Annotated in this window: 51 protein-coding genes and 1 tRNA gene (2 of these 52 cut by a window edge); 33 read left to right on the top strand and 19 right to left on the bottom strand. The window is 61.7% G+C overall.

The window, feature by feature from the left end:
- From efp to BCL93_RS07420, 5 genes are all read left to right on the top strand, one after another.
- A protein-coding gene (efp, locus tag BCL93_RS07440) for an elongation factor P (protein ID WP_112054650.1) crosses the window boundary here: on the top strand, nucleotides 1-346 show its 3' portion. The gene continues 221 nt to the left of window position 1, outside the view; only the last 346 of its 567 coding nucleotides appear in the window; the start codon falls outside the window, past its left edge; its stop codon occupies nucleotides 344-346.
- Between the two features lie 172 nt (nucleotides 347-518).
- Nucleotides 519-1493, top strand: coding sequence for an EF-P lysine aminoacylase EpmA (epmA, locus tag BCL93_RS07435; protein ID WP_112054649.1), 975 nt, complete (start codon nucleotides 519-521; stop codon nucleotides 1491-1493).
- A 271-nt stretch (nucleotides 1494-1764) separates the two neighbouring features.
- Nucleotides 1765-2325: a sugar dehydrogenase complex small subunit gene (locus BCL93_RS07430; protein ID WP_181463053.1), complete on the top strand. Its 561-nt coding sequence runs from the start codon at nucleotides 1765-1767 to the stop codon at nucleotides 2323-2325.
- 2 nt (nucleotides 2326-2327) lie between these two features.
- Nucleotides 2328-3929 (top strand): GMC family oxidoreductase, encoded by a 1602-nt coding sequence (locus BCL93_RS07425; RefSeq protein WP_112054647.1) that lies wholly within the window; start codon nucleotides 2328-2330, stop codon nucleotides 3927-3929.
- Nucleotide 3930: 1 nt separating this feature from the next.
- On the top strand, nucleotides 3931-5226 hold the full coding sequence (locus tag BCL93_RS07420; protein ID WP_112054646.1) for a cytochrome c: 1296 nt from the start codon (nucleotides 3931-3933) through the stop codon (nucleotides 5224-5226).
- Nucleotides 5227-5366: 140 nt separating this feature from the next.
- Here the strand turns inward: BCL93_RS07420 and asd are convergent, their stop codons facing one another.
- The 3 genes from asd to rsgA form a co-directional block, all read right to left on the bottom strand.
- Nucleotides 5367-6221, bottom strand: a complete 855-nt coding sequence (asd, locus tag BCL93_RS07415) for an archaetidylserine decarboxylase (protein ID WP_112054644.1) — start codon at nucleotides 6219-6221, stop codon at nucleotides 5367-5369.
- Nucleotides 6222-6287: 66 nt separating this feature from the next.
- Nucleotides 6288-7118 (bottom strand): sulfurtransferase, encoded by an 831-nt coding sequence (locus BCL93_RS07410; protein ID WP_112054642.1) that lies wholly within the window; start codon nucleotides 7116-7118, stop codon nucleotides 6288-6290.
- A gap of 105 nt (nucleotides 7119-7223) precedes the next feature.
- Complete coding sequence (gene rsgA / locus BCL93_RS07405; protein WP_112054640.1) at nucleotides 7224-8258, bottom strand: small ribosomal subunit biogenesis GTPase RsgA; 1035 nt, start codon at nucleotides 8256-8258, stop codon at nucleotides 7224-7226.
- 58 nt (nucleotides 8259-8316) lie between these two features.
- Here rsgA and orn point away from each other — a divergent pair, with 58 nt between their 5' ends.
- Nucleotides 8317-8904: an oligoribonuclease gene (gene orn / locus BCL93_RS07400; RefSeq protein ID WP_112054638.1), complete on the top strand. Its 588-nt coding sequence runs from the start codon at nucleotides 8317-8319 to the stop codon at nucleotides 8902-8904.
- 88 nt (nucleotides 8905-8992) lie between these two features.
- Here the strand turns inward: orn and queG are convergent, their stop codons facing one another.
- A complete protein-coding gene (gene queG, locus BCL93_RS07395; protein WP_112054636.1) occupies nucleotides 8993-10132 on the bottom strand; it encodes a tRNA epoxyqueuosine(34) reductase QueG in 1140 nt (379 codons plus the stop codon).
- A 170-nt stretch (nucleotides 10133-10302) separates the two neighbouring features.
- Here queG and BCL93_RS07390 point away from each other — a divergent pair, with 170 nt between their 5' ends.
- From BCL93_RS07390 to BCL93_RS07305, 18 genes are all read left to right on the top strand, one after another.
- Nucleotides 10303-11808 carry an NAD(P)H-hydrate dehydratase gene (locus tag BCL93_RS07390; RefSeq protein ID WP_112054634.1) on the top strand — a complete coding sequence of 502 codons (1506 nt, stop codon included), beginning with the start codon at nucleotides 10303-10305 and terminating at the stop codon, nucleotides 11806-11808.
- The gene (tsaE, locus tag BCL93_RS07385; RefSeq protein ID WP_112054632.1) at nucleotides 11786-12271 is read left to right on the top strand and encodes a tRNA (adenosine(37)-N6)-threonylcarbamoyltransferase complex ATPase subunit type 1 TsaE; all 486 of its coding nucleotides are present in this window, start codon (nucleotides 11786-11788) and stop codon (nucleotides 12269-12271) included. Before BCL93_RS07390 ends, tsaE begins: the two co-directional genes overlap by 23 nt.
- Nucleotides 12268-13704: an N-acetylmuramoyl-L-alanine amidase gene (locus BCL93_RS07380; RefSeq protein ID WP_112054630.1), complete on the top strand. Its 1437-nt coding sequence runs from the start codon at nucleotides 12268-12270 to the stop codon at nucleotides 13702-13704. Before tsaE ends, BCL93_RS07380 begins: the two co-directional genes overlap by 4 nt.
- A gap of 90 nt (nucleotides 13705-13794) precedes the next feature.
- Nucleotides 13795-15777 carry a DNA mismatch repair endonuclease MutL gene (gene mutL, locus BCL93_RS07375; RefSeq protein ID WP_112054628.1) on the top strand — a complete coding sequence of 661 codons (1983 nt, stop codon included), beginning with the start codon at nucleotides 13795-13797 and terminating at the stop codon, nucleotides 15775-15777.
- Nucleotides 15778-15785: 8 nt separating this feature from the next.
- Complete coding sequence (gene miaA, locus BCL93_RS07370) at nucleotides 15786-16739, top strand: tRNA (adenosine(37)-N6)-dimethylallyltransferase MiaA (protein ID WP_112054751.1); 954 nt, start codon at nucleotides 15786-15788, stop codon at nucleotides 16737-16739.
- A gap of 127 nt (nucleotides 16740-16866) precedes the next feature.
- A complete protein-coding gene (hfq, locus tag BCL93_RS07365; RefSeq protein ID WP_092522408.1) occupies nucleotides 16867-17112 on the top strand; it encodes an RNA chaperone Hfq in 246 nt (81 codons plus the stop codon).
- A 14-nt stretch (nucleotides 17113-17126) separates the two neighbouring features.
- Nucleotides 17127-18443, top strand: a complete 1317-nt coding sequence (hflX, locus tag BCL93_RS07360; RefSeq protein WP_112054626.1) for a ribosome rescue GTPase HflX — start codon at nucleotides 17127-17129, stop codon at nucleotides 18441-18443.
- Nucleotides 18444-18601: 158 nt separating this feature from the next.
- Nucleotides 18602-19837, top strand: coding sequence for an FtsH protease activity modulator HflK (hflK, locus tag BCL93_RS07355; protein WP_112054624.1), 1236 nt, complete (start codon nucleotides 18602-18604; stop codon nucleotides 19835-19837).
- The gene (gene hflC / locus BCL93_RS07350; RefSeq protein ID WP_112054622.1) at nucleotides 19837-20721 is read left to right on the top strand and encodes a protease modulator HflC; all 885 of its coding nucleotides are present in this window, start codon (nucleotides 19837-19839) and stop codon (nucleotides 20719-20721) included. Before hflK ends, hflC begins: the two co-directional genes overlap by 1 nt.
- A 273-nt stretch (nucleotides 20722-20994) precedes the next feature.
- Nucleotides 20995-22176: an ATP phosphoribosyltransferase regulatory subunit gene (locus BCL93_RS07345; protein ID WP_112054620.1), complete on the top strand. Its 1182-nt coding sequence runs from the start codon at nucleotides 20995-20997 to the stop codon at nucleotides 22174-22176.
- A 52-nt stretch (nucleotides 22177-22228) separates the two neighbouring features.
- Nucleotides 22229-23524, top strand: coding sequence for an adenylosuccinate synthase (locus BCL93_RS07340; protein WP_112054618.1), 1296 nt, complete (start codon nucleotides 22229-22231; stop codon nucleotides 23522-23524).
- Between the two features lie 345 nt (nucleotides 23525-23869).
- Complete coding sequence (locus tag BCL93_RS07335) at nucleotides 23870-24337, top strand: SUF system Fe-S cluster assembly regulator (protein ID WP_112054616.1); 468 nt, start codon at nucleotides 23870-23872, stop codon at nucleotides 24335-24337.
- 50 nt (nucleotides 24338-24387) lie between these two features.
- On the top strand, nucleotides 24388-25830 hold the full coding sequence (sufB, locus tag BCL93_RS07330; RefSeq protein WP_112054614.1) for a Fe-S cluster assembly protein SufB: 1443 nt from the start codon (nucleotides 24388-24390) through the stop codon (nucleotides 25828-25830).
- Nucleotides 25831-25912: 82 nt separating this feature from the next.
- The gene (sufC, locus tag BCL93_RS07325) at nucleotides 25913-26665 is read left to right on the top strand and encodes a Fe-S cluster assembly ATPase SufC (protein WP_112054612.1); all 753 of its coding nucleotides are present in this window, start codon (nucleotides 25913-25915) and stop codon (nucleotides 26663-26665) included.
- The gene (gene sufD, locus BCL93_RS07320; protein ID WP_112054610.1) at nucleotides 26662-28020 is read left to right on the top strand and encodes a Fe-S cluster assembly protein SufD; all 1359 of its coding nucleotides are present in this window, start codon (nucleotides 26662-26664) and stop codon (nucleotides 28018-28020) included. Before sufC ends, sufD begins: the two co-directional genes overlap by 4 nt.
- 3 nt (nucleotides 28021-28023) lie before the next feature.
- Nucleotides 28024-29265 carry a cysteine desulfurase gene (locus BCL93_RS07315; protein WP_112054608.1) on the top strand — a complete coding sequence of 414 codons (1242 nt, stop codon included), beginning with the start codon at nucleotides 28024-28026 and terminating at the stop codon, nucleotides 29263-29265.
- Between the two features lie 28 nt (nucleotides 29266-29293).
- Nucleotides 29294-29857, top strand: a complete 564-nt coding sequence (gene sufT, locus BCL93_RS07310; RefSeq protein ID WP_369700286.1) for a putative Fe-S cluster assembly protein SufT — start codon at nucleotides 29294-29296, stop codon at nucleotides 29855-29857.
- A 179-nt stretch (nucleotides 29858-30036) separates the two neighbouring features.
- Nucleotides 30037-30936, top strand: a complete 900-nt coding sequence (locus tag BCL93_RS07305; protein WP_258396073.1) for a SanA/YdcF family protein — start codon at nucleotides 30037-30039, stop codon at nucleotides 30934-30936.
- Here the strand turns inward: BCL93_RS07305 and BCL93_RS07300 are convergent.
- The 4 genes from BCL93_RS07300 to BCL93_RS07285 form a co-directional block, all read right to left on the bottom strand.
- Nucleotides 30863-31303: a hypothetical protein gene (locus tag BCL93_RS07300; protein ID WP_112054605.1), complete on the bottom strand. Its 441-nt coding sequence runs from the start codon at nucleotides 31301-31303 to the stop codon at nucleotides 30863-30865. The genes BCL93_RS07305 and BCL93_RS07300 overlap by 74 nt on opposite strands.
- Before the next feature lie 105 nt (nucleotides 31304-31408).
- Nucleotides 31409-32317 (bottom strand): 30S ribosomal protein S6--L-glutamate ligase, encoded by a 909-nt coding sequence (gene rimK / locus BCL93_RS07295; protein WP_112054603.1) that lies wholly within the window; start codon nucleotides 32315-32317, stop codon nucleotides 31409-31411.
- A gap of 22 nt (nucleotides 32318-32339) precedes the next feature.
- A complete protein-coding gene (locus BCL93_RS07290) occupies nucleotides 32340-32777 on the bottom strand; it encodes an ATP-dependent zinc protease family protein (protein WP_112054601.1) in 438 nt (145 codons plus the stop codon).
- 12 nt (nucleotides 32778-32789) lie between these two features.
- The gene (locus BCL93_RS07285) at nucleotides 32790-33845 is read right to left on the bottom strand and encodes a DUF3549 family protein (protein WP_112054600.1); all 1056 of its coding nucleotides are present in this window, start codon (nucleotides 33843-33845) and stop codon (nucleotides 32790-32792) included.
- Nucleotides 33846-34323: 478 nt separating this feature from the next.
- On the opposite strand from BCL93_RS07285, the gene BCL93_RS07280 reads away from it, so the two are divergent.
- The 6 genes from BCL93_RS07280 to BCL93_RS07250 all read left to right on the top strand — a co-directional run bounded on the left by BCL93_RS07280 (nucleotide 34324) and on the right by BCL93_RS07250 (nucleotide 38372).
- A complete protein-coding gene (locus BCL93_RS07280; protein WP_112054598.1) occupies nucleotides 34324-35073 on the top strand; it encodes an amino acid ABC transporter substrate-binding protein in 750 nt (249 codons plus the stop codon).
- 12 nt (nucleotides 35074-35085) lie between these two features.
- The gene (locus BCL93_RS07275) at nucleotides 35086-35760 is read left to right on the top strand and encodes an amino acid ABC transporter permease (protein ID WP_112054597.1); all 675 of its coding nucleotides are present in this window, start codon (nucleotides 35086-35088) and stop codon (nucleotides 35758-35760) included.
- Nucleotides 35757-36512, top strand: a complete 756-nt coding sequence (locus tag BCL93_RS07270) for an amino acid ABC transporter ATP-binding protein (protein ID WP_112054595.1) — start codon at nucleotides 35757-35759, stop codon at nucleotides 36510-36512. Before BCL93_RS07275 ends, BCL93_RS07270 begins: the two co-directional genes overlap by 4 nt.
- Before the next feature lie 72 nt (nucleotides 36513-36584).
- On the top strand, nucleotides 36585-36920 hold the full coding sequence (locus tag BCL93_RS07265) for a YqcC family protein (RefSeq protein WP_112054593.1): 336 nt from the start codon (nucleotides 36585-36587) through the stop codon (nucleotides 36918-36920).
- Nucleotides 36921-36944: 24 nt separating this feature from the next.
- A complete protein-coding gene (locus BCL93_RS07260) occupies nucleotides 36945-37445 on the top strand; it encodes a gamma-glutamylcyclotransferase family protein (RefSeq protein WP_112054591.1) in 501 nt (166 codons plus the stop codon).
- Nucleotides 37446-37733: 288 nt separating this feature from the next.
- Entirely contained in the window at nucleotides 37734-38372 is a 639-nt protein-coding gene (locus BCL93_RS07250) for an OmpW/AlkL family protein (RefSeq protein ID WP_112054588.1), read from the top strand.
- A gap of 172 nt (nucleotides 38373-38544) precedes the next feature.
- On the opposite strand, the gene brnQ is transcribed toward BCL93_RS07250, so the two are convergent.
- Both brnQ and BCL93_RS07240 read right to left on the bottom strand, forming a co-directional pair.
- Complete coding sequence (gene brnQ, locus BCL93_RS07245) at nucleotides 38545-39879, bottom strand: branched-chain amino acid transport system II carrier protein (protein WP_220086249.1); 1335 nt, start codon at nucleotides 39877-39879, stop codon at nucleotides 38545-38547.
- Nucleotides 39880-40057: 178 nt separating this feature from the next.
- On the bottom strand, nucleotides 40058-40666 hold the full coding sequence (locus BCL93_RS07240; RefSeq protein WP_112054587.1) for an OmpW/AlkL family protein: 609 nt from the start codon (nucleotides 40664-40666) through the stop codon (nucleotides 40058-40060).
- A gap of 312 nt (nucleotides 40667-40978) precedes the next feature.
- Here BCL93_RS07240 and BCL93_RS07235 point away from each other — a divergent pair, with 312 nt between their 5' ends.
- Complete coding sequence (locus BCL93_RS07235) at nucleotides 40979-41269, top strand: cyd operon YbgE family protein (RefSeq protein ID WP_112054585.1); 291 nt, start codon at nucleotides 40979-40981, stop codon at nucleotides 41267-41269.
- Between the two features lie 134 nt (nucleotides 41270-41403).
- On the opposite strand, the gene putP (BCL93_RS07230) is transcribed toward BCL93_RS07235, so the two are convergent.
- The 5 genes from putP (BCL93_RS07230) to BCL93_RS07210 all read right to left on the bottom strand — a co-directional run bounded on the left by putP (BCL93_RS07230) (nucleotide 41404) and on the right by BCL93_RS07210 (nucleotide 50192).
- Entirely contained in the window at nucleotides 41404-42882 is a 1479-nt protein-coding gene (putP, locus tag BCL93_RS07230; RefSeq protein WP_112054584.1) for a sodium/proline symporter PutP, read from the bottom strand.
- Nucleotides 42883-43696: 814 nt separating this feature from the next.
- Nucleotides 43697-45187 (bottom strand): sodium/proline symporter PutP, encoded by a 1491-nt coding sequence (gene putP / locus BCL93_RS07225; protein ID WP_112054582.1) that lies wholly within the window; start codon nucleotides 45185-45187, stop codon nucleotides 43697-43699.
- Nucleotides 45188-45485: 298 nt separating this feature from the next.
- Nucleotides 45486-48677, bottom strand: coding sequence for a bifunctional proline dehydrogenase/L-glutamate gamma-semialdehyde dehydrogenase PutA (gene putA, locus BCL93_RS07220; RefSeq protein WP_112054580.1), 3192 nt, complete (start codon nucleotides 48675-48677; stop codon nucleotides 45486-45488).
- Nucleotides 48678-48936: 259 nt separating this feature from the next.
- Nucleotides 48937-49737, bottom strand: coding sequence for an AraC family transcriptional regulator (locus tag BCL93_RS07215; RefSeq protein WP_112054578.1), 801 nt, complete (start codon nucleotides 49735-49737; stop codon nucleotides 48937-48939).
- A 74-nt stretch (nucleotides 49738-49811) separates the two neighbouring features.
- On the bottom strand, nucleotides 49812-50192 hold the full coding sequence (locus BCL93_RS07210; RefSeq protein WP_112054576.1) for a hypothetical protein: 381 nt from the start codon (nucleotides 50190-50192) through the stop codon (nucleotides 49812-49814).
- A gap of 388 nt (nucleotides 50193-50580) precedes the next feature.
- Here BCL93_RS07210 and BCL93_RS07205 point away from each other — a divergent pair, with 388 nt between their 5' ends.
- A complete protein-coding gene (locus tag BCL93_RS07205) occupies nucleotides 50581-51243 on the top strand; it encodes a metallophosphoesterase (RefSeq protein WP_258396064.1) in 663 nt (220 codons plus the stop codon).
- A 171-nt stretch (nucleotides 51244-51414) separates the two neighbouring features.
- Here the strand turns inward: BCL93_RS07205 and BCL93_RS07200 are convergent, their stop codons facing one another.
- Complete coding sequence (locus BCL93_RS07200) at nucleotides 51415-51735, bottom strand: GGDEF domain-containing protein (RefSeq protein ID WP_258396063.1); 321 nt, start codon at nucleotides 51733-51735, stop codon at nucleotides 51415-51417.
- A gap of 29 nt (nucleotides 51736-51764) precedes the next feature.
- A complete protein-coding gene (locus BCL93_RS07195) occupies nucleotides 51765-51989 on the bottom strand; it encodes a hypothetical protein (RefSeq protein WP_112054573.1) in 225 nt (74 codons plus the stop codon).
- A gap of 555 nt (nucleotides 51990-52544) precedes the next feature.
- Here BCL93_RS07195 and BCL93_RS07190 point away from each other — a divergent pair.
- Complete coding sequence (locus tag BCL93_RS07190) at nucleotides 52545-56546, top strand: bifunctional diguanylate cyclase/phosphodiesterase (protein WP_112054571.1); 4002 nt, start codon at nucleotides 52545-52547, stop codon at nucleotides 56544-56546.
- A 47-nt stretch (nucleotides 56547-56593) separates the two neighbouring features.
- Here BCL93_RS07190 and BCL93_RS07185 read toward each other — a convergent pair.
- Nucleotides 56594-56667: transfer RNA gene (locus tag BCL93_RS07185), tRNA-Gly, on the bottom strand.
- 350 nt (nucleotides 56668-57017) lie between these two features.
- On the bottom strand, nucleotides 57018-57040 hold the final stretch of the coding sequence (locus BCL93_RS07180; protein ID WP_112054570.1) for a CBS domain-containing protein. It continues 391 nt past the right edge of the window; the window shows 23 of its 414 coding nt (coding positions 392-414); its start codon lies off the right edge, out of view — the gene reads right to left on this strand; it ends in the stop codon at nucleotides 57018-57020.

The raw sequence follows: 57040 nt of genomic DNA, 5'->3' as shown, positions 1-57040 counted from the left end.
CCTCTATTCCGACGGCGACATGTGGTACTTCATGAAGACCGATGGCTCCTTCGAGCAGTACGCGGTCGAGAAGCGCGCCCTGGCCGAGACCGAGAAGTGGCTCAAGGAGCAGGTGCCCTACACCGTGACGTTGTGGAACGACAACGCCATCACCGTCACCGCGCCGAATTTCATCGAGCTTGAAGTCACCGAGACCGACCCCGGCCTCAAGGGCGACACTGCGCAGGGCGGCTCCAAGCCGGCGACGCTGTCCTCCGGCGCCGTGGTGCGCGTGCCGCTGTTCATCAATGAGGGCGAGGTGCTCAAGATCGATACGCGCTCCGGCGACTACGTCTCCCGCGCCTGAGCCGGTCGCGAATCCACCCTGTTTATTCAGACCTGTTTATTTAGGACTGCTTATTCAGACTTATGGATTAAGCTCCATGAAGGCCACGCCGATACGGCGTGGCCTTCGTGTTTTCCGAGCAGAAGTTGAGTAGAAGTGGAGCTCAGCTTGAGTACCGTTTTAGGAGAGTTTTATGGCAACCGATTGGCGCCCCTCGGCCGAGATCGCGACCCTGCGCGAGCGTGCCCGGCTGCTTGGTAAGGTGCGAGCCTTCTTCGCGGCACGCGACGTGCTCGAGATCGACACGCCGGTGCTCGGTCATGGCGGCAGCACCGATGTGCATCTCGACTCCCTGTCCTGCGAGGCGACGACGCCCTCAGGCCGAGAGCGACTGTGGTTGCAGACTTCGCCGGAATTCCACATGAAACGCTTGTTGGCGGCCGGCAGCGGGCCCATCTTCCAGCTCGCCCGCAGCTTTCGCGACGGCGAGGTGGGCACGCGCCACAACCTCGAATTTACCATGCTCGAGTGGTATCGCCCGGGCTTCACACTTGCCGCTTTGATCGACGAGACCGATGCTCTGATTCGCGACGTGTTGCCCCATAATCCCGGCCCGCAGCGCCGGTACCGCTACCGCGATCTCTTCCGCGAAGGCCTCGCCATCGACCCCTTCACGGAAGACCTCGATGCACTGCGCAGTCTGGCCAGTACGCAAGGCGGGCTCGACATGGCCGATGCGCAGAGAGATGACTGCCTGGATCTGCTGATGAGCCTTGCCATCGAGCCGACCCTTGGCCGCGAAGGGCCGGACGTGGTGGTCGACTACCCGGCCAGCCAGGCCGCGCTGGCCAGGCGCCACCAGGACCCGGAGGACGGCGCCTGGGTGGCCTCGCGTTTCGAGGTCTATCTCGATGGGCTGGAACTCGCCAACGGATATGACGAGCTGACCGACGCCTGCGAACAACAGGCACGTTTCCTCGAGGACAATATCGCCCGCCGGGCGCTTGGCAAGCCAGAAGTGGATGTTGACGAGCGTCTGCTGGCGGCGCTTCGCTCAGGCATGCCCTCGGGCAGTGGAGTGGCTCTGGGTCTCGACCGGCTGCTTCAACTGGCGCTTGGCAAGGGTAGCGTCGCCGAGGTGATGGCCTTCGCCACCCCGCGAGCATGAAGGCCGATGTTACCGGTAACCAATGTAACGGGTAGGTCACCTGATTCAGAGAGGATATTTTGCCTAAAGGTTATTAAAGTGATCATGGCAGAGGGGTAAGGGGGGCAGTATAGGGAACCGGTTGGCTTACCCTGGACCGCAAGCGACGCCCGGGCAGCTCGGGATAATGGAAGTTCCTGGTAGCTCCTGATAGCATGCTAACTAATTCTACCTTATTTGAATGCGTCAACCCGGCGCGTACTCCCCACCGCATCTTATAGAGGACGACAGGATGACGACCTCGTCTGGCGATATGCCGCTTGCCTCGAGCGACGGCCCCGCATCGCGGCTCGCGCTAAGTCGCCGTAGCCTGCTCAAGCATTCCCTGGGCGTCGGCGCCATTCCCTTGATGCCCGGCCTGGCGCTGGCTCAGCAGGGGAATGAGGCGGATGCCCCCTTTGAACGTTTCATGCGCTTGTCGCGCCAACTGACCACGCGAGCTGGTCTCGATGAAGAGCAGGGCAAACGGCTCTTCGAGGTGCTGTCGCGTCACTGGGTCACACTCGATGACGATCTCGCTTACCTGGATGAGGCCTTTCAGGCAGACACGGTCAGCCTGACAACGGCGCATCGCAGCGTGGCCAATCGTTTGCTGTCGGCGTGGTACACGGGCGTGGTCGGCAAGATGCCGAAGGCCGAATTGGTCACCTACCAGCAGTCGCTGATGTTTGATGCCGTCTCCGATGTGTTGGTGATTCGCAGTTACTGCCCGAATCGGCCGGGTTATTGGGCCGAGGAGCCGCCGGCTGCCGATCCGACCGCCATATCGACCACCACCAAGCAGGGAGCCTGAGCATGGCTGAAACAGCATCCGCCGATGTCGTCGTGATCGGTTCTGGCGTGGCCGGAGCGCTGATTGCCCACCGCATGGCCGAGGCCGGCAAATCAGTGATCATGCTCGAGGCGGGGCCGCGCATGCCGCGCTGGCAGATCGTCGAGCGCTTTCGCAACCAGCCCAACAAGATGGACTTCATGGCGCCGTATCCGTCCAGTGATTATGCGCCGCATCCGATGGCGAGCCCCGATAACGGCTACCTGGTGCAGAAGGGCGAGCAGGCCTACGACGCTCAGTACATCCGCGCTGTCGGCGGTACGACCTGGCACTGGGCTGCGGCGGCCTGGCGCTTTTTACCAAGCGACCTGAAGCTCAAGAGCCTGTATGGCGTGGGCCGCGACTGGCCAATCGACTACGCCACCCTGGAACCCTATTACCAGCGCGCTGAGGAAGCGCTGGGTGTCTGGGGGCCCAACGATATTGATCTGGGCTCGCCGCGCAGCGCTCCTTACCCGATGGAACCGCTGCCGCTGTCCTACAACGATCAGCGGGTTTCCGAAGTGCTCAATGGCAATGGCTTTAACATGGTCACCGAGCCGGTGGCGCGCAACAGCCGACCCTACGACGGCAGGCCGACCTGCTGTGGCAACAACAACTGCATGCCCATCTGTCCGATCGGAGCCATGTACAACGGCATCTTCCACGTCGAAAAGGCCGAGCGTGCCGGGGCCCAGTTGATCGATCAGGCGGTGGTGCATCGTATCGAGGCGGGCGATAACGGCCGCATCACAGCGGTGCATTACAAGGACCCGCAGGGCGACGAGCACCGCGTAGAAGGGCGCGAGTTCGTGCTGGCCGCCAACGGCATCGAGATTCCCAAGCTGATGCTGATCTCGACCAGCGCGGCCTACCCGGATGGCATCGGCAATTCTTCCGGCATGGTCGGCCGCAACCTGATGGACCATCCGGGAACTGGGGTGCGTTTCTTCGCCAACGAGAAGCTGTGGGCCGGCCGGGGGCCCCAGGAAATGACCTCGATCGTCAGCTGGCGCGACGGCGATTTCCGCAGTGACTTCGCCGCCAAGAAACTGCATATGTCGAACATCTCGCGCACGACGCCGATGACCAACGAGATCCTCGCCGAGGATACCCTGCGTCTGGGGCCGGAACTGGACCAGGAGATTCGCGACCGGGCCTCGCGCTACGTGCAGTTCGACAGCTTTCATGAATTGCTGCCGCATCCCGAAAATCGCATTGTGCCGAGCAGCGAGAAGGATGCGTTGGGTATTCCCAAGCCGGAATTCCACTACGCCATCGATGATTACGTGAAGCGCAGCGCGGCGCATACCCGCGAGCAGTACGCCCGCATTGCCGAACTAATGGGTGGCACCGATGTGCAGTTTCGCGACGACTATTCGAACAACCAGCACATCTGCGGCACCGTGCTGATGGGTGACGACCCCACGGATTCGGTGGTCGACGGTGACTGCCGTTGCCACGATCACGAGAACCTGTCGATCGCCAGCAGCGGCACCATGCCGACGGTGGGCTCGGTGAACTGCACCCTGACCATCGCCGCGCTGGCTCTGCGCATCGCCGACCGTCTGCAAGGGGAGGTATGACATGACGCGCTTTGCTAAATGGAGCTCCGTCCTGCCAACCCTGGCACTGGCGGCAACGACGGCTTACGCCCAGCAGCCGGTCGATGACGCTCAGGTCGAAAAAGGCGCCTATCTTGCCAAGGCCGGTGACTGCACGGCCTGCCACACGGCCCCAGAGGGCGAGCCTTTCGCGGGTGGCCTGCCGATGTCGACCCCGGTCGGCACCATCTATTCGACCAACATCACGCCGGACAAAGAGACCGGCATCGGCCGCTATACGGTCGAAGACTTCGCCAACGCCCTGCGTAACGGCGAGGCAAGGGACGGGCATCAGCTGTATCCGGCCATGCCCTATCCGTCCTTTTCGACCCTCACCGATGAGGATGTCGAGGCGCTGTATGCCTATTTCCAGCATGGCGTCGAGCCGGTGGCGAAAGAGAATCGTGACAGCGACATCTCTTGGCCGCTGAACATGCGCTGGCCGCTGAACATCTGGGCCTGGGTGTTTGCTCCGGACGAGGTCGGCTTCACGCCGGATGCCTCGCAGAGCGATGAGTGGAACCGCGGGGCCTATCTGGTCGAGGGGCTGGGGCACTGCGGCACCTGCCATACCCCGCGCGGTATCGCCTTCCAGGAGAAAGGATATGAGGCCGGGGATGAGGACTATCTCGCCGGCGCTGAGCTGGATGGCTGGTATGCCTTCAACATCACCAGCGACGAGGACCACGGGGTGGGTGACTGGAGCGACGAGCAACTGGTCACCTATCTCGAGTCTGGCAGTGTGCCCGGTAAAGCCCAGGCGGCCGGGCCGATGGGGGAAGCGATCGAGCACAGCCTGCGGTTCCTGAAGCGCGACGATTTGCAGGCCATCGCGACCTACCTCAAGTCAGTGCCGGCGGTCAGCGAGGCGGGGCCGAGTCGCTTTACGCAGGGGCAGCCGGCCGATGACGTCGCCAGGCTGCGCGGTGTTGATCTTACCGAGGATGCCCCGCAGGACCAGGGGGCGCGGCTCTACCTGGGGGCCTGCGCAAGCTGTCACGGGGCGTCTGGGCAGGGGTCCCAGGATGGGCATTATCCGCCGCTGATCAACAACAGCGTCATGGGTAGTACGCATCTGGGCAACCTGACCCAGGTGGTCCTGCACGGCATCCAGCGCGAGACCAACGACGGTGAATTGCTGATGCCGGCGCTGGATCAGGACATCAGCAATGATGAGGCGGCAAGCCTGATGGCGTACCTGGTAGAGCAGTTCGGTTATCCGGATGCCGAGGCGCCGTCGGCTGAGCGGATCGCTGAGTTGCGTGAGGCAGAGCACTAGGCGCCTGGCCCTCGCCACGACGATAGCGGCTGATACGACAACGCCCCCGCCGGTTCGGCCATACCGAATCTGCGGGGGCGTTTTTGATGGTTCATCACCGTTTGCCGGGGCGCTGCCGGCGGTCTACTCGGGACGCGCCTTCAGGATGTCTGAGGCGCGTGATGGGGAATCTCGCCGAGGCGTTCGCCCATGCGCACGCTGGCATCGAGCTCGGCGGCATCAAAGCTGGCCTCGTGGCCAAAGCACATCACGACCGTCGAGCCTAGCTTGAAGCGTCCCATCTCGGCGCCTTTTTCCAGGGTGATCGGTTCATCGAAGCGAATGCTCTGCACCTGGTCACTCAGCGGAGTAATCTGGCCGGCCCATACCGTCTCGATGGCGGCGACGATCATGGCACCCACCAGCACCATGGCCAGCGGCCCCTCTTCGGTATCGAAGATGCACACCAGCCGTTCGTTGCGGGCGAACAGTCCCGGCACATGATCGGCGGTGGCCTGATTGACCGAGAAAATACGCCCCGGCACATAGACCATCTCCTTGAGGGTGCCGGTCAGCGGCATGTGCACGCGATGGTAGTCGCTGGGCGACAGGTAGACGGTGGCGAAGCTGCCCTGACGGAAGGGTGCGGCCCGGTGCGTGTCGCCGCCCAGCAGGCTGGTCAGCGAGTAGGCCTGACTCTTGGCCTGGATCTGGGTGCCATGATGGGTGCGTCCGAACTGTGACAGGGTGCCGTCGGCGGGCGAGACCAGTCCTTCGGCGACGGGGCGTGCTCCCTTGCGCAGTGCGCGGGTGAAGAAGTCGTTGAAGCAAGCGTAGGCGGTCGGGTCCGGCTCGGCCGCCTCGTCCATGTCGACCTTGAAGCGCTTGATGAAGGCGCGGATCAGGGCATTCTTCAGCCAGCTCAGGCGAGTCTCGGCAAACCAGCCCACCGTCCGAGAGATCAGGTGGTGGGGCAGGGGATACTGGATCAGGGCAAACAGCTTGTCGCGTGTCACGTAGGGTGTCCGTTGGTGTTCGATGAGGCGTCGATCATGGCTCGACCGGTGCTCGAAGTGTGTCGATCAGTGCTCGATCGGCGTGTCGTCGCGGTTTCCCCAGTCCTTCCAGGACCCGGGGTAGGCGCGCATCTTGGTGAAGCCCAGCGCCTTGCCGGCAAGCCAGGTCAGGCCGCTGCGGTGGTGGCTCTGGCAGTGGGTGGCAATTTCCATGTCAGGGGTCAGGCCCAGGGCGTCGAGCTCGGTGACGAGTTCGGCATAGTCGCGGATGCGAAGGGCGTTGTCGCGATCCATGACGTCGAGCCAGTCCAGATTGACCGCGCCAGGAATATGGCCCAGATGCTTGTTCTGGCCCTTCTCGCCGTCATATTCGGCGCGCGAACGGGCATCCCAGACGGCGAAGTTTTTGTCGCTCAGGCGCTCCTGAATCGTCTCGGCGTCGATGCTCACCTCGGGGTGCAGTATCTCGGCCTCGTAGTGGCTGAGCACAGGCTCGTGAGGCTGGATCTCGGTGGCGAGCTCTTGCTGGCGCCAGGCGTGGATGCCGCCGTTGAGATAGGAGTAGCGGTTGTGGCCGATCAGCTCCAGGGTCCACAGCAGGCGCCCGGCCCAGCCGCCGCCCTCGTCGTCATAGGCCACCACATGGGTGTCGCGATCCAGCCCCAGCGAGGAGAACAGCGCCGAGAGCTGCTCGACGCTTGGCGTGTCGTTGGGCACGTCACCGCTGCCGAGCAGCAGATGTTTGTAATCGAGGAAGACCGCGCCGGGCACGTGGCCTTCCAGGTAGCTGTCAGCCTTCGCCGGGACATCGATGATCAATAAATCCGGGTGGCCAAGCCGCGCCTCGAGTTGCTCGGGTTCGACGATCAACGGCAGCAGGTTGTCTTCGGAACTCATGGGTCACGCCTCGTGGTGAATTAGGGAATGCCAGGATCATGTCACAGCCGCCGGGCCGGTTTCTAATGCTCGGTAGCCGGTTATTCGGGAGCCTAGCGTGTTGATTCAGTGGCCAGGGGTGTTGAGGCTTTCGAGGATGCGCCGGTAGCTGTCGAAGCGAGCCGCCTCGATATCGCCGCGCTCCACGGCGGCCAGCAGGGCACAGCCGGGCTCCTGGCGATGGCGACAGTCACGAAAGCGGCAGTGGCCGAGATGGTCGCGAAACTCGATAAAGCCCTGAGTGACTTCGTCTTCGGTCAGGTGGCCCAGGCCGAACTCGCGAATGCCCGGCGAGTCGATCAGCTCACCGCCGTCATCCGCGACAGGCGAGGGCAGCCGGTAAAGGCGGGCGGTGGTGGTCGTGTGGGTGCCCTTGCGGGAATCCTCGGAGAGCGCGCCGATGCGCAGCGCTTCATCGGGTAACAGGCGGTCGATAAGCGAGGACTTACCCACCCCGCTCTGGCCGACGAACACTGAGGTTCGCTCGGTCAGGCGGGCGTGCAGGGCATCCAGGCCGTCCGGGCGCTGGGTAGTCGCCTCGACTACCGGATAGCCCAGCGCTTCATAGCGGTCAAGCAGTGCCTTGAGCTCACCGCCATCGTCGGGCAGCAGGTCGATCTTGTTGAGCACCAGCACAGGCGCAATGCCGGTGGCCTCGGCGGCCACCAGGTAGCGATCGATCAGGTTGGCATGCGGAGCCGGCTCGACGGCGAAGACGATCAGGATCTGGTCGATATTGGCCGCCACCGGCTTGAGCTGACCACGGGCATCGGGGCGTTCGAGTACGTTGTCGCGCTCACCCCGCGCCACCACGACGCCGCTGCCTTCTTCCCCCAGGCGCCATACCACCCGGTCGCCGGTGACCAGGCTCTCGAGGTTGGCGCGCAGGTGGCAGCGGTAGTGGGTGCCATCTTCGCTTGCGGCGACGGCCAGGCTGCGGCCGAAGTGTGCGATCACCCGACCCTCGCGTTCGGGGCCGTACTCGCCGGCGCCGAGGGCGGCGTCGTCATCGACGTCGTGGCGGCTCGCACGCTTGGTGCGCTCGGCCTGGATCTTCTCGATGCGCCAGCGCTGCTGGCGGGTTAACTTGCGTTTGCTCATGCGGGCCCAAGGGTCTGTACAATGGCCTTCATTGTAACCACCCAGGAGACACCCCACCATGGCCGATGAGCAAGGCGCGCCGCGTAATGACCGTTTGATCTGGATCGATCTGGAAATGACCGGTCTGGACCCTAATCGCGAGCGCATCATCGAGATCGCCACCCTGATCACCGACAGCGAGCTGAACCTGATCGCGGAAGGCCCGGCGCTGGCTGTTCATCAGTCTGACGCCCTGTTGAATGGCATGGATGATTGGAACCAGAAGACCCATGGCGATTCGGGGTTGATCGAGCGCGTCAGGAAAAGCTCCATCGACACCGCCGCCGCCGAGCGCCAGACCCTCGAATTCCTGGCCGCTCACGTGGTGCCGGGCACTTCGCCGATGTGTGGCAACAGCGTGCACCAGGACCGGCGCTTCCTGGAGCGCGAGATGCCCGAGCTGCTGGCCTTCTTCCACTATCGCAACATCGATCCCTCGACCCTCAAGGAACTGGCCAAGCGCTGGAACCCGGGCGCTCTTGCGGGGTTCGAGAAGAAGGGCACTCACCAGGCACTGGATGACATTCGCGAATCCGTCGCCGAGCTTGCCCACTATCGCCGGACCTTCCTGCAGCCGCCGAACCTGGTGCGGGACGAGGAAGAGTAACCGGCAGGCAAAAAAGGTTTGGTAAGAGGTCGCAGGCAAGCAGAAACTCAGCGTCGCCGATAGGGCGGCGCCAGCGAGGCGCCTGTGACTAGAGAATCCGCTGGGCGCGTTTGTCACGCTGGCGTTCAAGCGCCCAGCGCACATGCTCGCGCACCAGATCTGAGGGGTAGGCCAGCCGCGCCTTGAGCGCGGCCTCCACGGTCTCGCTCCAGGGCGCGTTGCCAAGCCCCACTGCCAGGTTGCGCAGCCAGCGCTCGTAGCCGATGCGCCGAATCGCACTGCCCGCGGTCTTGTCCAGGAACTCTTCTTCACTCCAGGCGAACAGCCGAGTCAGTGCGATGCGGTCTAGGTCATGGCGGGGCGCGAAGTCCTCTTCCTGACTGGCCCGGGTGAAGCGGGTGAAGGGGCAGACCAGCTGGCAGTCGTCGCAGCCGTAGACTCGATTGCCCATCGCCTCCCGGTATTGCTCGGGAATGGCACCGTGCAGCTCAATGGTCAGGTAGGAAATGCAGCGCCTGGAGTCGACGACCTTGTCGTCGACGATGGCCCCGGTGGGGCAGGCGGTGCGGCAGGATGAGCACTTGCCGCAGTGCTCGGTCTCGAAGGGCGCATCAACCGGCAGCGGCAGGTCGGTGTAGAGCTCACCGAGGAAAAACAGCGAGCCCGCCTGTGGGTTGAGCAGCATGGCGTTCTTGCCGAACCAGCCGAGCCCGGCCTTCTGTGCCAGGGCCCGCTCCATCACCGGTGCCGAATCGACGAAGGCTCGGTAACCGAAGGCTCCCACCTCGGCCTCGATGCGCTTGGCAAGGGTGGCCAGGCGCTTTCTGATCAGCTTGTGATAGTCACGGCCCAGTGCGTAGCGCGAGACATAGGCGATGTCTGGCTTGCCCAGCACCTTGGTGGTCTCGACCTCCGGGGGCAGGTAGTCCATGCGTGCGCTGATTACGCGCAGCGTTCCGGGCACTAGCTCTTCCGGGCGGGTGCGCTTGGTGCCGTGCTTCTCCATGAAGCCCATCTCGCCATGATATCCCGCCGCCAGCCAGCGCTCGAGATAGCGCTCGTGGCTGGAGAGGTCCGTGTCGGTGATGCCGAGTTCCTGAAAGCCCAGTTCGCGCCCCCAGACCTTGATCTTGGCAGCGAGTGCGGCCAGGTCGGCATCGGATAGCGCTTTTGCGCCAGATGACGCTTGTTGGGCTGATGGCGCTTGTTGGGAGGCAGTGGTCGACATGTGGCGTGGGTCACGGCTAGACGAGTGGCTGAATCGGGGCTAATCGGGAGCTGAGCCGGCGGAAAAGCGTGGCGACTAAGGTTGGCTTGAGTAGCTGCTTAAGTTCCGATGGGGCGACAGGCGCCCACACCCTACACTAGTCTCTGGAAGTCGTCATTGAGGAGCCAAGCATGCAGAACGAGGCAGGACGCCCGCTCTATCGAGCCGCTCAGGTAAGGGAGCTGGACAAGCGCACTATCGCCGCGGGCATAAAGGGGTTTGCGCTGATGCAGCGTGCCGCCATGGCGGCCTATCGTGGGCTGCGCCAGCGCTGGCCGGCGGTCAGGCATTTGAGCGTGCTGTGCGGCGCCGGCAACAACGCCGGTGACGGCTATGTGATCGCCGCCCTGGCGGCCCTCGATGGCCTCGAGGTGCAACTCTATAGTCTTCGCGATCCTGGGTCGCTCGAGGGTGATGCCGGCCGGGCGGTGGAGATGGCCCGCCAGGCGGGCGTCGGCATCAGCCCCTGGCAGCCCCAGGCCGCGCTCGACGGCGAGCTGATCGTCGATGCGCTGCTGGGCACAGGGCTTGCCGGCGAGGTGCGTGAGCCCTTTGCTTCGGCAATCGACGCGATCAATGCTAGCGCGCGACCGGTTTTATCGGTGGATATTCCCTCAGGGCTCTCGGCGGACACGGGGGCGGCGATGGGCTCGGCGGTGCGGGCTCATCTGACTATCACCTTTATCGCCGATAAGCTCGGTTTACAGACCGGTGCCGGTCCGGCCTGCTGCGGCGAGGTGCAGTTCGAGTCGCTGGGCGTCGCGTCACTTGATCATGACGATATCGAACCGGCGGCCTGGCGGCTGGGTGCTGAGACAGCCCTGCCGCCTCGTGCCCAGGATAGCCACAAGGGTGACTTCGGCCATGTGCTGGTGATCGGCGGCGCGCCGGGTTTTGGCGGGGCCGCGCTGCTTGCGAGTCAAACCGCGGCACGATTGGGTGCCGGCAAGGTGAGCCTGGCTACTGCCCCTGAACACGTCACGGCGAGCCTTGTGCGCTGTCCGGAGGTGATGGTGCATGGCGTACACAGCGCCAACGATCTGGGCAGGCTGTTGAGCGCTGCGACGGTGTTGGTCGTGGGTCCTGGGCTGGGGGTTGGTGCCTGGGGTCAGGCCATGCTGCGGGTGGCGCTGGACGCTGGCAAGCCGCTGGTGGTGGATGCCGACGCCCTGACCCTGCTGGTCAGCCTCTGGCCTTCGCTCAGGCGAGAGGACTGGCTGCTGACACCGCATCCCGGCGAGGCGGCGAGGCTGCTTGCCAGCAGCGGGGCAGAGATTCAGGCCGACCGTCCGGCGGCGGCAAGGGCCTTGGTCGATCGCTATGGTGGTGCGGTGGTGCTCAAGGGCTCCGGCAGCTTGATCGCCGATGGCAAGGGCCTGGCGGTGTGCCCCTTTGGCAACCCTGGCATGGCCAGTGGCGGCATGGGGGATGCCCTATCCGGCATGCTGGGGGCCTTGATCGCCCAGGGGCTCACCCTGTCGGCGGCCGCTCGGCTTGGCGTAGTGCTGCACGCGCGAGCGGCGGATCAGGCCGCGGCGGCCGGCGGGGAGCGTGGTTTGCTGGCCGGTGATCTGGCATCCTATGCGCGACGATTGATCAATGGCAGGACAAACGATGCGCGTGATACTTCCGGATGAACAGACTCAGGTCGCCTTCGGCGAGGCTCTTGGGCTAGCCCTCAAGGGCCGCGGGCAGGTCCATCTGGAAGGTGAACTGGGTGCCGGCAAGACCACCTTGACTCGCGGTGTGCTGCGCGCGTATGGGCACAAGGGTGCGGTCAAGAGCCCGACCTACACGCTGGTCGAACCTTATGAGCTCGGCGACGTCCATATTCAACACTTTGACCTTTATCGGCTGGGCGATCCCGAGGAGCTCGAGTTCACGGGGGCCCGGGACCTCTTGGGCGATGACCAGTTGAGCCTGATCGAGTGGCCGAGCCGGGGTGCCGGCTGGCTGCCGGTGCCGGATCTGCGTGTCTGTCTCGAGGTGTTGCCCTCCGGGCGCAGTGCCTTGCTCGATGCCGACAGCGAGTGGGGGCGGGTGGTGCTTGCGCGGCTCGCCGACTGGCCCCCCAATAAGGATGTTTCGACGACACCATGAATGTGATTGCTACCCTTTCAGGCGTCGGGCGGCGCTACCTCAAGCGTTTGGCCAGCACCGCGCTGCTGCTGGCAGTAACCTGGTGCGCCCTGACGGGGCCTGCCTTGGCCGCTGACGTCGACAACATGCGTCTGTGGGCGGCACCCGACCATGCCAGACTGGTGTTCGACCTGTCCTCGCCGGTCGATGCGGACGTTTTTACCCTAGAAAACCCTGACCGGCTGGTGATCGATCTCGCGGACAGCAAACTGCAGGCCGATAGTGCGACCCTGAACCTCGACGGTAGTGCCATCACCGCGGTGCGCACGGGCGTTCGAGCCGGCAACGATCTGCGGGTGGTGCTGGACCTCGAGCGCCGCGTCGAGCCACGCCACTTTTCCCTGAGTCCCAATGATCAGTATGGCCACCGTCTGGTGGTGGATCTCGAATACCCGGGCGAAAGCGCCGTCAAAGACCCGATCGAGGACATGATCCGCGCTCAGGAGCAGAACGCCCAGCCGGCCCAGGCGACCAGCCAGGCCAGTGCAGCGCCGCATCCCAAGCGCGACATCATCATCGCGGTGGATGCCGGCCACGGTGGGGAAGACCCGGGGGCCATTGGCAGCCGCGGTACACGCGAGAAAGATGTGGTGCTGGATATCGCCCGCTCCCTGAAGCGCATCATCGATGCCGCGCCGGGCTTTCGTGCGGTGATGATCCGTGACAGCGACTACTATGTCGGGCTCAGAGAGCGGACCCGCATCGCCCGCGAACAGAAGGCCGACTTCTTCGTCTCGATCCATGCCGATGCCTTCTCGAGTGCGAGGCCCAAGGGCAGCTCGGTATTTGCGCTGTCCCAGCGCGGCGCCACCTCGGAGACCGCCAAATGGCTCGCCAACAGCGAGAACCGCGCCGACTTGATCGGCGGGGTCGACGGCAACTTATCGTTGCGCGACAAGGATGAAGTGCTGCGTGGCGTGCTGCTGGACCTGACCATGACGGCGACCCTCAATGACTCCCTGGCCATCGGCGGGCAGGTGCTCGATCGCCTCAAGCAGGTCAATCCGCTGCACAAGCCTCGGGTCGAACAGGCGGGCTTCGTGGTGTTGAAGTCGCCGGATATTCCCTCGCTGCTGGTCGAGACCGGTTTTATCTCGAACCCTCAGGAAGAGCGCCGCCTGAGTGACCCATCCCACCAGCGCAAGCTGGCCCAGGCCGTCTTCTCCGGCATCGAGGCGCACTTCACCCGCAATCCGCCACCGGGCAGCCTGCTGGCCTGGCAGCGCGATCAGGGACGGGGGCAGGCCAGCAATGAGTACCGCATCCAGCCCGGCGACACCCTCTCCGAAATCGCCGCCCGCCATCAGGTGCCGGTTGCCATGCTCAAGCAGGCCAACCAGATCAACGGTGACGATATCCGAGTGGGCCAGGTGCTGCGTATACCGCGTTCCTGAGGCTCAAGGTGGCCCTTTCCAGATGCTGTAGTTATGTACTGTAGTTACGTACTGTAGTTACGTACTGTCGATATATACTGTAGAGATGCTATGACAGACAGGCATGCCATCCAGGTGCTCGATCCGCGCTTGGCCAACCAGATTTCCGCCGGTGAGGTGGTCGAGCGTCCGGCCTCGGTGATCAAGGAACTCGTCGAGAACGCCATCGATGCCGGCAGCCGGCGCATCGAGCTGGAGCTCGAGGCGGGCGGTGCGCGGCTGATCAAGGTGCGCGACGATGGCTCCGGCATCAGCGAGGATGACCTGCCGCTGGCCTTGGCACGCCATGCGACCAGCAAGATCACCTCGCTCGATGACCTCGAAGGGGTGGCGAGCCTGGGGTTTCGCGGCGAGGCGCTGGCGTCGATCAGCGCGGTGTCACGGCTGGAGCTGACCTCAAACGTTACCGACGACCCGCGAGAGGGCTGGCGGGTGGTGGCCGAGGGGCGGCGCATGGAGCCCCGGGTCACGCCGGCACCGCATCCTCGCGGTACCTCGGTCATCGTGCGCGACCTGTTTTTCAATACCCCGGCGCGACGCAAGTTCCTGCGTACTGAAAAGACCGAGTTCGGTCATGTCGAAGAAGGGTTTCGGCGCCTGGCGCTGTCGCGTTTCGACATCGGCTGGACCCTGCGGCACAACCAGAAGACCCTGCACCAGCTTCGCCCCGGTGATGACGGTGCATCCCGAGAGCGTCGCATCGGCGCGCTGCTCGGCAACAAGTTCCTGGAAAACGCCCTGCATCTGGATATCGAGGCCAGTGGCCTGCGACTGTGGGGCTGGGTAGGGCTACCAACGCATTCTCGCGCCCAGGCCGATCAGCAGTATTTCTTCGTCAATGGCCGGGTGGTCCGCGATCGACTGGTGGCCCACGCGGTTCGTCAGGCCTATCGGGACGTGCTTTTCCACGGCCGTCACCCGGTGTTCGTGCTCTATCTGGAGCTCGACCCTTCGGTGGTCGATGTCAACGTGCATCCCACCAAGCATGAGGTGCGCTTCCGTGATGGCCGCCTGGTGCATGACTTCCTGTTCTCGAGCCTGCATCGGGCGCTTGGCGAGGTGCGCCCCAACAGCGATGCTCCCGGTGCAGATGAAGTGGCGGGTGAGTCAGGCGCTGTGTCTGCGGTCGATGGTGAGGGAGGTGCCCAGGGCGTGTCTCAGTCTGGCTCAGTTGACGGTGGGGCAAGCGAGTCGGGCGATGCCGGTCGCTGGCAGCAGCAGCCGATGGCGCTGCGCCCGTCAAGCGACGAGCGCCACCCCGGCGCCAATAAGGTTCGCGAATTCATGGCCGGCTACCACGCTCTGCACCCGGATCATGAAGAGAGCCTGCTGACCCCACAGACCATGCCGCCCGGAGGCGTGGCCGCCGGCACGGCACTCGCCGAGCGGGAAGAGGTCAGAGCTGCCCGAGAGCCCGCACCACCGATGCCCGAAGACGATGCCACACAAGCGCCGCCCATGGGCTATGCCGTTGCCCAGCTGCACGGTGTCTATATTCTCGCTCAGACCGAGCGGGGCATGGTGGTCGTGGATATGCATGCGGCCCATGAGCGAATCACCTATGAGCGCATGAAGACTCAGGTGCACGGCGATGCCCTCGAGGCGCAGCCGCTGCTGGTGCCGGTGTCGCTGGCGGCGAGCCCTGCCGAGGTGGCCACCGCCGAATCAGAGCGCGAGGCCTTCACTCGCCTGGGGGTCGAGCTCGACGTGGCGGGCCCCGAGACGCTGCTGGTGCGTCAGGTGCCGACCCTGCTCGCCGATGCCGATGTCGAGCCGCTGATTCGTGACATGCTCGGCGACCTCGAACGCTACGGCCGTTCGGATCGTCTCGAGGCCCATATCAACGAGCTGCTCTCGACCATGGCCTGCCATGGCAGCGTGCGTGCCAACCGGCGGCTGTCGATCGCCGAAATGAACGCCCTGCTGCGTGACATGGAGCGTACCGAGCGCAGCGGTCAGTGCAATCATGGTCGCCCGACCTGGTTCGAGATGTCGATGCACGAGCTCGACAAGCGTTTCCTGCGGGGGCAATGATGAACGCCATGACAACGACCGGCGAGGCGGACAACCGCCCGCTGGCGATCCTGCTGATGGGCCCTACCGCCGCCGGCAAGACCGATCTAGCCATGGCACTGCACGAGCGCCTGGGCTGCGAGCTGATCAGCGTCGACTCGGCGATGGTCTACCGCGGTATGGATATTGGCACCGCCAAACCAAGCGCCGAGGAGCTCGCCCGGGCGCCGCACCGGCTGATCGATATCCGCGACCCGGCCGATCCCTATTCGGCGGAGGATTTTCGTCAGGATGCCTTGCGCGAGATGGCAGCCATCAGCGAGACCGGCGGCATTCCGCTGCTGGTCGGCGGCACCATGATGTATTACAAGCACCTCACCGAGGGGGTGGCCAACCTGCCGAGCAGCGATCCCGAGGTGCGCGCCGGCATCGAGGCACTGGCTGCCGAGGGCGGGCTTTCCGCTGTGCATGAGGCGCTAGCCGAGGTCGATCCGGCATCGGCGCAGCGCATCCATGTCAACGATCCCCAGCGGCTGATGCGGGCGCTGGAAGTGCAGCGCATCAGCGGCCGAGCGATGACAGAGCTATGGCGAGAGCAGCGCCGTGAAACCTTTCCCTACCGTACGTTGTCAATCGCCGTGTCACCCAGCGAGCGTGCCGTGCTTCACTGGCGTATCGCCCAGCGCTTCGATGCCATGCTGGCGGGCGATTTCCTCGAAGAAGTCGCCGCCCTGCGTGAGCGTGTCGATCTGCATCCGGGGCTGCCTTCGATGAAGAGCGTCGGTTATCGACAGGCATGGGAGCATCTGGACGGTCACTACGGCCGGGAGGAGTTTCGCGAGCGAGGGGTGATTGCCACCCGTCAGCTGGCCAAGCGCCAGTTGACCTGGCTGCGCCGCTGGCCCGACCTGCATTGGGTCGACAGCCAGGGCGCAGACCCGCTCGAAGAGGTTCTGAATCTCGTGCGCCACTGCGGGACATAGCGTAAGATAGATGGTTGGATTGGTTCGCACTTTTCGAGCCGCACACTATCCGTGCCGAGGAACGGCAAGCACCGTGCCAAAGCCGATAAAAATGACATCAGCTAAGAGACAGATTAGGGAGAGCAAAATGTCCAAGGGGCAATCCCTCCAAGACCCGTACCTGAATATTCTGCGCAAGGAGCGCATTCCGGTATCGATCTTCTTGGTCAACGGTATCAAGTTGCAGGGACAGATCGAGTCCTTCGATCAGTTCGTGATCCTGCTGCGCAATACTGTCAGCCAGATGGTGTACAAGCACGCAATCTCGACGGTCGTGCCGTCGCGCAACGTGCGCCTGCCTGCCCAGGATACTGCGGTGGCCCAGGAAAGCTGATCACGAGGTATTGATTGTTTTTTGAACGTCCCGACGCCGGAGAGACGGCGATCCTCGTCCATGTCGACTTCCAGGACGAGAAGGAGCGCGAAGACCCGGGGGAATTCCTCGAGCTTGTGCGCTCCGCTGGTGCCGAGCCGGCTACCCTGATGCAGGGCAGCCGGAGCCGGCCCGATTCCCGCACATTCATCGGTAGTGGCAAGCTCGAGGAGCTCAAGGAGCTGCGCGAGATTCACCACGCCGAATTGGTGATCTTCAACCACGCCCTGAGTCCTTCCCAGCAGCGCAACGTCGAGCAGGCGTTGAAGTGCCGGGTGCTCGACCGTACCGGGTTGATCCTCGATATCTTCGCCCAGCGTGCGCGGACCCATGAAGGCAAGCTGCAGGTCGAACTGGCCCAGCTCGAGTACATGTCCACGCGCCTGGTGCGCGGCTGGACCCACCTCGAGCGCCAGAAGGGCGGTATCGGTCTGCGCGGGCCGGGTGAAACCCAGCTCGAGACCGACCGTCGTCTGCTGCGCGGGCGTATCAAGTCGATTCATAAACGGCTCGACAAGGTGCGCTCCCAGCGTGAGCAGAATCGTCGTGCGCGCGCCAAGGCGGAGATCCCCAGCGTTTCGCTGGTGGGCTACACCAACGCCGGCAAGTCCACGCTGTTCAACAGCGTGACCGAGGCCAGCGTGTTCGCCGCCGACCAGCTCTTCGCGACGCTTGATCCGACCCTGCGCCGGCTCGAGATCGACGATGTAGGACCGGTGGTGCTGGCCGATACCGTGGGCTTCATCCGCCACCTGCCGCACAAGTTGGTCGAAGCCTTTCGTGCCACCCTGCAGGAGGCCGCCGAGGCCAGCCTGCTGGTGCATGTGATCGATGCCGCCGACCCGGATCGTGAGCTCAACGTGGCCCAGGTCGAAGGCGTGCTAGAGGAAATCGGTGCCGATGAGGTGCCGTGCCTGAGGGTGATGAACAAGATCGACCTGTTCGACAGTGCGCCACGCATCGAACGTGACGGCGAGGGTCGCCCCATGTCGGTATGGGTGTCGGCCCAGCAGGGCCTGGGGCTCGATCTTTTGCAGCAGGCGCTTTCCGAGTGCCTCGCCGAGGACGTGCTGGACACCTCTCTGGCGCTGTCGCCCGAGCAGGGCAAGCTGCGTGCCGGCCTGCATGAGCTGGGTGCCGTTCGCGAGGAGCATTTCGATGAGCAGGGTCGCTCGCTGCTCGATATCCGCCTGCCCAGGCGTGAGTTCATGCAGCTGATGGCGCGCCTCGGCGAGAAGGCCGAGACCTACCTGCCTCCCGAAGAGCAGGAAAAACCGGTCTGGGAGCCTTGAGGGTTTTCTGATACCCGTCATTGAGGGCAAGATGGCAGCTTAACGCTGCCGGCGGGATGGCCGGGGCACCGAACAGGACATGACGATCGCATCGCATGTCGGGTCGAGGCGCGAGAGCCTCGACCCTCGACGCAGTCAACGCAGAGTGGAGAATACGTATGGCTTGGAATGAGCCTGGTGGAGGCAAGCAGCATGACCCCTGGAGTGGGGGCGGCCGACGCGGCGGTAATGGCGGCGGCAATAATGGGGGCGGAGGCAACAATCAGGGGCCTCCCGACCTCGATGAAGCCCTGAAGAAATTCCAGGACAAGATCAACAGCCTCCTGGGCGGCCGCGGCAAGCGCAGCGGTGGCGGTGGCAACTCGGGAGGCGGTCGTCGCAACACCTTCGCTCTGCCGGGTCTGTTGATCGTGATCGCGTTGGCCGTGTGGGCAGCCTCCGGGTTCTACCTGGTCGACCAGTCAGAGCGTGGCGTGGTGCTGCGCTTCGGTAAGTTCCAGGAAATCGTCACGCCGGGCCTGCACTGGAATCCGCCGCTGGTGGATGACGTGCGCATGGTCAACGTGACTCGTGTGCGTTCGCTGACGCAGACGCAGTCGATGCTGACGCAGGACGAGAATATCGTTTCCGTCGAGATATCGGCTCAGTACCAGGTCTCCAATCCGCGTGACTTCGTGCTCAATGTCCGCAATCCCGAAGTCAGCCTCGAGAATGCTCTGGACTCCGCCCTGCGTCATGTGGTCGGCGGTACCGAGATGATCGATATCCTGACCTCCGGACGTGAGATCCTCGGCAGTGCGGTAAGCAGCCGTTTGCAGTCCTACCTGGACAGCTATGGCACGGGGCTGCTCTTGCAGACCATCAACATCGAATCGACTGCGCCGCCGGATGCCGTGCAGGACGCCTTCGATGACGTGATTCGTGCTCGTGAGGATCGCCAGCGCACCATCAACGAAGCCATGGCGTATGCCAACGCGATCATTCCCGCGGCTCAGGGTCAGGCACAGCGTCTGCTCGAACAGGGCCAGGGCTATCGCGAATCGGTAGTAGCCGAGGCTCAGGGTAAGGCCAACCGCTTCAACTCGCTGCTGACCCAGTACAAGGGTGCACCGGGCGTGATGCGTGAGCGTCTCTACCTCGACACCATGAGCGACGTCTTGGGCCGTACCGACAAGGTGCTGGTCGATGCCGATTCGAGCCCGATGATGTACCTGCCGCTGGATCAGCTGCGTTCAGGCAGCAAGTCGGGGCAGAACGGCCAGAACAACCAGGATGCCAATGCTCAGAATGTCGACCCTCAGCTGCTGGAGCGCCTGCGTGGCCAGGGCCAGCAGTCCAATCGCAGTTCAAGTTCCAGCAATAGCACCAGCGGTATCCAGAGGGAGGGCCGGTAATGATCAATAATCGCTCCCTGCTGATCGTCGGCGGCCTCGCAGCCGTCGCCTGGTTGGCCAGCAACAGCCTGTACATCGTCGATGAAACCCAGCGCGCGGTGAAGCTGCGCTTCGGTGAGGTCATCGAGGAGAACATTCAGCCTGGCCTTCACGTGAAGATTCCGATTACCCAGACGGTACGGACCTTCGATACCCGTGTGCTGACGCTGGATACCGACGCCAGCCGCTACCTGACACTCGAGCAGAAAGCGGTCATCGTCGACTCCTACGTCAAGTGGCAGGTGGTCAACCCGACCCGCTACTACGAGGCTACCGCCGGGGACGAGATGATGGCCGTACGCCTGATTCAGCCCCGCGTCGACGAGAGCCTGCGTAACGAGTTCGGTCGCCTGAACCTGCAGCAGATCATCTCCGAGCGTCGTGATGACCTGATGACCGCGCCGACCAAGGAACTCGACAACCTGATGCGTGACGAGCTGGGTGTGGCGATTCGCGATATTCGCGTCAAGCGTATCGATCTGCCCGAGGATGTGTCCTCCGCGGTCTACTCGCGGATGCGCTCCGAGCGTGAGCGTCAGGCACGGGAATGGCGCGCGCAGGGCCAGGAAGAGGCCGAGCGTATTCGCGCCAATGCCGATCGTCGCCGCCAGGTGCTGCTGGCGCAGGCTCAGTCGCGCTCCGAGACCCTTCGTGGCGAGGGTGATGCCGAGGCCGCCGCGATCTACTCGGATGCCTACCAGCAGGATGAGGAGTTCTACTCCTTCTGGCGCAGCCTCGATGCCTACCGCGAGAGCTTCAGCAGTGGTGGCAACATGATGGTGCTCGACCCGTCGAGCGACTTCTTCCGCTACCTCAAGAGCCCGTCACCTCAAGGCGGGGAATGATGCTGGTGGCGTGAATCTGCGCCAGCGTGATTCTGCACGAACAGTGCAGTGAGCGGGGCGATCAGCGCCCCGCTCAGGGTTCATCACACAGTCAAACGTGATAGAATCCCTCAACCGGGCGTTGCCCGGTTTTTTTGTGGGCGTTCCCACGGGTCATGCGACTCCGTTTGCTTGGGCCATGCGACCCGAGGGGCGCGGAAGTCGTGGCCTTCTAAAGGCTTCGTGATCCCGGCCGACGCCCGGATAGGCCATTCAACCTTGGCAGGACAGAACATGACCATCGCTGACCGCTGGTTGCTCCCCGACGGCATGGATGAAGTGTTGCCGCCCCAGGCGGCGCGCATGGAAGAGCTTCGTCGGGCGTTGCTCGACCTCTACCATCGCTGGGGGTATGACCAGGTGATGCCGCCCCCCCTCGAGTTTCTCGACTCGTTGCTGACCGGCACCGGCACCGACCTCGACCTGCAGACCTTCAAGCTGACCGACCAGCTCACCGGGCGCATGATGGGCGCCAGTGCCGACGTCACACCTCAGGTGGCGCGCATGGATGCCCACTCATTGAAGCGCCAAGGACCCGTGCGGCTTTGCTACTGCACCAACGTGCTGCGGGCCAAGTCTGACCAGCACCAGGGAAGCCGAAGCCCGGTGCAGGTTGGCGTCGAGCTGTTCGGCCACGCCGGTCTCGAGGCGGACCTGGAAATCCTTCGCCTGGCGCTGGGTAGCGTCAAGGCGGCCGGTGCCGGCGAAGTCCACCTGGCGCTGGGCCATATCGGCCTCTATCGCAGCCTGGTGCAGGCTGCCGAGCTGGAGCATGCCGAGGAGCGCGCGATCTTCGCGGCCCTGGAGCTCAAGTCACCGGGCGAGCTGGCCTCCTGCGTCGAGTCAAGCGTCAAGGATCCGGCGCTTGCCGAGATGTTCCTCGCGCTGGTCGAGCTGCACGGCGGTCGCGAAGTGCTCGACGAGGCGCGAAGCGCTTTCGCCGAGGCGCCGGCGCCTGTCGCTGCTGCCCTGGACCAGCTGTCGGCGCTGTGCGAAGGCGTAGCGGCGGCCGACCCGCAGCTCGATATCTACATCGATCTTGCCGAGCTGCGCGGCTATGAATATCACACCGGCATGATGTTCGCCGCCTATGTGCCGGGCTATGGCCAGGCGCTAGCCAAGGGCGGACGCTATGACGATACTGGGCGGGCCTTCGGGCGTGCTCGCCCGGCCACCGGTTTCTCGATGGACCTCAAACTACTGGCGACCCTGGACGAACAGCAGCCCCCCTGCGACGGTATCTGGGCCCCGGCCGACGATGCCCCGGGCCTGGCCCAGGCCGTGCAAGGCCTGCGTGAGGCCGGCGAGCGCGTGGTGCAGGCCCTGCCAGGCCAGCGCACCGGGCCCGCCGAGCACCGCTGCGATCGCCAGCTGGTGCACATGGGCGATGACTGGCAGGTGTCTCACCTGGCCTGAGGCCGGCGATGAGGCTTCGATTGACGGATTCTTTGATCAAGAGACGAGAGCAATGGGCAAGAACGTAGTCGTACTGGGCACCCAGTGGGGTGACGAAGGCAAGGGCAAGGTCGTCGACCTGCTGACCGAATCGGCCGCTGCGGTGGTGCGTTTCCAAGGCGGGCACAATGCCGGTCATACGCTGGTCATCGACGGTGAAAAAACCGTCCTGCACCTGATTCCGTCCGGTATTCTGCGGGACGACAAGACCTGCGTGATCGGCAACGGCGTGGTGCTGTCGCCGGAGGCGCTGATCAAGGAAATCCGCGAGCTGGAAGCCAAGGGCGTTCCGGTGCGTGAGCGCCTGCGCCTGTCGCCGGCCTGCCCGCTGATCCTGTCCTATCACGTGCGGCTGGACCAGGCGCGCGAGAAGGCGCGCGGCGTGGCCAAGATCGGCACCACTGGTCGCGGGATCGGCCCGGCCTATGAAGATAAGGTCGCTCGTCGCGGCCTGCGCCTTGGGGATCTGCAGCACCGTGAGCGCTTCGCCTCCAAGCTCGGCGAGGTGCTGGACTATCACAATTTCGTGCTGACCAAGTATCACGGTGAAGAGCCGGTCGATTTCCAGCAGGTGCTCGACGAGGCCATGCAGATGGGTGAGGACCTGCGCCCGATGGTCTGCGACACCGTGGGTCTGGTCCACGACTTCCGCAAGGCCGGCGAGAACATTCTCTTCGAGGGGGCTCAGGGCTCGCTGCTGGATATCGACCACGGTACCTATCCGTTCGTGACCAGTTCCAACACCACGGCTGGTGGCACTGCTACCGGCTCCGGCGTTGGCCCGCTGTATCTCGATTATGTGCTGGGCATCACCAAGGCTTACACCACGCGTGTCGGCTCCGGTCCATTCCCCACCGAGCTCTTCGATGATCACGGTCGCCACCTGGCCGAGAAAGGCCACGAGTTCGGCGCGACCACCGGTCGCGCGCGTCGCTGTGGCTGGTTCGATGCCGTGGCCCTGCGCCATGCGGTGCAGATCAATTCGGTCTCTGGCCTGTGTCTGACCAAGCTCGATGTGCTCGACGGTCTGGAGAACATCCGTGTCTGCATCGGCTATCGCAGCAAGGATGGCGACGTGCTGGATACGCCGGTGGACTCCGAAGGGTATGAGGCCATCGAGCCGCTCTACCACGACCTGCCGGGCTGGAGCGAGTCGACCCTGGGCGTCAAGCGCGTCGAGGATCTGCCGGACAATGCCCGTGGCTATATCCGCTTCCTGGAAGAGCAGGTGGGTACGCCCATCGACATCATCTCTACCGGGCCGGATCGCAACGAGACCATTGTCCTGCGTAATCCGTTCGACGCCTGATCGGGCGCGCCCCGCCGGGCGCTGACCGACTGATGACACCCCCGCCGGGCTTCCTGGCGGGGGTGTTTGCGTTTCGGGCGTGCATACCGGATTTGCGTATCAGGTCGGTCAATCGGGCCGGGTTATTCCCCATTCCGGTTTAGGGAGGAGCGGGCCTGTCTCAAATGATAATAATTGTCATTATTGATGCCATCGGTGCCGATCGTGCGTCGATCCGTCGACAAGCCTGCCGGGACCGGGAGGGAGGCTTCACATCGTGCTTATACAGGACTAAAATGGTCCTCAATCCGAGGCTACCTCGCCAGGCAGACCGCCACCGCGCTTTTGCGCTCAAGGAGTGCCGCCATGCTGAAACTGTCCCGTTTGACCGATTACGCCGCCGTTGTCATGGCGCAGATCGCTCGTCATCCGGAGCAGCCGCATGCCGCCGCTGAATTGGCTGAGGCGGTCCAGCTGCCGCACCCTACGGTGAGCAAGACGCTGAAGATGCTGGTTCGTGCAGGGCTGTTGCTGTCTCAGCGCGGCGCGCAGGGCGGCTATCGCCTGGCGCGGCCCGCTTCCCAGATCAGCGCCATCGATATCATCACTGCCATCGAAGGCCCGGTGGCGATGACCGAGTGCAGTCAGGACGACGGCGACTGCGAGCTGGCCGCCACCTGCGGGGTATCCGACAACTGGCAGCGGGTGTCACTTGCCGTGCGCGCCCTGCTCGACAGCGTGACCCTGGCGCATCTGGCCGAAACCACGCCGATCAAGTTGCCGGTCAGGCTTCCCATTCAATCCGTGACCCTGGCCAGCGAGGCCGGTCGCTAACGTAAAACGCCCGGATTCCTCGATTCCAATTGCCCGGGAGGAGACAGACCATGGCAAGTGAAGAAATGGAGCAGCTTGTCCGTCGCGAATATACCCAAGGGTTCGTGACAGACATCGAAAGCGACACGATGCCGCCTGGCCTCGATGAGAACACCATCGCCTTCATCTCGAAGAAGAAGGGCGAGCCCGAGTGGATGCTCGAGTGGCGTCTCAAGGCCTACCATCAGTGGTTGAAGATGACGTCACCCTCCTGGGCGCATCTGGATTATCCTCCCATCGACTACCAGGCGATCTCCTACTACAGCGCGCCTAAGAAGGACGAAGATCGTCCGCAGAGCCTCGACGAGGTCGATCCCAAGCTGCTCGAAACCTACGAGAAGCTGGGCATTCCGCTGCACGAGCGGGCCGCACTGGCGGGCGTCGCCGTGGACGCGGTCTTCGACTCGGTGTCCGTGACCACCACCTTCAAGGACAAGCTGGCCGAGGCCGGGGTGATCTTCTGCTCGATCTCGGAGGCCATCCGCGATTACCCGGAGCTGATCAAGCAGTACCTGGGCAGCGTGGTGCCAGCTGCAGACAACTACTTCGCGGCGCTCAACTCCGCGGTCTTCACCGACGGTTCCTTCGTCTTCGTGCCGGAAGGCGTGACCTGCCCGATGGAGCTTTCCACCTATTTCCGTATCAACGCCGCCAACACCGGGCAGTTCGAGCGCACCCTGATCATCTGCGAGAAGCAGGCCCAGGTCTCCTATCTCGAGGGCTGCACCGCGCCTCAGCGTGATGAAAACCAGCTGCACGCAGCGGTGGTCGAACTGGTGGCGCTGGAAGATGCCTACATCAAGTACTCCACGGTGCAGAACTGGTACCCGGGCGATGAAGATGGCAAGGGCGGTATCTACAACTTCGTGACCAAGCGCGGTGATTGCCGCGGCGACCGCTCGCGTATCAGTTGGACCCAGGTCGAGACCGGCTCGGCGATCACCTGGAAGTACCCGTCCTGCGTGCTGCGCGGCCGCGACAGCATCGGCGAGTTCTATTCGGTGGCGGTGACCAACGGCCGTCAGCAGGCCGATACCGGCACCAAGATGATTCACATCGGCGAGGGTACCCGCTCCAGCATCATCTCCAAGGGCATTTCCGCCGGGCGCAGCAACCAGTCCTATCGTGGCCTGGTCAAGATCGGCCCACGGGCCAAGGGCGCGCGCAACTTCACCCAGTGTGATTCGCTGCTGATCGGCGATCAGTGTGGCGCTCACACCTTCCCCTATCAGGAAATTGGCAACAGCACCGCCACCGTCGAGCACGAGGCGACCACCTCGAAGATCGGCGAGGACCAGCTGTTCTACTGCCAGAGCCGAGGTATCTCCGAGGAAGATGCGGTCAGCATGATCGTCAACGGCTTCTGCAAGGACGTCTTCCAGGAGCTGCCGATGGAGTTCGCCGTCGAAGCTGAAGCGCTGCTCAACGTGACATTGGAAGGTGCCGTCGGCTAAGCGCCGCACGCCCTGTGATACGTCATCCGTCATCGAATCTTTAAAGGCCGCGTGGCGGCCCGAACCGAATCAAGGTGTCAACATGCTCGAAGTCAAGGACCTGCACGTCACGGTGGAAGGCAAGGAAATCCTCAAGGGCCTCTCGCTGACCATCAATCCTGGTGAGGTGCATGCCATCATGGGCCCCAACGGGGCCGGCAAGTCGACCCTGTCGGCGGTCATCGCCGGCAAGGACGGCTATGAGGTAACCAGCGGTTCGATCACCTTCGAAGGCAAGGACGTGCTGGAGATGGACATCGAGGAGCGTGCCTGTGCTGGCCTGCTGCTCGGCTTCCAGTATCCGGTCGAGATCCCCGGGGTGAAGAACATCTACCTGCTCAAGGCGGCGCTGAATGCTCAGCGCGCAGCCCGCGGCGAAGACGAGATGCCGGCACCGGAGTTCATGAAGCTGGTGCGGGAAAAGATCAAGTTCATGAAGATGGACTCGAGCTTCCTGCAGCGCGCCGTCAATGAAGGTTTCTCCGGTGGCGAGAAGAAGCGCAACGAGATCCTCCAGATGCTGCTGCTCGAGCCCAAGCTCGCCATGCTCGACGAGATCGACTCCGGCCTGGATATCGACGCCATGAAGGTGGTCGCCGACGGCGTCAACTCTCTGCGTGACGCCAATCGCGCCATCCTGATGGTCACTCACTACCAGCGCCTGCTCGATCATATCGTGCCGGACGTGGTGCATGTGCTGGTCGACGGACGCATCGTCAAGACCGGCGGCAAGGAGCTGGCCCTGGAACTCGAATCGCGCGGCTACGAATGGGTCCTGGAGGAATCCGCGGCATGAGCGACGAACAGACTTTTCTCGATGCACTGAGCGCACGCGGCACGCGCCGTGGCGCCGAGCCGACCTGGATTGCCGCCCGCCGTCAGGCTGGCGCGGCGCGCTTCGAGGCGCTGGGCTTCCCGACCCGCCGTGATGAGGCCTTCAAGTACACCGATGTGCGCGCCATCGCCCGCGGTGACTTTACCCTGGCTCAGGATGCGCAGGACGTGGCACCGCTGTCCCCCGCGACCGCCGCGGCCCTGACGTTGCCCCTCGAGGCGCTGCGCTTGACCTTCGTCGACGGCATTTTTGCGCCCGAGCTGTCTGACCTGGCGGCTCTGCCGGCCGGCGTCAGCGTCGAGCCGCTGTCCCAGGCACTGGCCGACAACCACGAAGCGGTGGGCGGTGCCCTTGGGCGCCTGGCCGGCGTCGATTTCTCGCCGTTCACGGCGCTCAATACCGCCTTCGCCGAAGAGGGTGCGGTGATTCGCCTGGCGCCGGGCTCGGTGGTCGAGACGCCGATCCTGGTGCAGTTCCTGTCCCGGGCCAATGCCACCCCGCTGATGAGTCATCCGCGGGTGCTGATCGAAGCCGGTGCACGTAGCCAGGCCACCGTGATCGAGCACCAGGTGGGCGAGGAGGGCGCTGCCAACTTCTCCAACCTGGTCTCCGAGGTGATGCTCGAGCGTGGCGCGATTCTGACGCACTACAAACTGCAGGAAGCATCGCTCAAGGACCTGCATGTCTCGAGCCTGCATATCAATCAGGGGCGCGACAGCCGCTTCACGTCCTTCAACCTGAACCTGGGCGGCTCGCTGGTGCGCAACGACATCGTCGCCGAGCTCAACGCCCAGGGTGCCGAGACCAACTACTTCGGTCTGTTCTTCGCCCAGGGTCGCCAGCACGTCGACAACCACACCCTGGTCAATCACAACGCGCCCCACACCTTCTCCAACGAGAATTACAAGGGCATTCTCGGCGATCGGGCCCATGGCGTCTTCAATGGCAAGGTGGTCGTGCGCCGCGACAGCCAGAAGATCGAAGCGCACCAGAGCAACGCCAACCTGCTGCTCTCCGACCGTGCCGAGATCGACACCAAGCCGGAACTCGAGATTTACGCCGACGACGTCAAATGCTCCCACGGGGCCACCACTGGCCAGCTCGACGAAGAAGCCATCTTCGCGCTGCGGGCTCGGGGCATCGGCGAAGAGACCGCCCGCGGCTTGCTGACCCTGGCCTTTGCCGGCGAAGTGATGGATCAGGTGGCGCTGGACGCCGTGGCCGAGCGCGTCGAGCGCACGGTGGCCGGCAAGCTGCCGGAGCGGTTCAATCTGGCCGGGCTGGTCGAGGTTGCCGCCGCCCTGGATGAGGAGTAAGTCATGACTGACTTCAGTGACCTGATGCTGGACGTGGCCAAGGTACGCAGCGACTTCCCGATCCTTGACCGGGAGGTTCACGACAAGCCGCTGGTGTATCTCGACAACGCCGCCACCTGCCAGACGCCACGGCAGGTGATTGAGGTCTTCGACGACTACTATCGGCACTACAACGCCAATATCCATCGTGGCCTGCATACCCTGTCTGATGAGGCGACCTCTGCCTTCGAGCGTGCCCGTGACAAGGTGCGGGCCTTCATCAATGCCCGCGAGATCCGCGAGATCATCTTTACCCGTGGCACTACCGAGGCCATCAATCTGGTGGTCAACACCTGGGGCCGGGCCAATCTCAAGGCCGGCGATGAGGTGCTGATCTCGCAGCTAGAGCACCACTCGAACATCGTGCCCTGGCAGCTGCTGGCCAAGGAGATCGGCTTCACCATCAAGGTGATCCCGGTCGATGAGCGTGGCGTGCTCGATCAGGCCGCCTACCGTGATCTCTTCACCGAACGGACTCGCCTGGTGGCGGTGAACCACGTATCCAACGCCTTCGGCACCGTTAATCCGGTCTCCGAGATGGCAAGCGTGGCGCACTCCCATGGCGCCCTGATCCTGGTCGACGGTGCCCAGGCGGCGCCCCATGAGCAGGTCGATGTGTCGGCCATGGACGTCGACTTTTATGCGTTTTCCGGGCATAAGGTCTACGGGCCCACAGGCGTTGGTGTGCTCTACGGCAAAGCCGCCCTGTTGAACGCCATGCCGCCTTGGCAGGGTGGTGGCGAGATGATCAAGACCGTGTCCTTCGAGGCCGGCAGCACCTTTGCCGATATTCCCCACAAGTTCGAGGCTGGCACCCCGGCGATCGCCGAGGTGATCGCTCTGGGCGCGGCGCTCGATTGGGTGTCCGGCATCGGTCTGCCGCTGATCCGTGCCTGGGAGCATCGCCTCACCGAGCATGCTACGCGGGAGCTTTCGCGCATCGACGGCCTGCGGATTCTGGGCACCGCTCCCGGCAAGGCGGCCGTGATGTCCTTCGTGGTCGAGGGCGCCCACAGTCAGGACATCGGCCTGCTGATCGACCAGCTTGGCGTGGCGATTCGCACCGGTCATCACTGCGCCCAGCCGCTGCTCGCACACTTCGGTGTCGATGCCACCTGTCGCGCCTCCTTTGCCGCCTACAACACCCCCGAGGAGATCGACATCTTCGTCGAGTCTCTGGAGCGGGTGATCGGCATGGTGCGCTAACTGACCCCGGAGGAGCCAAATGTCGGCCATGGAACAAGTGGAAGAGCTCTATAAGGGCCAGGAAATGCCCCTGCAGCGGGATGTGGAGGTTATCTCCATCCCCTTCGGCAAGACCGTGACGCTGACCGAGGACAGCATTGTCTCGGTGATGCAGGCTAAGGGCAGTACCGTCAGCGTGGCCTTCGAGGGCCGCCTGTTTCTGATCGAGGGCGCCAATCTGGATGCCCTGGGTCTCGAGTCACTGCCGCGCCCGACTCTGCCCGAGGACGCCAGCGAAGAGCAGATCGAGCAGTTCGTCTGGGACCAGCTACGCACCTGCTTCGACCCGGAGATTCCGGTCGATATCGTCGAACTGGGCCTGGTCTATGGCTGTCGCATCGAGCGGCTGCTGACCGGCGAGCGCCTCGTCACGTTGCGCATGACGCTCACTGCGCCGGGCTGCGGCATGGGTGATGTGATCGCTGCCGATGCCCGCAACAAGATCCTCGGCGCCCCGCAGATCAGCAAGGTCCATGTCGAAATCGTCTTCGACCCGCCCTGGAGTCGCGAGATGATGAGCGAGGAAGCCCGGCTCGAACTGGGCATGTTCTAAGGTTTCACGACCGGACCCACGCGCCATGGATTGATGGTAGCGGACATAGTAGCGTGCGTGTCATATAGCCGTGAGATGACGTCCCTGAACGCGGGGGAAAGCACCACCGGTGAGCCGGGCCGGGCGTCGGAACAAACGCCATGCGCCCCGGGGTGCTGGACAGCAAAGGGTAAGCTTGCATGTACCGGAAATGGGGGGTGGGCCTCAGGGCCATCCTGATGACGCTGGGCGCCCTGGTGGTATGCCTGGTAATCGCTGGGGTGGCGGCCAATCTGTGGATGGTCGAGCGCACGCGAGGCCGTATTGATCATCAGCTGTCGCAGTGTGTCGAAGCGCCGGTAGGCATCGTCTTCGGCACCTCGCTTTGGAGCCGACAGGGCGGGCGCAATCCCTATTTCGCGGCGCGGATCGAAGCCGCTGCTAGCTTGATGCGCGACCGACGCGTCGATCATCTGCTGCTGTCCGGCGATAACCGCACCCGCTACTACAACGAGCCCGTGAGCATGTGGCGAGAGCTGCGTGCTCTTCGCGTGCGTGATGTCGACATGACGCTGGATTATGCGGGCTTCAGCACTTTCGATACCCTGGTGCGCGCTCAGGCGGTCTTCGACGTCGAGCGCGCGCTGCTGATCAGTCAGGCCTGGCATCTGCCCAGGGCCATGTTCATCGCCGATGCGTTGGGGCTCAAGGTCGAAGGCTGCGCGGTGCAGGAAGAAGAGGCGGACGGTATCTGGCGGCTGCGCGCCCGGGAGTGGCTGGCGCGACTGGCCACGCTCGGCGATCTGTATCTCTGGGGGCGGGAAGCCTACTTTCTGGGACCCGAAGAGCCACTGGTGATTGCCAAGCCGCCACGGGTATCGGCGCAGGCGGTGGCGGTATCACAGCATCTGCAAAAGGGAAAGAGCCTGCAGGAGGAGAAGGAGCAAGAAGGGCAGAACAGTACGTCAGGGGGAGTCGACGCTGACGTGACGTCCCCCGCGGGCGGGCCCGAAGGCGCAGGGGAGGCTAGCGGTTCTCTTTCTGCAGCTGATACAGCTCGCGAATCAGCTTACGGCAGCCCTTCCAGCAGCGCTCCATGACCGGCTCGATGGAGTCGGGCAGCGGATGAGTATGCAGCGTGGCGAGGGCCTGCATCAGCACGCGTTCCTGTTCGAGCAGCTCACCGATCAGCACCTGACTATCGTTGCCGACGAAGCTCTTCAGCCGGCTCCACAGCCACATGTAGTCGTCGCGTTCGACATCGGCGTCTCTGGGCAACAGGTTGAGGTGACGCTTGGCCAGCGTCTGCAGCTTTTGCATGTCCTTGCTGCGCGCCTCGTAGTGCGGCTTCAGTACTTCGCGCAGCGACGGACGCAGGCGTTCGATGTTGTCCTGGAAATAGTCGAGGCTATCGGCCAGCGCTTCGAGCAAGCTGTCCATCGCCACTTGGCGATTATCGAGAAACATGAGCAGTCACCTCCTCCGGTGACGCAGATTGTGCGTGGGGAAACAGTGTTTTGCTACCCCTGGGCGATAAAAAACTCTCGGGCGGGCTAGCCCGAGAGTGCCACCCTAGCCCTTGGGCTTGGGCGGGGCCTTGAGTTTCGGGGCGGCATGCTTTTCCAGGTGCTCGATGATCTGACCGGCGATGTCCTTGCCGGTGGCCGTCTCGATGCCTTGAAGCCCTGGCGATGAGTTGACTTCCATGATCACTGGCCCGTGATTGGAGCGCAACAAATCGACCCCAGCCACATGCAGGCCCATGGCCTTGGCGGCCCGGATCGCCGTGGAGCGTTCCTCCGGGGTGATGCGGATCACGCTGGCGCTACCGCCCCGGTGCAGATTGGAACGAAACTCGCCTTCCGCTGCCTGGCGCTTCATCGAGGCTATCACCTTGTCGCCAATCACCAGGCAGCGGATATCGGCGCCCTTGGCTTCCTTGATGTATTCCTGAACCATGATGTTGGCCTTCATGCCCATGAAGGCCTGGATCACGCTCTCGGCCGCCTGGTTGGTCTCGGCCAGCACCACGCCGATGCCCTGGGTGCCTTCCAGAAGCTTGATGACCAGAGGGGCGCCTTTGACCATGGTAATCAGGTCAGGGATGTCATCGGGAGAGTGAGCAAAGCCGGTGACAGGCAGACCCACACCCTTTCGCGACAGTAGCTGCAGAGAGCGCAGCTTGTCTCGTGAGCGAGTGATCGCCACGTTGTCGTTGAGCACATAGGTGCCCATCATCTCGAACTGGCGTAGCACCGCGCAGCCATAGAACGTCACTGAAGAACCGATACGCGGAATCACAGCGTCGAACGGTTCCAGTTCCGCCCCCTTGTAGTGAATCGAGGGCCGGTGCGAGGTGATGTTCATGTAGCAGCGCAGGGTATCGACAACCCGGATGCTATGGCCACGCTGCTCCGCTGCCTCGATCAGGCGGCGGGTGGAATACAGGTGGCGATTGCGGGAAAGCAGGGCGATATGCATGCATCGGGTCCTTGTAAAAAAGTCAGGGCTCGCCGTGAAGGAAGGCGGCGCCGGGCGCAACCAGCAGGCGGCGCATGGCACGACGGCCGAGCAGCATCGGGTGGCGCATATCGCCGCGGTGCGTCAGGCTCAACTCCGCCATGAAGTCGAGCTCACCCATCTGCAAGCGCGTGCGCACCACGTAGCGCCATTCAGACTGGCCGTTGGAGCTGGTCACCATTCGACGGTCATGCAGGTGCAGGCGCACGGGGTGGGCCGGGCTATCAGGTCCGCCGCCCCGGGTCACGAAGCTGACCCAGACGTGGCCACCTTCCTCATAGGTCTCTATGTCCTCGGCATGCAGGGCCGAGGTACGGGCGCCGGTGTCGGCCTTGCAGCAAAGGGTCAGCCCCAGTTCCGGAAGCGTGACCATTTCTCGGCGACCGATGACCGCCTTGGCCTGATAGGGCAGTGCTTTCATGACCCCTCCGCGTCAGTGGTGAAGGTGGGCGAGCCGTTGACCGACCGGTGAGTCGGGCGGCGCATCGCGCAACTGCATCAGCAGCGGCAGGCGCAGCCGCGGAATCAACGCCAGATCCTTGACCATCGCGGTGAAGTCTACCGACGGCTGCTCGGCCAGGCGCTCGAGATAGCGCGGCAGGCGCTGGGCGTCTTCCAGATGCTCCCAGCCGCGAGCGGCGATCGCCGCAAGCAGGTCCGGGCCACAGGCGGCCGAATCGTCCAGCAGCTTGCCGTACCAGGCGCCGACGCTGTCATCCTGGCTTGCGCCCATCGCTCGCACGCAGGCGCAGAAGGTCTCTATGTCACCAGCGCTTGCCGCCTGCTCGCCGCGTGCGCGCAGCGCCTGAATCAGTGCGGCATCAAGGCTGACATGCTCGAGGCAATAGCACAGCGAATGCAGGACTTCGTTGGGCAGCCTTGGCAGCCGCTGGGCCAGGGCATGAGCCTGGTCGGTGTCGTGGCGTGTCGCGAAGTCAGCCAGGCCCTGGAGGCCAAGCGCCTGCCACTGATTGCCCTGAAGGTCGTCCTGGTGCTCTGATGGAACATCACTCTGGGCGCCGGTCAGGTAGTCTTCAGCGAACTCGAGATACTGGCTGCCCGGGCGATCCATATCCTGGTTGGCGCGGGCGTGCAGCATCGCCTGAAGCTGCAGCGAGGGTGCGAAGGCCAGCGGGTTGTCTTTCATCAGGTTGTCTACCTGGTGCTCCTTGCCCAGCGTCGAGACGCTGTGGCCTAGGGTCTCGAGCAGACGCTGGATGAACGCATCCCGAGGAGCGGCCACCAGATATCCCTGCTCGTCCAGTGGCAGTGACAGGAACCAGATCAGCGGCTCTTCGGCATCGCCAAGCGTGAATATGCAGGCCAGTCGCGCCTGCCCCTGCCAGGGGCTCGGCCAAGGCTGCTGTTGGGCCTCGAAGGCCGCCAGCTCGTCGAGCGAACAGGGTGCCAAGCGCCGGCCCATATGATAGAGCCGAACCTGGGCGCCGCTGCGCGTGAAGAAGTCGTGAAGCGTCAAAATTGGCTGCATGGCACCTTCCCATAATCAAGCGGCCACTCTATCACTTATGCCGGTTCCCTTGGCAGTCCCGAGCTGGGGAGAAACCGCGGGTTGTATAAAAATTACCCAGTCATCCCTAGGCCCCATGACGTCCCGGTAAGCCGCGCTTGTCCAATGGTTATCCACAGTTCTTTTCAGTGTTTCTGTGCATGACAATAGCGTGACGAATAGATGTCACTCTGAGATGGGAAGTTGCACGGCATGGCCGTTGCCTTACAAGGGAAGCACTATGTGGCATGGGGTGGGGCGTTGATGCAGGGTCGTTGATGCGATGTCGGTGATGCGATGTCGTTGATGCAGTGGTGGAGGAAGAGAGGACGCCTCGCCGTTAGGTGTAGCAGTAAAATCTAGTAGGTAAGCCTTACCTGACCTATGTTCCAAAGGGTAATAAGCTTTATAATGGCTTATTACTTAATGATCTCTTTAAACTCAATTCAGGAGAGCACGCATGCTGCGTTCCTTCACTCTTTCTCTGCTGGGTGCCGCTGCACTCGCCACTGCCGGGCTGGCCCAGGCCGACGATCCTCTCAAGGTCGGCATGTCCGGCGGGTATTTCCCCTTCACCTTCGTCGAACAGGATGAGCTCAAGGGCTTTGAAGTCGATGTGCTGGAGGCCGTCGCCAAGGAGATGGGCGTCGAGGTGACGTTTGTGACGGCCAACTTCTCCGGCCTGTTCGGCATGCTCGAGTCCGGGCGCATCGATACCATTGCCAACCAGATCACCATCACCGATGAGCGTGAGGCGAAGTACCGCTTCACCGAGCCCTACGTCTATGACGGTGCCCAGGTGGTAGTCAAGCGCGGCAATGACAGTATCCATGGCGTCGAGGACCTGCGCGGCAAGTCGGTGGCAGTCAATCTGGGCTCCAATTACGAAGCGTTGCTCGAAGCCTTGCCTTATGCCGACGAGATCGACATTCGCACCTACGAAAGCAATATCGAGCAGGACACGGCGTTGGGGCGGGTCGATGCCTTTGTCATGGACCGGGTCAGTGCTAGCCAGGTCATCAAGGAAAAACCGCTACCGCTGGCGCTCGCCGGTCAGCCGTTCTCCCAGATCCGCAATGCTCTGCCGTTCCGGGAGGGCGACGGCGAACTGCGTGATCGAGTCAACTCGGCGCTGTCGACGTTGCGCAGCGACGGTACGCTGAGCGCGATCTCCGAACGCTGGTTCGGCACCGATATCACCCGCCCGTAACCGGGAGTCATGATGAGTGTGCTCGACGTTGATTACATGCTTGGGCTGGTGCCGATCCTGCTGAGCTATCTGCCACTGACCTTGGAAATGGCCGGGGCCGGCATGGTGCTGGCCCTGGTGCTGGCCTGTCTGCTGGCCGTGGTCCGGGTGCTGGCGATTCCCGGCTTGAATGCGGCCACGCTGCTGTTCATCTCGTTCTTCCGCGGCACGCCACTGCTGGTCCAGCTGTTCCTGTTCTATTACGGGTTGCCCCAGTTGTTTAGTGCGCTGACCGAGATCAATGGCATTACCGCGACCATTCTTGGTCTGACCTTGCACTTCTCTGCGTACATGGCGGAATCAATCCGTGCCGCCATCGTCGGCGTGGACCGCAGTCAGACCGAGGCGGCGCTGTCGATCGGCATGACCAATGCGCAACTGATGCGGCGCATCGTGCTGCCCCAGGCTACCCGCATCGCAGTACCGACGTTGATGAACTATTTCATCGACATGATCAAGGCCACTTCGCTGGCCTTTACCCTGGGCGTGACGGAGCTGATGGGGGCCACCCAAAAGGAGGCCGCAGGTAGCTTCCTCTACTTTGAAGCCTTCATTACGGTCGCTGTTATCTACTGGGGGATAGTCGAGCTGCTGGCCTGGCTGCAGCGGCGCCTTGAGGCAAGATTCAACGAGGCCTATCAACGATGATGGTGGTAGAAGGACTGATCAAACACTTTCAGGACAGCGTCGTGCTCAACGGCATCGACCTGAAAATTCAGCAGGGTGAAATCATCGTGGTGATCGGCCCGTCCGGTACGGGAAAGTCGACCCTGCTGCGCTGTCTGAATTTTCTCGAACGGCCGGATGCTGGGCGGATTCGTATCGGCAACCTCGACGTTAATGCCGCCCGCCCGCGCAAGGCGGATATCCTGGCGCTGCGTCGCGCCACTGCCTTTGTGTTCCAGAACTATGCCCTGTTCGCCAACAAGACGGCGCTTGAGAACATCACCGAAGGCCTGATCGTGGTCAATCACTGGCCCAAGGCCAAGGCACATGCTCGCGGACGGGAAATTCTCGAGCGTATCGGTCTTGCCGACAAGGCGGATGCCTATCCGGCCTCGCTCTCAGGTGGACAACAGCAGCGTGTCGGCATAGGGCGCGCCATGGCGGCCCAGGCCGAGGTGATCCTGTTCGATGAACCGACCTCGTCGCTGGACCCGGAATGGGTCGAGGAGGTGTTGGGACTGATGAAACAGCTGGCCGAGGAACGTCAGACCATGCTGGTGGTGACTCACGAGATGGCGTTTGCCCGCGACGTGGCCGATCGAGTGATCTTTATGGAGGGTGGACGCATTGTCGAACAGGGGCCGCCCTCTGAACTGTTCTCGGCGCCTCGTGATCCACGCACCCGGGACTTTCTGCGCAAGGTGCTGGCAAATCAGGCGCCACTGGAGGGCTAAGCCAGCAACGACTGGCCAAGCCGAGGCTTGCCCGGGATAATGGCCTGTTTTGGTTTTGATTGGGGAGAGACTATGAGCGTTCACCAGCAACTCGACGAGGCGGTTCGCCGTCTGGAAGCAACCCTCAAGGCCTCAGACCTGTGGCGGGTGGAAGAACCCTCAACCGAAGCGATGGCCAGCCAGCAGCCGTTCTGTGTCGACAGCATGTCACTGCCCCAGTGGCTGCGCTTCGTGTTCATCGCCCGCCTCGATGCCATGATTGCAGCGCAAGCGGCACTGCCCGCCAGCTGCAATGTGGCACCGGCGGCCGATGTGTATCTCAAGCAGGAGCAGGCGCGTGCCGGTGATCGCCTGTTAGTGGTCAAGGCCATCGAGGAAGTCGATCAGGTGATCAACGAGGCCTCCTGAGGTCGCTAAAGCCAGGAGAACCGCATGCCCTATTACTTTGCCTATGGCAGCAACATGAACGTGGCACGAGTCGATGCGCGGATCGGCGAGACCCGGCGTGCCCTGGCCGGGGTGCTGGATGATTATCGGCTGAGCTTCGACAAGGCATCCAAGGTGCCGGGGATTGCGCATGCCAACGTCCATCCGGCCCGGGGGCAGCGGGTCGAGGGGGCGCTCTTCGAGCTGACCCATCCCGACCAGATCACGCTGATGGATCCTTTCGAAGGGCATCCTCACGATTACACCCGGGTACGTGAATCCGTGCTCACCGACGAAGGCCCCATCGAAGCGTGGGTGTACGTCGCCCAGCCAGAGCGCACCGCTGAGTCGTTGCGGCCGGCGAGGGAGTATCTTGCTCACCTGTTGGCGGGTGAGGCCTTCCTGTCGGCGCAGTACCACGCTGAGCTGGCACGGGTCGAGGTCGTTGAGGAACTCGACGATGAAAGCCTGGCGGCCCTTGGCCTGCACCGGCACACGCCGCGCTGAGTTCACCTAATGCTTACTAGCTTAGTCATTGGCGCTTCTCACTGGGTGTTTTACTCGGTGTTGTTACTGGCTGCGCGCTGATGTTGCTCAACCATTCCACTGGCTTCATTTTCTTCGATAACCGTTGAGGCCGTGGCGCTGGCGCTGATGACGGGGTGTATTGTCGCAGGCCGGGCGGTGAGCCTTCCGGTCTTGCGCTGAATCAATATTTGCCCCTTTCTCGCTGAGTAGACTCGGGATGTCTTTTTCGGCAGCCATGGCTGCCTCGACATCAAAAGGAATCGAGTCATGCGTTATTCTGTCCTCACTGCTGTTCTCGCCACTGGCCTGGTCGCTGCCAGCGCTGTCCATTCAAGCGATGCACTCGCTGCCGGTTCCCAGTATGGCGTCGGGGATATCTTCACCCGCTTCGGCGTGGCCAAGGTCACGCCGAAGAGCGACAACGGCACCCTCTCCAACGGTGCCATTGACGTGGACGTGCAGAGCGACAGTGCGGCCGCCTTCACCCTGGGCTATCGGTTTACCGACAAGCTGGGTGTCGAGCTCCTTGCCGCTCAGCGCTTCGAACACGACATTGAGCTGAATGGTGCCAACCAGGCCTCTACCAAGCACCTGCCGCCGACCTTGACCCTGCAGTACTATCCGCTGGGCGGCACCCAGGCACGCGTGCAGCCTTATGCCGGACTGGGCGTCAATTACACCACCTTCACCGATGAAAAGGTCGATGGCTCAACCCTGGAGCTCGATGATTCCTGGGGGGCCGCGGGTCAGGTCGGGGTCGATCTGGTGATCGATGATCATTGGGCGCTCAATGCGGCGGCCTGGTATCTGGACATCGATACCGATGCCAAGGTTGGCGGCAGCGATGCCGGCACCGTCGAGATCGACCCGGTGGTGGTGATGGCGGGCCTGAGCTACCGCTTCTGAGCCACATGCGGTTGTCTGCAAGAATCGCCTGAACGACTCACCTGAATGAGCCGCCTAAACGACGACGCCCGCTTCCGATGGGAAGCGGGCGTCTTGCGTTGGGCACCTTGAGTGCTCTGGCGCTTTTAGTGCTCCGGCATGTCGCATGCCCCTAAGGGCCCCCTTGGTGGTCTCAGTCGGCGAGTGCCGGGTCCAGCGAGACGCCGCTGCGGCGACTAATGGCCAGGCCCAGCAGCAGGCCAGCGGCGGCCGGCAGCACCCAGCCGAAACTTGTCTCGCCTAGTGGCAGCATGGCCTGCAGGGTGCTTGCTGGCTTCACCAGTGTCTCGATGCCGCTGGCGGCCAGGCCGTCCAGCAGACTGGCGGCGAAGGTCAGCCCCATCGTGCAGGAGAAGACCCGCGGCGCGTCCGCCAACTGCCTGCGCAGCATAGACAGAGCTATCAGGGCGATGGCCGGTGGGTAGAGGGCCACCAGTACCGGCACCGAGACGCGGATCAGGCTATCCAACCCCTGGTTGGCCACCAGGGCGGAAAAGGCGCCCATGACGATGACCATCACTCGGTAGGGTAGACGCGGGAAGAGACGATGGAAGTACTCGCCGCAGGAGGTCAGCAGGCCAACCGCCGTGGTCAGACAGGCCAAGGTGATGATCACTGCCAGCAACACTGGGCCGGCCGGGCCGAACAGCGCCTGCACATAGGTGGGAATCAGTGTGCCGTTGTCGGCACCGGCCGCTACCTCATGGCTGGTGGCGCCCATGTAGGCCAGGGGCAGATAGACCGCGGCCAGGCAGGTCGCGGCGATCACACCGGTCATCAGGGTGTAGCGCATCAGGGTGCGGCGATCCTCGATGCCGCGCTCGCGGATAGCGCTGACGATCAGGATGCCGAAGACCAGCGAGGCCAGGGTGTCCATGGTCAGGTAACCGTTTTCAAAACCCTGAGCGAAGGGCGCATCGACCCAGGACTCGCTGATCGGCCCCAGCGGCCCCTGAGGAAAGAGCAAGGTGGCGGCGGCGATCACCATCAGCAGGAATATCAGCAGGGGGGTGATCCACTTGCCGATCACATCGACCAGCCGGCCGGGCGACAACGCCAGCAAGGTGGCGAGGCCAAAGAAAAGCACCGAGTGAATGGCCAGGCCGGTGCTTGGAGCGGAGTCGATGAAGGGGCGCATGCCCATCTCGAAGGCCACGGTGCCGGTACGGGGCAATGCGAACAGCGGGCCGATCGACAGATAGATGCCCAGGCCGAAGAGCATTGCTGCCACCTTGGGTAGTGGCGAGGTCAGTCGGTCCAGACCGCCGCCGACGATGGCCACAGCCACGATGCCTAGCAATGGCAGGCCGACGCCAGTGACCAGAAAGCCCAGTGCCGCGGGCCAGAAGGCGATTCCGGCACCCTGGCCGACTTGCGGCGGGAAGATGATGTTGCCGGCCCCGAGGAACAGAGCGAAGGTCATGAAGCCCAGCGCGAGCACCTCGAAACCGGAAAGACGCGTTTTCACGGAGAATACCTGCGAGTTGATAGTGGAACGTTGGAAAGAACATGAGATTTTCGGCGCAATATTATCGTCGATGCGCTTGCTCGCAGCAAAAAAAACGCCGGGCCAAGGGCCCGGCGTTAGATGCTTCTACTCTTGATCAGCAGTGCCTGATCAGAAGCGTGTTGCTAGATGCCATTCATTAGAAGCGCAGGGTGATGCCGCCGCCGATGGTTACCGGATCGATATCCGCGGTACCGATGCCATTGCCATTCAGGCTGGCGTCGGCTTCGACATCGGAATAGCTCACCGAGCCATTGAGCAGCAGATAGTCAGTGAGGGCGAGATCGACGCCGACCTGGCCTATCGCACCCCAGGAGTCATCGATATTCAGGCCACTCAGCTCTTCATCGGAGTAGGTGGTGTAGTTGACCCCGACCCCGACGTAGGGCTGTACCTTGCCCCTAGTACCGCCCAGCGGGTAGTAGTTCGCCAGCAGGTTGACCGGGGTGCGATCCACGCTGCCGATGCCTTTTCCACCTAGGCTCAGGTCGTGCTCGAAGGGCTCGCTGCTGTTGAGCTCGACGCCAACCTTGTCGGTCAACAGATAGCCAAAGCCATAGGTGAAACCACGCTCGTCGGATACATCGAGCTCAGCCCCGTTGAGGTTGCCGTTGTCGGAAGTGGGCTCGACTTGAGCGACACCGCCGCGCACGAAGATATCACCAGCCTGATAGGCCATAGCCGTCTGGGTAGCCATCAAGCCGCTGGTGGCGATAACAGCTGCGGAAAAAAGAGTTGCCTTGTTCATGTAAGCCTCCTGGTTGCTTCTAGTGGATCGACGCTAGCGGTCGCTGGCCGGCTCCTAGTTTGACAAGAGCAGTATAGGAAACAGTGTTTCCTTTGGCATCAAGATTTTTCCAATCACGCTGATAGTTATGATTGCCCCAGAATATGGAGGGTATGAGGTTAATGGCCTCTTATCAAAGGCATGATTCTGTATAGGATGTGTAAAGGTGATGCAGCCATGTGAGCGATGATGATTCGCCAAGTCATCTGAATTGGTCTTGACTGGCTATCAGAGAGACGCTGCTTGATAACGGCGAGTCGGCAAGGAGGACATATGAATTCACGCATGTTACGGCAGGTTTGGCTGCCCTTTGCCGGCCTGGTGCTGTCGTCGGTTCTCTCGGTGGCGCTGCTGTGGCGGCCTGAGGCGCTCAGCGACTTGTCCTGGGGATGGCGCCTGCCGATGGTGCTGCTGGGGCTATGGGCAATAGGGGCAGGTTTCATGCACGGGGTGGGGGTGACAGCGCCTCGTCGTTGGCTTCGTCAGTTGATGTCAGCGCCCGCCTGCTGGTGGGGGCTGGTGGTTTTTGCGCTATTCGTGCTTGGCCGAATGACGGCGGCCTGAGCGGTGGACTGGGTCAGCAAGCTGGTCAGGCGTCAGCCAGCTAGGTTCGTGAAGGCATGAAACGCAGCGGGGGCGCCAATGGGCGCCCCCGCAGTTCTAGCTCTGAACCGAAACTTGCTCGAGATGGAAAAGGTTCAACCTTCCTTGATGGAGTCGAACTCCTCGGTGATCTCGGCAGTCGGCTCACCGGTGATCAGTGAGACCACAACGATGGCGATGTAGGCGAAGATCACGCCCGGCACGATTTCGTAAAGATCGAAGATGCCGCCGGAGATCTGAGCCCAGGCCACTACGGTCACACCACCGACCAAGATGCCGGCCAGGGCGCCCCAGGTGTTCATGCGACGCCAGAACAGGGCCATGATCAGCGCCGGGCCGAAGGCCGCGCCGAAGCCCGCCCAGGCGTAGGACACCAGTCCCAGCACGGAAGAGTCCGGGTTCAGGGCCAGCAGGTAGGCAATGACGGCGATGCCGATGACCGCGAAGCGCCCCACCCAGACCAGTTCACTCTGAGAGGCATCCTTACGGATCATGGCTTTGTAGAAGTCATCGGTCAGGGCTGAGGAAGAGACCAGCAGTTGGGAGTCGGCGGTGGACATCACGGCTGCCAGGATCGCGGCCAGCAGCACGCCGGCGATGACCGGATGGAAGATAGCATTGACCATGATCATGAAGATGGTCTCGCCGTCACCCAGGTCGCGGGCCATGTAGACGGTGCCCAGCAGGCCAACACCCATGGCACAGATCAGGCAGAGCGCCGACCAGGACACGGCGATGCGACGTGCGGCCGGGATGTCGTTCGGGCTGCGGATGGCGGCAAAGCGCGCTAGGATATGCGGCTGACCGAAATAACCCAGGCCCCATGCCATGGAGCTGATGATGCCGATAGCGGTCAGGGACTCGCCGGTGTTGGCATCGGTGAACCATTTCAGCATGTCACCATTTTCGGCGAGGATCTGGGCGCTACTGCCGCTGAAACCACCGAGCTCGGACAGGGCGATGACCGGTACGATCAGCAGGGCGGCAGCCATCATCAGGCCTTGGATCAAGTCGGTCCAGGACACCGCCAGGAAACCGCCGAAGAAGGTGTAGGAGATGATTGCCAGGGTGCCGACTGTCACTGCCAGGGTGTAATCGAGGCCGAAGACAGTTTCGAACAGCTTGCCGCCGGCGACCAGGCCGGAGCTGGTGTAGAACATGAAGAACATCAGGATGAAGATCGCTGATACCACACGTAGCAGCTGAGTCTTGTCGCGGAAGCGGTTGGCGAAGAACTCCGGCAGGGTCAGGGCGTCGCCAGACTTGAAGCTGTAGACGCGCATGCGGCGGGCCACGATCAGCCAGTTCAGCCAGGTGCCTGCGAGCAGACCGATGCCGATCCAGCCAGCAGAAAGGCCGCTGACATAGGCTGCGCCCGGCAGGCCAAGCAGCAGCCAGCCGGACATGTCGGAGGCGCCGGCCGAAATAGCTGACGTCCAGGGCCCAAGAGAACGACCGCCAAGAATGTAGTCGGAGAGGTTGGTCGTGCGCTTATAAGCGATGACGCCGATGCCGAGCATCACCACCAGATAGAGCGCGAAGGTAAAGCCGATGGTCAGGTTGTTTTCAACCATGTTGAGTCGTCCTTCTGCGGTTATGGTTGTCAAACGCCGAAAGGGCCCTGCTTTTCTTATAAAAGAAAGGCAAGGCCTTTTCGTACGTACCCGCCAAGCGGAGCGTTACTATCCTGCTTGGCAGACCATTCGTAATGAGTGACTCATCACCCATAGCGAATAGCGACGCGGTGCCGTCGAACGCGGCGGTATTGATGGTCAGGGTTATCTCTGGGACGAAGCGAAAAAGACGAAACGCAGCAGATAGATGGGGCCACCCGCATGAGAGCGGTGCCTGATAGACCCTGACCATCGAAGGGCCGAACGCTGACGACGGCGCCAATGATATTACGATTTACGTCTACATTGCTTGCCCGAATTTACTCCCAGGAAGGATTCGGCCCGGGCATCTATCTGACGATGAATATCATAGGGTTTATGGCCGCTTCATTCAGGTCGGAATGAGGGGGCTATGCATCGCTGTTCGGTATCACATGCTCAAGGTAGATCTGCGCAAGCTCGGCGCGCGTAACTGCTCGATCACTTGCCCATTCGCCGTGGCAACACTGGCGGTCTTTGTGCGCAACGACCAGGTAGGGGCTGGCGTTGGCAGCCGGCAAGGACGCCGGGCACTTGATGGCGACTCGGGTCAACATGAGTCAAAAAGCGAAAACTGGGGGAGGGCATTACGCTGGCGATGGTGGCCGCCAGCCGGGTCCTGTTGGCCTGGTATCAGCAGATAATAAAAAGGGCCCCCTCAGGAGCCCTTTCACTACGCTTGTTACTCGCTTGTTACTACGCCTTTCACTACGTTGAGAGCGTCATGCGCGCGCTCTTAGCGAGTGATGTGCTGATATTCGCCTGCATCAGCAGTAACGCTGCTCACCACCAGAATGGCAATCATGGAAGCGATGAAGCCAGGAATGATCTCGTACACACCCGGGCCACCCATGAACGATCCATTCCAGCCCAGAGAGATCCAGATAATGACGGTGAGAGCACCGACCACCATGCCCGCAATGGCACCAGCGCCGTTAGTACGCTGCCACATCAGCGACAGAATGATCAAAGGACCAAACGCCGAGCCGAAGCCTGCCCAGGCATTACTGACCAGTCCCAGAACCTGAGAGTTGGGATCAGAGGCAATGACGGCAGCAACCAGGCCAACCAGTACTACGCAGATGCGGCCAACATTCACACACTCACGATCGCTGGCTTCTTTACGCAGGAACAGGCGATAGAAGTCCTCGGTCAGTGAGGATGAGGACACCAGCAGCTGACTGGAGATGGTGCTCATGATCGCTGCCAGCAGTGCTGCATAGAGGAAGCCAGTGATCAGCGGATGGAACAGCAGGTTCGACAGAACGATGAAGATGGTTTCTGGATCTTCAATGTTCAAGCCATTGCGAACCGCATAAGCGCGGCCGAAAATACCCAGTGAGACCGCGCCGATCAGGGAGATAGCCATCCAGCCCATACCGATGTTACGGGCAACTGGCACTTCCTTCAGCGTCCGGATAGCCATGAAGCGCACGATGATGTGCGGCTGACCGAAATAACCCAGACCCCAGGTAACCGCAGACAGCCAACCGATAAAGGTCAGCCCGTTGGTCCAGGATAACAGCGTGGGATCGACTTCATTCAGCGTCTGTGACGCCTGGGCGAAACCGCCGCCGCCTTCGCCAAAGAGCACTACCGCCGGCATGATCACCAGGGCCAGCATCATGATGCAGCCTTGCACGAAGTCCGTCATGCTCACGGCCAGGAAGCCACCGACCACCGTGTAGGCAAGTACCACGCCCAAGGTGATGACGATACCTACGGCGTAGTCGCTTAGACCACCGAAGTTGAAGATCCCGGAGAACGCGCTTTCAAACAGCTTGCCGCCTGCCACCAGGCCTGACGCTGTATAAACCGCGAAGAAGATCACGATGACGATAGCGGATACCGTTCTCAGCGACATCGCCTGAGTCGGGAACCGGTTGGCCAGGAAAGACGGAATGGTAATCGCATTGCCATAGTGAACCGTCTGTTCACGAAGGCGTGGTGCGACCAGTGTCCAGTTGAAGAACGCGCCAACAAGCAGGCCGATACCGATCCAGGCAGAACCCAGGCCAGATGCAAACAGCGCACCGGGCAGACCCAGGAGCAACCAACCGCTCATGTCCGATGCACCGGCCGATAGGGCCGCTACCTTTGGACTGAGAGATCGTCCACCTAGCATGTAGTCTTCAGACGACGACGTGGCTTTGCGCATCGCATAGATGCCGATGGCAACCATGAGCGCAAAGTAAACAAATAGGCTGATCCAAACACCAATAGCCATGGAACATCTCCAATTTATTAGGGCGGAACTCGTTCCGACCGGTTAGTGCGTTTACCGTGCAGAATCCGGTAGTGGCACGCATTGTTTTTGTAACTCTTTTCTCTTCACCTGCTTCAGGTAGAGCGCGAAGGTAAAGCTGGGGGCTAGGTTTTTTCTATCATCTTGAGTCGTCCTTCTGCAGTTATTGTTGTCCAACGCCGAAAGGGCCCTGCTTTAGTTATAGACGATCTACAAGGCCTTTTCGTACGTTCCCGCCCTGCGGGGGGCATCCCCCGCAGGGCAGACTACTCGATCCGGGTTATTCATCACCCATCGCGAGTAGCGACGCGTTGCCGCCGAGCGCGGCGGTATTGATAGTCAGCGTCTTCTCTGTGGCGAAACGCAACAGATAGTTCGGACCACCCGCCTTGGGGCCGGTGCCCGACAGCCCCTGACCACCGAAGGGCTGGACGCCGACGACGGCGCCTATGATATTACGATTTACGTATACATTGCCTACCCGAATCTTTTGCGCGATTTCTTCGGCGAAGGATTCGTTGCGGCTATGCACGCCGAAGGTCAGACCGTAGCGGCGATCGTTGATGGATTGGACCACCTTATCGATCTCGCTGGCCTTGTAGCGAACGATATGCAGAATCGGGCCGAATTGCTCGCGCTCCAGGGCGTCGATGCTGTCGATCTCGAAGGCGACCGGGGCGACGAAGGTGCCCTCGGCGGTGTGCACCGGGTCGAGTTTGGTTTCGGCGACCAGACGGCCTTCGCCCTTGAGTTTCTCGATGTGAGCCATCAGGCCCTTGCGCGCGTCCTCGTCGATCACCGGGCCCACATCGGTACCCAGGTTGCGCGGATCGCCCACATGCAGCTCGTCCATCGCGCCCTTGAGGATCTCGATGACCCGGTCGGCCACGTCTTCCTGGAGGTAAAGCACGCGCAGTGCGGAGCAGCGCTGACCGGCACTCTGGAACGCGGACTGCACGACATCGGCCACGACCTGCTCGGGCAGGGCGGTCGAGTCGACGATCATGGCGTTCATGCCGCCAGTCTCGGCGATCAGTGTCGGCAGGGCGGCGCCTTCACGGGCGGCCAGTGCGCGGTTGATGATCTGAGCGGTGTCGGTGCCGCCGGTGAAGACCACGCCAGTGATGCGCGGATCACCGCTGAGCACGCTGCCCACGGTGGGGCCATCGCCCGGCAGCAGCTGTACGACGTCGCGCGGCATGCCCGCTTCATAGAGCAGTTCGATAATGCGGTTGGCCGCCAGTGAGGTCTGTTCGGCCGGCTTGGCCAGTACCGGGTTGCCGGCAACGGCCGCTGCCACGACCTGACCGCAGAAGATGGCGATCGGGAAGTTCCAGGGGCTGATCGCGGCAAACACGCCCTTGCCGGACAGCATCAGCTCGTTGGACTCGCCGGTGGGGCCCGGCAGAGTGGTGGCGTTACCGAACAGCTCTTCGGCGCGGGTCGCATAGTAGCGGCAGAAGTCAACCGCCTCGCGGATCTCGTCGACGCCATCGGTCAGCAGCTTGCCACCTTCGCGCGAGCACAGGGCCATCAGCTCGGCGAGGTTCTCTTCCATCAGGTCGCCCAGGCGGCGGATGATGGCGGCACGCTCGGCAACCGGAGTGTTCTCCCAACGCGGGAAGGCAGCCCAGGCGGCATCCACGGCCTTGGACGCCTGGTCCTTGCTGGTCCACTGCACGCTGCCCACTTTGACCTTGCGGTCGAACGGGCAGAGGACATCATGGCGAGCACTGCCGTCATCGGCAACATCGAAGGCCAGCAGCGGTTTAGCGTTGTACTCCTTGTCCATGAATTTCGCCATCTCATCCATGAGCGGCTGGTACTGGCTGTTGATGTTCAAGTTCACTCCCTTCGAGTTCACGCGGTTAGGGCCATAGATATCCTTGGGCAAAGGAATCCGGTTGTTGGCGTAGGTCTTGTACTGCTTGAGCGTCTCTACCGGGTGCACGCAAAGCGATTCGACCGGGACACGCGGGTCCACCAACTGGTGAACGAAGGAGGAGTTGGCCCCGTTCTCGAGCAGGCGGCGAACCAGATACGGCAGTAGATCCTTGTGCGCCCCTACCGGCGCATAGATACGGCAGTAAGTGCCTTGCGGTGCACGCTTGAGCGCCGCGTCGTACAGGGCCTCGCCCATGCCGTGCAGGCGCTGGAACTCGAAGGGCCGACTTGCTTCGTTGGCCAGTTCAAGAATGGTGCTGATGGTGTGCGCGTTGTGCGTCGCGAACTGCGGGAAGATACGCCCGCGGGTGCTTTCCGACAGCAGGAAGCTGGCACAGACCAGATAGGCAACGTCAGTGCTGGCCTTGCGGGTATAGACCGGATAGCCGTCGACGCCGATCTGCTGGCACTCCTTGACTTCGGTATCCCAGTAAGCGCCCTTGACCAGGCGCATCGGGATCTCGTCGCCCTGCTGGTCGGCCAGGCGATTGATGTAATGCAGCACCGGCAGGGCGCGCTTGGCGTAAGCCTGCACGACCAAACCGAAGTGGCCCCAGCCACGGCAGGTGTCGCTTTCATAGACGGCACGGAAGACTTCCAGCGACAACTCGAGGCGATCGACTTCTTCAGCATCGATGGTCATGGCCACATCGCGCTCGCGCGCCATGGCCGCCAGCTCACGCACGGTGCCGACCAGCTCTTCGAGGACCTGCTCGCGACGCCCGAATTCATAGCGCGGATGCAGGGCCGAGAGCTTGATGGAGATCGACGGTGACGGCGTCTTGGACGACAGGCTCTTGCTGGTCTTGCCCACGCTCTTGATGGCGTCGGCATAGGAATCGAAATAGCGTTTGGCGTCCGCGCGGGTTCGAGCCGCTTCACCGAGCATGTCGTAGGAGTAGGTGTAGCCTTTATCGAATAGCGGCTTGGAGCGCTTGAGTGCCTCTTCGATGTCGCGGCCGAGCACGAACTGCTTGCCCATGATCTTCATCGCTTCATACATGGCGCGACGAATGACCGGCTCACCCATGCGATTGACGAGCTTATTGATGAAGTGGGCGGGCTTGCCTTCCTTGGGCTTGTCCAGGTTGATGACGCGACCAGTCATCAAAAGGCCCCAGGTAGACGCATTGACGAACCACGACTCACTCTTGCCGACGTGGGCCTTCCAGTCTGCCGGACCAAGCTTGTCTTCGATCAGGGCGTCTGCAGTGGCTTTATCCGGAATGCGCAGCATGGCCTCGGCGAGGCACATCAACATCAGGCCTTCATTGGTATCAAGGCTGTACTGTTGGAGCAGTTCATCGATGGAATCGACTGCTGTATCCATTTCCCGGACTTCGCGTACCAGCTCGGCTGCCTGGTTCGCTGTCCGCTTGAATTCTGCTTCGTCGGCGGACAGGAAGTCGACGAGTTCACCTACGAAGGTTTCTTCATCCACCACGTAATGATCGCTGATGCGGGCGAACAGCGTATCCAGGTCCTGCTTCCAAATGGTGCTATCCAGCATGTTATTAGCGTCTAGCATTTATGAATACCCCATGACAATGCGTGACCGGGCGACATTGCCGACATGACGTCAGTGGCCTGCGAAGGTGGCAGGAACCCGGCTGGTGAAGCGTGGCCCAGGAAACGTCAGGGCAGGCGCGAACTGCCCGTGGTCGTTTCATGACTGGATGAATGTAGTGATGCGCGCGGCTTGCGTCTTGCGAATTTCCCGGCTTGATTTGTCAAAAAGCGGGAAAGGTTGCGAGAGTAAGTCGATATTTAGACTTTTTGGTTACGTCTTAAGGAGCGTTATTAAGAATGGTTGGCTGTGTAGGCCGACGCAAGGCGCTGGGAGGGTGACCGAAGCTGCGGCGGAAGGCATGTGACAGCGAGCTTTGCGAAGAAAAGCCAGTCTGATCAGCAATTTCCGACAAGGGGAGGCGCATTGAAAGGAGTAGATGCTGGGCCGTACGCAGGCGCTTGGTCAGCAGATATTGATAAGGCGTTACGCCCGCCTGTTGGCGGAAGCAGTCAGTGAAATGGGCCTCGCTCAGACAGGCATGACGTGCCAGATCAGCGACGCTGAGTCGTTTTGAAAGGTGTTGCTGAATATAGCGATCCAACGAGGCCAAGTTGATGCGCTGTTGCCCGTTGGACAGTTCTTGAGCGGGCTGCAGGCGCACGTTAAGGCAGGACAGAAAGGTGGTCGCCATCAGTTCGTGATGCACCAGCTGCTGTGGCGCTCCGTCCATCATGTGGCTGAGTTCTTGTACCAGGAAGTCGAGATAGCGGGTGAGCGATGCATCTAACGAGAAGAACAGTGGCGCGTCGAACAGCCGCGCGAACTCATGGTGCTGGCCTGCCAGGGGGAAAGCGTCGGATGGCAGGTTCATGATGAGATGGCGATTGATCCCCACCCCTTCGTAGTAATGCACGTGATTGGCCGGAACGATGCATCCCGAGAGAGGGGCAATCGAACCGCCCAGACCTTCGATCTCGAACTCGGCATTACCATCCACCCCGATCACGATCTGATGATAGTCATGATCATGGTGCTTGGTAATGGTATCGAGCGGGAAAAGATGAAGGGCGCTGGGCATCGGTTTGGCACTCCCGGCACATTAAACCAGATAGGCGGCCATTGTACGCCGATGCAAATCGAAAGACAGCGGCCTTAGTCTGACTGTGGTCGCTCTCGTGCCTCTCGTAGCGCCGTTCTGGAAGCGAGGTGGTCACGCAGCGCCTGAAGATCGTCACGCCCGCTGCGGGAGAACAGCGACCCACCCTGAGCGGCCTGCCAGGGGCGGCCGTGCTCATCCATCAGGTGCTGCGCGCGGCGGCGAACGCCCTCGAGGAATTCATCATGACGCACTGGGTAGCCAATGACGGTATGCCATTCTGTCTCGCTGAGGCTGCCGGTGAGCGCTTTGTCGAATAGCGTCAGCAGATCATGAGCCTCTGTACGGTAGCGCGGCGTGCGCGACAGCATCATGACACCGACCATACTGCCGATGACCAGGAAGCAAACAGCAAAGATCAGCAGAAAGGTAGCCATGTGATCGGCTCACAGGTAGAAGGAAAAGACATTCAGGAACTGAGCGACTGTGTAGCGGGTATAGAGCACTCAGCGACCCCTGTTGGTGGGCTATCTCTGTCTGTCACTTGCTGCTCTATTCAGTCATATAGGCAGGACTTTGCCGCCAGCGCCCAAGTCTGCCCGCACTTTACCATGGCCGGGCGGCACTATAGTAGAGAAGCAGAAGCAGGAGCAGGAGCAGGAGCAGCAGAGGGCGCAGGTTACCCCCGCATGGCTGGCGCTACCTGATGACGAATCTACTCTCGATCTTTGGTGCTACCCGCTAGAGGTGGGCGTTGGATAGCGCCATCCTTGCCCGGTAGCCGATGTGGGCAGATCAGAAGGAGCCGTAGCCGTGACCTTTTTTGTGCAGCATGCCGCCAATACGCAAGGCCGCGACTTCCTGGTCGGCGACATTCATGGCCAGTACGACCTGCTGATGAAAGCCATGGCCAGCGTCGATTTCGATAGGGCTCGGGATCGCCTTTTCAGCGTGGGCGACCTGATCGATCGCGGCGCACAATCGTTCGACTGCCTGTCTTTGCCGTTCAAGCCCTGGTTCTTCGGAGTGCGAGGCAATCACGAGATGCTGGCCTACAAAGCTTTGTTCAACACCGTCGGCGATGAATGGCACAAGCATGAATTGTGGATGGCCAATGGCGGCACCTGGGTGCAGAGAGGGAGCGTCAAGGAAGTGAAGATGGTGCTCAGCGATGCCATGCGCCATCTACCCTACGCAAGAGAGCTAAGCGTTGCCGGCAAGCGTATAGGCATCGTGCATGCTGAACCGCCCGCTGACAGGTCCCGGCTTGAACTCGAAGACAATGATTCCGGCCGCGAGCGCCTTATTTGGGGTCGCTCGCGCATCAAGGAAGGTGACAGGACAACCGTCGATGGCATCGATGCTGTAGTAGTGGGGCACTCCATCGTCGGCACCCCAACCAGCCTTGGCAATGTCCACTATATCGACACCGGTGCCTTCTTGACCGGCCGCCTGACATTGATTGAGGCGGGGGAGGTGATCTCGTGAATGGGCGTCGGCCAAAACGACGGGCTTGAGTGGTATGTAAGCCGCAGGTTGCCACCGGGAATCGCGTCAGGCATTTTGCGGAAGGTGAGCGTGATCAATGATGCCGCCAAGTCTGTTTGGTCACGACATGCTGCGTTCAATGTGTGCTCCCCTGCCGTCGTTGGATGGATTTCAAATTGCAACGTGCGGTTCTCGTAGCAGCTTGACTGGCATTATCTTGTTGTTGATGTCGGTAATGGCGCTGCCAAGTGCCAGCTGGATACGGACAGGCATCTGCTGAATGGATGGGGTTTCCTCCCCAGCCTCCAGCAATTGCTGACTGATTGTGTCGAGATCATGTGGTTCGAGGTCTGGCACGATCAGAGCCAGCTCATCTGGGGTGATGCGGTAGGCTTGGTGGTTACCACTAATCGCCCGACTAAGCTTTTGGCTCATCTCGAAGAGAAGCTCATCGGCAGCTTCTAAGCCCAAGGCTTCGATGACGTCTGACATGTCAGTGATCTTTACCTTGACCACACCAGTCATTTGGGCTGTGAGTGTCGCTTGTGAAGACCCTCATTGAGTGCGACCTGGTTAGCGAGGCCAGATTGGTCATCGCTGTGGGCCACGTAGCGATGGGCGACGAGCGCTTGACGACGGGAATGAGACAGCCAATCGGCAACGCCACCCAGCAGCATATACAGCGCCATACGGAGCAAATAGTTGGCGCTTTCCTGATCGATGCCACGGTTGGCGTCTTGAGGCATAAAAGCCATCAATATGCTGGCGACAAGTGCTGTGATAAGGCTACCAGGCAGGGCATATCATGAGGCGGCAACCAATATGGGGATCAGCAATAATAAAGATAGGCGTAAGCCGTCCCACCAGTGGCATATACGATTCCTGCGCCAAGGCACAATAGCAGCATGATGATGGCGCACTGGATGCTGTGGTTATTTGCCAACGATTTCGCCATGCGTTTTGGATACGTCAGCGACTGCCACAGGCTGTGTAACTCCACGTGTGTGGTCCTCGTAGAAAACTAATGCTTAAGCAGCATATGCCACTCTTTCCTACCCATCATCCGTAATGCGATCATCTGACGTGAGAAATGGAATCGCTGCGCGATGCTTCTAAGTCTTTCAATGCATGTATTTCTTACCTTGTCAGCCAACTCGCCTATTGATTGTTGAGTGTGTAGGAAAAAATTGTGTGTACAGTGTAGTGAAAATATGTAGCTGCTCTTGTTTTTTAAGCATCTGAGTTATAAGGAAAAAGTATTAACTTCCTCCTGATGGTACTTCAGTAAGGGATGACCTCTGATGGATTCTGCACACAAGCATCAACACTTGGCTGGGGATGCCGGGCTGGTGGTGTTGATTGCCGGCACCACCGCGATGGGCGTATTTGGTGCACTCTTCGCTCAACTGGGGCTGGACCTTCATCTGCCGTCTGGCCTGCGGGTCACGCCGGGCAGTGCTGTCTCAGGGCTGCTGGCCGGGCTTGGCCTCCTGGCGTTGATCCAGCATCACCGGAGGTGGCGCTTAAGCCTGTCAGCTCTGCTAGCTTTCTATGCCGTGTATCTGCTGGCCGAGGCCATGGGGATCTCCCCTCAGGGAGTGAGCTTCGATAGCGGAGCGGGAAAGGGGAGCTTACAGATCGCCTCCGCCATCTTTCCCTTGATGATCGCCTTCGGCCTATGGCTTGGCGTGCGGGGGCAGGCCAGGCGCTGGTGCTTCAAGTTAGTAGGTAACGGACTCTTCCTAGTAGGCTTGGCCAGCCTCCTGGTGGTCCTGGTACCCACACGCCATGACGCCTTGCAGGAGCTGCAGCGGATGAGCAGCCCTCTGTGCAGTGGTTTCTACTTATGCTTCGGCTTGGCCATGCGCTATGCGGCAGAACACTGGCAGCGTTTTCCACTCAGGCTTGGTCGGGGGCTCTGTACCGCAGCGGTGATCGGGGTCACCCTGAGCACGCTCGGCTGGCTGCTTGTCGGCTGGCAGCAACACCGGGTCGAAGCGGAGCAGGCGTCGCATGTAGCGGATGTGGCCGAACTGACCAGCGAAGCGATCATCAAGCGCCATGAGCAGGCGTTAAAGCGCATGGGTGAACGTTGGAGCGTATTGGAAGGCCTGTCCACAGCGTCGTTGCAGGTACAGGATGCAGATAGCTATCTACGTGATCTCTCCGCCCTGGAAGGCATCGCCTTCGTTGATGGGGCAGGGGATGTGGGCTGGCGCAAGGCGCAGAACACCGAGTCGCTGTCCCGACTAGAGGCCTGCCTGGCGGATGATGAGGTCAGACAGCAGTTGCTGTCTCAAGGCGATTCGCTCAAGTGGCTATTTCTCTCTCCCGATCAGCCATTGAAGGCCCTGGTCGCAGTCCCTCTTCCCAGTCCGGCGGCAGGTCGTCTGGTCGCTCAAATAGATCTGAACATGCTGCTTCTCCGGGAGATGCGTCCCGAATTGGGCGACTATGTGCTGCATGTCGAGCAGGATGATCGACTACTGGGAGAACCGGTGGCGCTAGACCATGCACACGATGATAGCGAACAGGCCCTGCAGCCGCTCGCCGAGCGTTTCATCGATTTTCCCGGTGCGTCCCCCCTGCGCCTGGCGATCTTCGGTGGTCCCCCCGGCCCCTGGTCGGCCTCGTCGCTGCTTTCCACCGGCGTGGGTGCCGGCAGCCTGATCCTGAGTTATCTGCTGGCTTTCAGTATCGGAGTCATGAGGCTGAGTCAGGGGCGTGCGCGGCAATTGGATCATGCCAATCGGCAGCTCCAGTATCAGTATCGGGCTCAGGCCCTGATTGCCGGGGAGACCTCTCAGGACAAGTCCTTGGAAGCCGTCTGTCGAATGCTGGAGCGCCAGGTACCGGGGGCCTTCTGCACGATCATGCTGTGTGATGATACACAGACCTATTTCCATGACGGTATTGGCCCTAGCTTGCCTAGCAAGTATCTCCAGGCACTCACCGGGGTCAAAATCGGTCCAGAGGTCGGTGCCTGTGGCAGTGCCGCTTACTCGCGCAAGCTGGTTATTTGCGAGGATCTGGCGACAGATCCGCGCTGGGAAGGCTATCAAGACCTGGTAAAGCACTACGAGCTTGCCGCCTGCTGGTCATTTCCGGTGATCTCATCACGTGGGCAAGTCTTGGCGACAGTAGCGCTATATCACTCGGAGCCCGGTGCGCCAGATAACGAGGAACGTCAACTGGCCAGCAAAGCCGTCGACCTTGTCGCCCTGGCCATCGAGCGTCACCGTGACCGTCAGGCCCTGGTCGAAAGCGAGCAGCGCTATCGCTCCCTGTTTACGCATCACCCTGATGCGGTCTTCTCTTTGGATATGGAGGGGCTCTTCCTGAGCCTGAACCCGCAAGTAGCGGAGATAACGGGGCTGCCGGCCAGCGAGATGTTGGGCAAGCATTTCTCACAGTTCGTCGAGACTGGCGACATTCCCCAAGGGCAAGCACTACTCGAGATTGCCCGGACTGGTCGTGCCCTCCGGTATGAGCTACAGAACCGTGACGTACGCGGCACTCTCCATGAGCTTGATGTCACGACCATTCCTATCATGATGGGTGATCGTGTGACCGGGGTCTTTGGTATCGCCAAGGACATCACTGCGCTCAAGAATGATGAAACCCGACTACGCATCCTGGAGCGCAGCGTTGAGGCCAGTGTTCATGGTGTATTGATCGTCGATGCCAACCAGACTGATATGCCGATCATATTCGCCAACCATGCTTTTAGCCGCATCTCTGGCTATAGCAACGCAGAGATCAAGGGGCGGAACTGCCGGTTCCTTCAAGGGCACGAGACCGACCCCCAGACGGTTCAGGAAATCCGGCAAGGACTGGATGACCAGCGTGATGTTCAGGTGACGCTGTGCAACTATCGCAAGAATGGCGAGCGATTCTGGAATGATCTGCACATTTCACCAGTGCGTGACGAACACGGGGCAGTGAGCCATTTCATCGGCGTCGTAAACGATGTCACCCAACGCATTGCCGATCAGGCGGCGCTGACTCACCAGGCAAGTCATGATGTTCTGACCGATGCCTATAACCGTGCAAAGTTTGAAGAGCGCCTGAAGCACCATGCTGAAATCGCCCAGCGCAGAAATGAGTTGCTGGTGGTGTTCTTCATTGATCTCGATGACTTCAAGCCGATCAACGACACCCACGGGCACGCTATGGGAGACCGTCTGCTGGTGGCCGTTGCCGAGCGCCTTGCCACAGAGCTTCGTGCCGGTGACACCCTGGGACGCTTCGGCGGCGATGAGTTTCTGGTGCTTTTGCCTAACCTTGAGCAGGAACATCAGGCGCAAAAGGTCGTCGACCGTTTGCTGGCAGCACTCACGCGCCCGTATAAGGTCGACGATCACGTCTTCCGACTCTCCGCCAGCATTGGCATGGCCTCGAGTCGAGAGATGTCATTACAGCACCCCGAGCAGCTGATCATGTGGGCTGATAGCGCCATGTATGCAGCCAAGAAACAGGGCGGCAACACAGCGCTCTGGTACCGTCACCACTTCAACATGGGGTTGTCAAAGCGCGTCGAGTTACGGAAGGACATTCAGGAGGCTATCGAGAAGGACGAATTTTCCCTGCATTATCAGCCGCTGATGAGTTATGACGGTGATGTGTTGGGCTTTGAGGCTCTCATCCGCTGGCAGCACCCGACCAAGGGGCAGATCTCTCCGGGCAACTTCATCCCGGTCGCGGAAATTACCGGTCAGATCATTCCTATCAGTGAGTGGGTGTTGGCGCAGGTCTGTCAGGACCTGCCGCAGCTGCAGGAACTCGGAGCCAGAGGCTGCCGCGTGGCCGTTAACCTGTCGCCGATGCAGTTCCAGCGACCTACCTTCCTCAGCCAGCTCGAGCAACGCTTAGAGGAAAGCCATATTCCGCCACACTGGCTTGAGCTGGAGGTCACCGAGGGGGTATTGATGGAGGATAAGGAAGTCACCATTTCGATTCTGCATGCCCTACGTGAATTGGGAGTTGGTGTAGCCATCGATGATTTCGGTACTGGCTTCTCAAGCCTTAGCTACCTGAAACAGCTGCCGGTTAGCAAGGTCAAGATCGATCGCAGCTTCATCCGTGACCTGGCGGTGGATGGCAACGATAGGGCAATCGTTCAAAGCATTATTTCCATGGCGAAACACATGGAACTGCAGGTGGTAGCCGAGGGGGTGGAGACTGAGGACCAGCTGCAGTGCCTCGCTGATGATGGCTGCGAGATCTTTCAGGGGTTCTTGCTTGCCAAGCCAATGCCGCTTGAACAACTGGAGCAATTTCTTGCTCGAACTCCTGAGTTCTGATGCTTACGAGGAGGGAAGGGCAGTCTGAGCAATATGATGCGGGCTTTTGGAGCGGGTGAAGGGAATCGAACCCTCGTCTTAAGCTTGGGAAGCTTCTGCTCTACCATTGAGCTACACCCGCGAACCGATTGGCACTGTAACCAATGTGTTAGACAGCGTCTAGCCTCGGACCGAGAAATGGTGGTGTAAGAATTTTTTCGAGCGGGATGGATAGTTTTCGGTAGGGCGCGGTCACAGAAGGTGAGTACAAATTCCTTGGCGATAGCAGTCGCAGTTAGGAGTGAATACTCAGGTTCCGATCCTTACCGCCATGTGCTCTCACATGGCGTTTTTTTTGCCTGTATGGCGAGAGGTGGCTCGGCCATGAAGAGGCGAGCGCAACGAGCGCTGCCCGGCCTTTTTTGAAGGCCGGGCAGCGCTCGTCTGGGTATGACGTTGGAGCGTGAGCTTGGAGGCGGTATCGGCTGGCGCCTAGTGGTGCCCGCCGCGCATTT

The organism is Onishia taeanensis, from assembly GCF_003268885.1.
Lineage (GTDB): Bacteria > Pseudomonadota > Gammaproteobacteria > Pseudomonadales > Halomonadaceae > Onishia > Onishia taeanensis_A.
The sequence above is the reverse complement of the archived record's forward strand: the minus strand, read 5'-3'. Positions and strand labels throughout refer to the sequence as shown.

Bases quoted from the DNA above. Each gene is read 5' to 3' on its own strand.
- epmA (WP_112054649.1), top strand. From the start codon at position 519: ATGGCAACCGATTGGCGCCCCTCGGCCGAGATCGCGACCCTGCGCGAG.
- BCL93_RS07430 (WP_181463053.1), top strand. From the start codon at position 1,765: ATGACGACCTCGTCTGGCGATATGCCGCTTGCCTCGAGCGACGGCCCC.
- BCL93_RS07425 (WP_112054647.1), top strand. From the start codon at position 2,328: ATGGCTGAAACAGCATCCGCCGATGTCGTCGTGATCGGTTCTGGCGTG.
- BCL93_RS07420 (WP_112054646.1), top strand. From the start codon at position 3,931: ATGACGCGCTTTGCTAAATGGAGCTCCGTCCTGCCAACCCTGGCACTG.
- BCL93_RS07410 (WP_112054642.1), bottom strand. From the start codon at position 7,118: ATGAGTTCCGAAGACAACCTGCTGCCGTTGATCGTCGAACCCGAGCAA.
- rsgA (WP_112054640.1), bottom strand. From the start codon at position 8,258: ATGAGCAAACGCAAGTTAACCCGCCAGCAGCGCTGGCGCATCGAGAAG.
- orn (WP_112054638.1), top strand. From the start codon at position 8,317: ATGGCCGATGAGCAAGGCGCGCCGCGTAATGACCGTTTGATCTGGATC.
- queG (WP_112054636.1), bottom strand. From the start codon at position 10,132: ATGTCGACCACTGCCTCCCAACAAGCGCCATCAGCCCAACAAGCGTCA.
- BCL93_RS07390 (WP_112054634.1), top strand. From the start codon at position 10,303: ATGCAGAACGAGGCAGGACGCCCGCTCTATCGAGCCGCTCAGGTAAGG.
- tsaE (WP_112054632.1), top strand. From the start codon at position 11,786: ATGCGCGTGATACTTCCGGATGAACAGACTCAGGTCGCCTTCGGCGAG.
- BCL93_RS07380 (WP_112054630.1), top strand. From the start codon at position 12,268: ATGAATGTGATTGCTACCCTTTCAGGCGTCGGGCGGCGCTACCTCAAG.
- mutL (WP_112054628.1), top strand. From the start codon at position 13,795: ATGACAGACAGGCATGCCATCCAGGTGCTCGATCCGCGCTTGGCCAAC.
- miaA (WP_112054751.1), top strand. From the start codon at position 15,786: ATGACAACGACCGGCGAGGCGGACAACCGCCCGCTGGCGATCCTGCTG.
- hfq (WP_092522408.1), top strand. From the start codon at position 16,867: ATGTCCAAGGGGCAATCCCTCCAAGACCCGTACCTGAATATTCTGCGC.
- hflK (WP_112054624.1), top strand. From the start codon at position 18,602: ATGGCTTGGAATGAGCCTGGTGGAGGCAAGCAGCATGACCCCTGGAGT.
- hflC (WP_112054622.1), top strand. From the start codon at position 19,837: ATGATCAATAATCGCTCCCTGCTGATCGTCGGCGGCCTCGCAGCCGTC.
- BCL93_RS07345 (WP_112054620.1), top strand. From the start codon at position 20,995: ATGACCATCGCTGACCGCTGGTTGCTCCCCGACGGCATGGATGAAGTG.
- BCL93_RS07340 (WP_112054618.1), top strand. From the start codon at position 22,229: ATGGGCAAGAACGTAGTCGTACTGGGCACCCAGTGGGGTGACGAAGGC.
- BCL93_RS07335 (WP_112054616.1), top strand. From the start codon at position 23,870: ATGCTGAAACTGTCCCGTTTGACCGATTACGCCGCCGTTGTCATGGCG.
- sufB (WP_112054614.1), top strand. From the start codon at position 24,388: ATGGCAAGTGAAGAAATGGAGCAGCTTGTCCGTCGCGAATATACCCAA.
- sufC (WP_112054612.1), top strand. From the start codon at position 25,913: ATGCTCGAAGTCAAGGACCTGCACGTCACGGTGGAAGGCAAGGAAATC.
- sufD (WP_112054610.1), top strand. From the start codon at position 26,662: ATGAGCGACGAACAGACTTTTCTCGATGCACTGAGCGCACGCGGCACG.
- BCL93_RS07315 (WP_112054608.1), top strand. From the start codon at position 28,024: ATGACTGACTTCAGTGACCTGATGCTGGACGTGGCCAAGGTACGCAGC.
- sufT (WP_369700286.1), top strand. From the start codon at position 29,294: ATGGAACAAGTGGAAGAGCTCTATAAGGGCCAGGAAATGCCCCTGCAG.
- BCL93_RS07305 (WP_258396073.1), top strand. From the start codon at position 30,037: ATGTACCGGAAATGGGGGGTGGGCCTCAGGGCCATCCTGATGACGCTG.
- BCL93_RS07300 (WP_112054605.1), bottom strand. From the start codon at position 31,303: ATGTTTCTCGATAATCGCCAAGTGGCGATGGACAGCTTGCTCGAAGCG.
- rimK (WP_112054603.1), bottom strand. From the start codon at position 32,317: ATGCATATCGCCCTGCTTTCCCGCAATCGCCACCTGTATTCCACCCGC.
- BCL93_RS07290 (WP_112054601.1), bottom strand. From the start codon at position 32,777: ATGAAAGCACTGCCCTATCAGGCCAAGGCGGTCATCGGTCGCCGAGAA.
- BCL93_RS07285 (WP_112054600.1), bottom strand. From the start codon at position 33,845: ATGCAGCCAATTTTGACGCTTCACGACTTCTTCACGCGCAGCGGCGCC.
- BCL93_RS07280 (WP_112054598.1), top strand. From the start codon at position 34,324: ATGCTGCGTTCCTTCACTCTTTCTCTGCTGGGTGCCGCTGCACTCGCC.
- BCL93_RS07275 (WP_112054597.1), top strand. From the start codon at position 35,086: ATGAGTGTGCTCGACGTTGATTACATGCTTGGGCTGGTGCCGATCCTG.
- BCL93_RS07270 (WP_112054595.1), top strand. From the start codon at position 35,757: ATGATGGTGGTAGAAGGACTGATCAAACACTTTCAGGACAGCGTCGTG.
- BCL93_RS07265 (WP_112054593.1), top strand. From the start codon at position 36,585: ATGAGCGTTCACCAGCAACTCGACGAGGCGGTTCGCCGTCTGGAAGCA.
- BCL93_RS07260 (WP_112054591.1), top strand. From the start codon at position 36,945: ATGCCCTATTACTTTGCCTATGGCAGCAACATGAACGTGGCACGAGTC.
- BCL93_RS07250 (WP_112054588.1), top strand. From the start codon at position 37,734: ATGCGTTATTCTGTCCTCACTGCTGTTCTCGCCACTGGCCTGGTCGCT.
- BCL93_RS07240 (WP_112054587.1), bottom strand. From the start codon at position 40,666: ATGAACAAGGCAACTCTTTTTTCCGCAGCTGTTATCGCCACCAGCGGC.
- BCL93_RS07235 (WP_112054585.1), top strand. From the start codon at position 40,979: ATGAATTCACGCATGTTACGGCAGGTTTGGCTGCCCTTTGCCGGCCTG.
- putP (WP_112054584.1), bottom strand. From the start codon at position 42,882: ATGGTTGAAAACAACCTGACCATCGGCTTTACCTTCGCGCTCTATCTG.
- putP (WP_112054582.1), bottom strand. From the start codon at position 45,187: ATGGCTATTGGTGTTTGGATCAGCCTATTTGTTTACTTTGCGCTCATG.
- putA (WP_112054580.1), bottom strand. From the start codon at position 48,677: ATGCTAGACGCTAATAACATGCTGGATAGCACCATTTGGAAGCAGGAC.
- BCL93_RS07215 (WP_112054578.1), bottom strand. From the start codon at position 49,737: ATGCCCAGCGCCCTTCATCTTTTCCCGCTCGATACCATTACCAAGCAC.
- BCL93_RS07210 (WP_112054576.1), bottom strand. From the start codon at position 50,192: ATGGCTACCTTTCTGCTGATCTTTGCTGTTTGCTTCCTGGTCATCGGC.
- BCL93_RS07200 (WP_258396063.1), bottom strand. From the start codon at position 51,735: ATGTCAGACGTCATCGAAGCCTTGGGCTTAGAAGCTGCCGATGAGCTT.
- BCL93_RS07195 (WP_112054573.1), bottom strand. From the start codon at position 51,989: ATGCCTCAAGACGCCAACCGTGGCATCGATCAGGAAAGCGCCAACTAT.
- BCL93_RS07190 (WP_112054571.1), top strand. From the start codon at position 52,545: ATGGATTCTGCACACAAGCATCAACACTTGGCTGGGGATGCCGGGCTG.